The 57,671-nt window shown below is 31.1% G+C and carries 54 protein-coding genes, 1 riboswitch and 1 other annotated feature (2 of these 56 running past the window's edge); of the genes, 11 read left to right on the top strand and 43 right to left on the bottom strand.

What is annotated here, in order from left to right; translation table 11 throughout:
• The 7 genes from ACK2WO_RS05670 to ACK2WO_RS05640 all read right to left on the bottom strand — a co-directional run.
• A protein-coding gene (locus ACK2WO_RS05670; protein ID WP_178412459.1) for a coenzyme F420-0:L-glutamate ligase crosses the window boundary here: on the bottom strand, window positions 1–773 show its 5' portion. It extends 418 nt beyond the left edge of the window; only the first 773 of its 1,191 coding nucleotides appear in the window; its start codon is at window positions 771–773; its stop codon lies beyond the left edge, outside the window.
• Between the two features lie 132 nt (window positions 774–905).
• Window positions 906–1,427, bottom strand: coding sequence for a hypothetical protein (locus ACK2WO_RS05665; RefSeq protein ID WP_178412460.1), 522 nt, complete (start codon window positions 1,425–1,427; stop codon window positions 906–908).
• Between the two features lies 1 nt (window position 1,428).
• Window positions 1,429–1,932 carry a pantetheine-phosphate adenylyltransferase gene (gene coaD / locus ACK2WO_RS05660; protein ID WP_178412461.1) on the bottom strand — a complete coding sequence of 168 codons (504 nt, stop codon included), beginning with the start codon at window positions 1,930–1,932 and terminating at the stop codon, window positions 1,429–1,431.
• Entirely contained in the window at window positions 1,925–2,494 is a 570-nt protein-coding gene (gene rsmD, locus ACK2WO_RS05655) for a 16S rRNA (guanine(966)-N(2))-methyltransferase RsmD (protein ID WP_414698685.1), read from the bottom strand. The genes coaD and rsmD overlap by 8 nt, the downstream gene beginning before the upstream one ends.
• A gap of 74 nt (window positions 2,495–2,568) precedes the next feature.
• Window positions 2,569–4,635 carry an ATP-dependent DNA helicase RecG gene (recG, locus tag ACK2WO_RS05650; RefSeq protein ID WP_414698684.1) on the bottom strand — a complete coding sequence of 689 codons (2,067 nt, stop codon included), beginning with the start codon at window positions 4,633–4,635 and terminating at the stop codon, window positions 2,569–2,571.
• A 101-nt stretch (window positions 4,636–4,736) separates the two neighbouring features.
• On the bottom strand, window positions 4,737–6,371 hold the full coding sequence (locus ACK2WO_RS05645; RefSeq protein ID WP_414698683.1) for a DAK2 domain-containing protein: 1,635 nt from the start codon (window positions 6,369–6,371) through the stop codon (window positions 4,737–4,739).
• A gap of 10 nt (window positions 6,372–6,381) precedes the next feature.
• A complete protein-coding gene (locus ACK2WO_RS05640; RefSeq protein WP_414698682.1) occupies window positions 6,382–6,732 on the bottom strand; it encodes an Asp23/Gls24 family envelope stress response protein in 351 nt (116 codons plus the stop codon).
• A 383-nt stretch (window positions 6,733–7,115) separates the two neighbouring features.
• Between ACK2WO_RS05640 and rpmB the strand changes: the two genes are divergently transcribed.
• Window positions 7,116–7,304, top strand: a complete 189-nt coding sequence (gene rpmB / locus ACK2WO_RS05635) for a 50S ribosomal protein L28 (RefSeq protein WP_006440038.1) — start codon at window positions 7,116–7,118, stop codon at window positions 7,302–7,304.
• A gap of 578 nt (window positions 7,305–7,882) precedes the next feature.
• Here the strand turns inward: rpmB and pyrR are convergent.
• The 7 genes from pyrR to ACK2WO_RS05600 all read right to left on the bottom strand — a co-directional run bounded on the left by pyrR (window position 7,883) and on the right by ACK2WO_RS05600 (window position 13,745).
• Window positions 7,883–8,416, bottom strand: a complete 534-nt coding sequence (gene pyrR, locus ACK2WO_RS05630; RefSeq protein WP_414698681.1) for a bifunctional pyr operon transcriptional regulator/uracil phosphoribosyltransferase PyrR — start codon at window positions 8,414–8,416, stop codon at window positions 7,883–7,885.
• A 67-nt stretch (window positions 8,417–8,483) separates the two neighbouring features.
• Entirely contained in the window at window positions 8,484–9,443 is a 960-nt protein-coding gene (locus ACK2WO_RS05625) for an RluA family pseudouridine synthase (protein WP_414698680.1), read from the bottom strand.
• A 31-nt stretch (window positions 9,444–9,474) separates the two neighbouring features.
• Window positions 9,475–9,927 carry a signal peptidase II gene (lspA, locus tag ACK2WO_RS05620; protein WP_414698679.1) on the bottom strand — a complete coding sequence of 151 codons (453 nt, stop codon included), beginning with the start codon at window positions 9,925–9,927 and terminating at the stop codon, window positions 9,475–9,477.
• Window positions 9,928–10,331: 404 nt separating this feature from the next.
• The gene (locus ACK2WO_RS05615) at window positions 10,332–11,219 is read right to left on the bottom strand and encodes a hypothetical protein (RefSeq protein WP_414698678.1); all 888 of its coding nucleotides are present in this window, start codon (window positions 11,217–11,219) and stop codon (window positions 10,332–10,334) included.
• A 24-nt stretch (window positions 11,220–11,243) separates the two neighbouring features.
• Window positions 11,244–11,669 carry a hypothetical protein gene (locus tag ACK2WO_RS05610; RefSeq protein WP_414698677.1) on the bottom strand — a complete coding sequence of 142 codons (426 nt, stop codon included), beginning with the start codon at window positions 11,667–11,669 and terminating at the stop codon, window positions 11,244–11,246.
• Window positions 11,670–11,897: 228 nt separating this feature from the next.
• Window positions 11,898–12,899 carry a tryptophan--tRNA ligase gene (gene trpS / locus ACK2WO_RS05605; protein WP_414698676.1) on the bottom strand — a complete coding sequence of 334 codons (1,002 nt, stop codon included), beginning with the start codon at window positions 12,897–12,899 and terminating at the stop codon, window positions 11,898–11,900.
• Between the two features lie 147 nt (window positions 12,900–13,046).
• The gene (locus ACK2WO_RS05600; RefSeq protein ID WP_006440033.1) at window positions 13,047–13,745 is read right to left on the bottom strand and encodes a 5'-methylthioadenosine/adenosylhomocysteine nucleosidase; all 699 of its coding nucleotides are present in this window, start codon (window positions 13,743–13,745) and stop codon (window positions 13,047–13,049) included.
• A 54-nt stretch (window positions 13,746–13,799) separates the two neighbouring features.
• Window positions 13,800–14,008: a binding site (T-box leader), on the bottom strand.
• A gap of 184 nt (window positions 14,009–14,192) precedes the next feature.
• On the opposite strand from ACK2WO_RS05600, the gene ACK2WO_RS05595 reads away from it, so the two are divergent.
• Complete coding sequence (locus ACK2WO_RS05595) at window positions 14,193–14,519, top strand: putative heavy metal-binding protein (protein WP_414698675.1); 327 nt, start codon at window positions 14,193–14,195, stop codon at window positions 14,517–14,519.
• 764 nt (window positions 14,520–15,283) lie between these two features.
• Here ACK2WO_RS05595 and ACK2WO_RS05590 read toward each other — a convergent pair.
• On the bottom strand, window positions 15,284–15,934 hold the full coding sequence (locus ACK2WO_RS05590) for an ECF transporter S component (protein ID WP_414698674.1): 651 nt from the start codon (window positions 15,932–15,934) through the stop codon (window positions 15,284–15,286).
• A gap of 226 nt (window positions 15,935–16,160) precedes the next feature.
• A riboswitch (FMN riboswitch) is annotated at window positions 16,161–16,305 on the bottom strand.
• 151 nt (window positions 16,306–16,456) lie between these two features.
• On the opposite strand from ACK2WO_RS05590, the gene ACK2WO_RS05585 reads away from it, so the two are divergent.
• On the top strand, window positions 16,457–16,672 hold the full coding sequence (locus ACK2WO_RS05585; protein WP_414698673.1) for a heavy-metal-associated domain-containing protein: 216 nt from the start codon (window positions 16,457–16,459) through the stop codon (window positions 16,670–16,672).
• 150 nt (window positions 16,673–16,822) lie between these two features.
• On the opposite strand, the gene ACK2WO_RS05580 is transcribed toward ACK2WO_RS05585, so the two are convergent.
• The gene (locus ACK2WO_RS05580; protein WP_414698672.1) at window positions 16,823–19,222 is read right to left on the bottom strand and encodes a histidine kinase dimerization/phospho-acceptor domain-containing protein; all 2,400 of its coding nucleotides are present in this window, start codon (window positions 19,220–19,222) and stop codon (window positions 16,823–16,825) included.
• Complete coding sequence (locus ACK2WO_RS05575; RefSeq protein ID WP_414698671.1) at window positions 19,197–19,916, bottom strand: response regulator transcription factor; 720 nt, start codon at window positions 19,914–19,916, stop codon at window positions 19,197–19,199. The genes ACK2WO_RS05580 and ACK2WO_RS05575 overlap by 26 nt, the downstream gene beginning before the upstream one ends.
• A 418-nt stretch (window positions 19,917–20,334) precedes the next feature.
• Between ACK2WO_RS05575 and ACK2WO_RS05570 the strand changes: the two genes are divergently transcribed.
• On the top strand, window positions 20,335–21,165 hold the full coding sequence (locus ACK2WO_RS05570; RefSeq protein WP_414698670.1) for a histidinol-phosphatase HisJ family protein: 831 nt from the start codon (window positions 20,335–20,337) through the stop codon (window positions 21,163–21,165).
• 300 nt (window positions 21,166–21,465) lie between these two features.
• Here ACK2WO_RS05570 and ACK2WO_RS05565 read toward each other — a convergent pair whose 3' ends face one another.
• Window positions 21,466–22,101, bottom strand: a complete 636-nt coding sequence (locus ACK2WO_RS05565) for an HAD family hydrolase (protein ID WP_414698669.1) — start codon at window positions 22,099–22,101, stop codon at window positions 21,466–21,468.
• Between the two features lie 314 nt (window positions 22,102–22,415).
• Between ACK2WO_RS05565 and ACK2WO_RS05560 the strand changes: the two genes are divergently transcribed.
• A complete protein-coding gene (locus tag ACK2WO_RS05560) occupies window positions 22,416–22,616 on the top strand; it encodes a helix-turn-helix transcriptional regulator (RefSeq protein ID WP_006440023.1) in 201 nt (66 codons plus the stop codon).
• Between the two features lie 137 nt (window positions 22,617–22,753).
• A complete protein-coding gene (locus tag ACK2WO_RS05555; protein ID WP_414698668.1) occupies window positions 22,754–23,221 on the top strand; it encodes a DUF6773 family protein in 468 nt (155 codons plus the stop codon).
• Between the two features lie 126 nt (window positions 23,222–23,347).
• On the opposite strand, the gene ACK2WO_RS05550 is transcribed toward ACK2WO_RS05555, so the two are convergent.
• The 3 genes from ACK2WO_RS05550 to rsgA form a co-directional block, all read right to left on the bottom strand.
• Window positions 23,348–23,998 (bottom strand): thiamine diphosphokinase, encoded by a 651-nt coding sequence (locus ACK2WO_RS05550; protein WP_414698667.1) that lies wholly within the window; start codon window positions 23,996–23,998, stop codon window positions 23,348–23,350.
• Between the two features lie 80 nt (window positions 23,999–24,078).
• Window positions 24,079–24,732, bottom strand: a complete 654-nt coding sequence (gene rpe / locus ACK2WO_RS05545) for a ribulose-phosphate 3-epimerase (protein ID WP_414698666.1) — start codon at window positions 24,730–24,732, stop codon at window positions 24,079–24,081.
• 2 nt (window positions 24,733–24,734) lie between these two features.
• Entirely contained in the window at window positions 24,735–25,616 is an 882-nt protein-coding gene (rsgA, locus tag ACK2WO_RS05540) for a ribosome small subunit-dependent GTPase A (protein WP_414698665.1), read from the bottom strand.
• Window positions 25,617–25,981: 365 nt separating this feature from the next.
• Between rsgA and ACK2WO_RS05535 the strand changes: the two genes are divergently transcribed.
• A complete protein-coding gene (locus ACK2WO_RS05535) occupies window positions 25,982–27,085 on the top strand; it encodes an acyltransferase family protein (RefSeq protein WP_414698664.1) in 1,104 nt (367 codons plus the stop codon).
• Between the two features lie 294 nt (window positions 27,086–27,379).
• Here the strand turns inward: ACK2WO_RS05535 and pepI are convergent, their stop codons facing one another.
• The 17 genes from pepI to ltaE form a co-directional block, all read right to left on the bottom strand.
• Window positions 27,380–28,264, bottom strand: a complete 885-nt coding sequence (gene pepI / locus ACK2WO_RS05530; RefSeq protein WP_178411367.1) for a proline iminopeptidase — start codon at window positions 28,262–28,264, stop codon at window positions 27,380–27,382.
• 188 nt (window positions 28,265–28,452) lie between these two features.
• Window positions 28,453–29,184 (bottom strand): elongation factor P 5-aminopentanone reductase, encoded by a 732-nt coding sequence (ymfI, locus tag ACK2WO_RS05525; RefSeq protein ID WP_414698663.1) that lies wholly within the window; start codon window positions 29,182–29,184, stop codon window positions 28,453–28,455.
• Between the two features lie 83 nt (window positions 29,185–29,267).
• Window positions 29,268–31,160 (bottom strand): Stk1 family PASTA domain-containing Ser/Thr kinase, encoded by a 1,893-nt coding sequence (gene pknB, locus ACK2WO_RS05520; protein ID WP_414698662.1) that lies wholly within the window; start codon window positions 31,158–31,160, stop codon window positions 29,268–29,270.
• An 18-nt stretch (window positions 31,161–31,178) separates the two neighbouring features.
• Window positions 31,179–31,925 (bottom strand): Stp1/IreP family PP2C-type Ser/Thr phosphatase, encoded by a 747-nt coding sequence (locus ACK2WO_RS05515; RefSeq protein WP_414698661.1) that lies wholly within the window; start codon window positions 31,923–31,925, stop codon window positions 31,179–31,181.
• Between the two features lie 18 nt (window positions 31,926–31,943).
• Window positions 31,944–32,972 carry a 23S rRNA (adenine(2503)-C(2))-methyltransferase RlmN gene (gene rlmN, locus ACK2WO_RS05510; RefSeq protein WP_178411552.1) on the bottom strand — a complete coding sequence of 343 codons (1,029 nt, stop codon included), beginning with the start codon at window positions 32,970–32,972 and terminating at the stop codon, window positions 31,944–31,946.
• Between the two features lie 16 nt (window positions 32,973–32,988).
• Window positions 32,989–34,314: a 16S rRNA (cytosine(967)-C(5))-methyltransferase RsmB gene (gene rsmB / locus ACK2WO_RS05505; protein WP_414698660.1), complete on the bottom strand. Its 1,326-nt coding sequence runs from the start codon at window positions 34,312–34,314 to the stop codon at window positions 32,989–32,991.
• Window positions 34,315–34,956: 642 nt separating this feature from the next.
• Window positions 34,957–35,664 carry a zinc metallopeptidase gene (locus ACK2WO_RS05500; protein WP_414698659.1) on the bottom strand — a complete coding sequence of 236 codons (708 nt, stop codon included), beginning with the start codon at window positions 35,662–35,664 and terminating at the stop codon, window positions 34,957–34,959.
• 15 nt (window positions 35,665–35,679) lie between these two features.
• Window positions 35,680–36,414: a DUF116 domain-containing protein gene (locus ACK2WO_RS05495; RefSeq protein ID WP_414698658.1), complete on the bottom strand. Its 735-nt coding sequence runs from the start codon at window positions 36,412–36,414 to the stop codon at window positions 35,680–35,682.
• Window positions 36,415–36,422: 8 nt separating this feature from the next.
• The gene (fmt, locus tag ACK2WO_RS05490; RefSeq protein WP_414698657.1) at window positions 36,423–37,352 is read right to left on the bottom strand and encodes a methionyl-tRNA formyltransferase; all 930 of its coding nucleotides are present in this window, start codon (window positions 37,350–37,352) and stop codon (window positions 36,423–36,425) included.
• Window positions 37,353–37,480: 128 nt separating this feature from the next.
• Window positions 37,481–37,921, bottom strand: coding sequence for a peptide deformylase (gene def, locus ACK2WO_RS05485; protein WP_414698656.1), 441 nt, complete (start codon window positions 37,919–37,921; stop codon window positions 37,481–37,483).
• A 70-nt stretch (window positions 37,922–37,991) separates the two neighbouring features.
• On the bottom strand, window positions 37,992–40,484 hold the full coding sequence (priA, locus tag ACK2WO_RS05480) for a primosomal protein N' (RefSeq protein WP_414698655.1): 2,493 nt from the start codon (window positions 40,482–40,484) through the stop codon (window positions 37,992–37,994).
• A gap of 98 nt (window positions 40,485–40,582) precedes the next feature.
• The gene (gene coaBC / locus ACK2WO_RS05475; protein ID WP_414698736.1) at window positions 40,583–41,785 is read right to left on the bottom strand and encodes a bifunctional phosphopantothenoylcysteine decarboxylase/phosphopantothenate--cysteine ligase CoaBC; all 1,203 of its coding nucleotides are present in this window, start codon (window positions 41,783–41,785) and stop codon (window positions 40,583–40,585) included.
• 1 nt (window position 41,786) lies between these two features.
• Window positions 41,787–42,056 (bottom strand): DNA-directed RNA polymerase subunit omega, encoded by a 270-nt coding sequence (rpoZ, locus tag ACK2WO_RS05470; protein WP_414698654.1) that lies wholly within the window; start codon window positions 42,054–42,056, stop codon window positions 41,787–41,789.
• Window positions 42,050–42,673 carry a guanylate kinase gene (gene gmk, locus ACK2WO_RS05465; RefSeq protein ID WP_178412651.1) on the bottom strand — a complete coding sequence of 208 codons (624 nt, stop codon included), beginning with the start codon at window positions 42,671–42,673 and terminating at the stop codon, window positions 42,050–42,052. The genes rpoZ and gmk overlap by 7 nt, the downstream gene beginning before the upstream one ends.
• A gap of 51 nt (window positions 42,674–42,724) precedes the next feature.
• Window positions 42,725–43,606, bottom strand: coding sequence for a YicC/YloC family endoribonuclease (locus tag ACK2WO_RS05460; protein WP_414698653.1), 882 nt, complete (start codon window positions 43,604–43,606; stop codon window positions 42,725–42,727).
• Window positions 43,607–43,609: 3 nt separating this feature from the next.
• On the bottom strand, window positions 43,610–44,443 hold the full coding sequence (gene dapF / locus ACK2WO_RS05455) for a diaminopimelate epimerase (protein WP_414698652.1): 834 nt from the start codon (window positions 44,441–44,443) through the stop codon (window positions 43,610–43,612).
• A gap of 778 nt (window positions 44,444–45,221) precedes the next feature.
• On the bottom strand, window positions 45,222–46,253 hold the full coding sequence (gene ltaE / locus ACK2WO_RS05450; RefSeq protein WP_178411511.1) for a low-specificity L-threonine aldolase: 1,032 nt from the start codon (window positions 46,251–46,253) through the stop codon (window positions 45,222–45,224).
• Between the two features lie 376 nt (window positions 46,254–46,629).
• Between ltaE and ACK2WO_RS05445 the strand changes: the two genes are divergently transcribed.
• From ACK2WO_RS05445 to ACK2WO_RS05435, 3 genes are all read left to right on the top strand, one after another.
• On the top strand, window positions 46,630–47,430 hold the full coding sequence (locus ACK2WO_RS05445) for an SDR family oxidoreductase (protein WP_178411434.1): 801 nt from the start codon (window positions 46,630–46,632) through the stop codon (window positions 47,428–47,430).
• 370 nt (window positions 47,431–47,800) lie between these two features.
• Complete coding sequence (locus ACK2WO_RS05440) at window positions 47,801–49,570, top strand: NFACT family protein (protein WP_414698651.1); 1,770 nt, start codon at window positions 47,801–47,803, stop codon at window positions 49,568–49,570.
• A 117-nt stretch (window positions 49,571–49,687) separates the two neighbouring features.
• The gene (locus ACK2WO_RS05435) at window positions 49,688–50,767 is read left to right on the top strand and encodes a M24 family metallopeptidase (protein WP_414698650.1); all 1,080 of its coding nucleotides are present in this window, start codon (window positions 49,688–49,690) and stop codon (window positions 50,765–50,767) included.
• A gap of 180 nt (window positions 50,768–50,947) precedes the next feature.
• On the opposite strand, the gene ACK2WO_RS05430 is transcribed toward ACK2WO_RS05435, so the two are convergent.
• The 3 genes from ACK2WO_RS05430 to ACK2WO_RS05420 form a co-directional block, all read right to left on the bottom strand.
• Window positions 50,948–52,327 (bottom strand): hemolysin family protein, encoded by a 1,380-nt coding sequence (locus tag ACK2WO_RS05430; RefSeq protein WP_414698649.1) that lies wholly within the window; start codon window positions 52,325–52,327, stop codon window positions 50,948–50,950.
• Between the two features lie 147 nt (window positions 52,328–52,474).
• On the bottom strand, window positions 52,475–52,603 hold the full coding sequence (locus tag ACK2WO_RS05425) for a hypothetical protein (protein WP_414698648.1): 129 nt from the start codon (window positions 52,601–52,603) through the stop codon (window positions 52,475–52,477).
• Window positions 52,604–52,750: 147 nt separating this feature from the next.
• On the bottom strand, window positions 52,751–53,617 hold the full coding sequence (locus ACK2WO_RS05420; protein WP_414698647.1) for a DegV family protein: 867 nt from the start codon (window positions 53,615–53,617) through the stop codon (window positions 52,751–52,753).
• Window positions 53,618–53,915: 298 nt separating this feature from the next.
• Between ACK2WO_RS05420 and ACK2WO_RS05415 the strand changes: the two genes are divergently transcribed.
• On the top strand, window positions 53,916–54,476 hold the full coding sequence (locus ACK2WO_RS05415; RefSeq protein WP_178412123.1) for a TetR family transcriptional regulator: 561 nt from the start codon (window positions 53,916–53,918) through the stop codon (window positions 54,474–54,476).
• Window positions 54,477–54,940: 464 nt separating this feature from the next.
• On the opposite strand, the gene ACK2WO_RS05410 is transcribed toward ACK2WO_RS05415, so the two are convergent.
• A complete protein-coding gene (locus ACK2WO_RS05410) occupies window positions 54,941–55,876 on the bottom strand; it encodes a DMT family transporter (protein WP_414698646.1) in 936 nt (311 codons plus the stop codon).
• A gap of 243 nt (window positions 55,877–56,119) precedes the next feature.
• Window positions 56,120–57,671: the final stretch of an isoleucine--tRNA ligase gene (ileS, locus tag ACK2WO_RS05405; protein WP_178412121.1), read on the bottom strand. The gene runs 1,568 nt beyond the window's last position; only the last 1,552 of its 3,120 coding nucleotides appear in the window; its start codon lies beyond the right edge, outside the window — the gene reads right to left on this strand; its stop codon occupies window positions 56,120–56,122.

Genomic DNA, 57,671 nt, shown 5'->3' with positions numbered 1-57,671 from the left:
TTACAATCTCTTGGGAATAATTTTACAGTTTCTTCAGTTGATTTGTTTGTTCCTAGTAATCCGTAGTTTTCATTGAATCCACTTCCGTTTACTGATTTAGTTAATATGTCATCAAGACCTATTACAACTTCAGCTCCTGCTTCTTTTAATATTCTCTTAGTTCTTTTTCTTGTGTGTATATCACAAGTTAAAACATTTTTAGTGTAGTCTAATATAACTTTTGGGTTGTTAGCGAATATAACTTCTACTTCTGCCCCAGCTTCTTTTATTAAAGAAGAATAGTATTCAACATAGTCTACACCTGTGAATGTGTGTTTATTTTCTCCAAATAATTCTCTATATTTTTCAAGAGTAAGTACATCTGAGTATGGGTTTACACCTTTTTCATCAAGAAGTTCTATATCAACTAAATGATTTCCAACTTCATCAGATGGGTAACTTAGCATAAGAACTACTTTTTTAGCTCCTCTAGCTATACCTTTTAAACATATAGCGAATCTATTTCTACTTAATATAGGGAATATAACACCTATTGTTTCTCCACCTAACTGAGCTTTTACATCTTCAGCTATGTCATCTATTTTTGCATAGTTACCCTGTGCTCTAGCTAAAACTGCTTCTGTAACAGCTACTACGTCTTTATCTCTCATTTCATAATTTTCGCTTTTAGCTGCATCTAATACAGAATCTACTACTATTGTTGCTAGATCGTCTCCTTCTCTTATGATTGGAGCTCTTACTCCTCTAGAAATTGTTCCTACTTTTCTCTCCATATTGGTATCACCTTTCTTTATATAAATTAATTGGTTTTAACAAATTTATTTATAAAATTTTATCTCTCTTAATAAACAATCCTTAACTAGTATATAAAAAAATTAGGTTAATGGCAAATATTTTTTTGATTTTTACTTAAATTCTTCGCGATTTTTTCTAATTTCGTCCAAAATTGTCGCTACATGGGCTTCAACCTCAGCTAAAAGTTCGTCTGCATACTCTGCTGTACCAATTTTTATCTCTTCAGAAACAGCCTTTGCATTGCTTATTATTTTCTGAGCTTTTTCCTCTGCTTCTATTACAGGCTTACTGCTATTTATATAATCGTTTACAGCATCTTCTGTGTCCTGTCTTAAATCTTCTGCTTCTAAATTAGCGTCATTTATTATTTCGTTCGCTTTCTTTTCTGCATCATCTAAAATTTCCTGAGCTTCTGCTATTGCTCTATTCATTATATCTTTACTTTCATCGGCCACATTTTTAGCCTGTTCTAATTCTTTAGGAAGTGCTCTTTTTATATCACTTATTATATCTAGTGCATCCTGTCTTTCTATGCTGCATTTATGTGAATTAAATGGCACCGAAGAAGCCTCCTGTATAAGAAACTCCAACTCTTTTATAAGGTCTAATATGTATGAATCTTCTATATGCATGTTATATCTCCTTTCTCTCCATCTTAATTTTTAATTCTCTCAATACCTGCTCTGGAACTAAATTCTGTATATCTGCCCCAAAAGATAGTACCTCTTTAATAAGAGATGAACTTATAAATGAGAATTTAGTATTACTTGGAAGGAATATAGTCTCTATAGAAGAATCAAGTTCTCTATTCATGTGAGCCATCTGTAATTCATAATCTACATCTGCTGCACTTCTTATTCCTCTAACTAATGCATCTATTCCATTTTTTTCACAGTATTTTACAAGTAAACCATCAAAAGAAATTACTTTAACATTTTCTAAGTCAGATGTACACTCTTCTATTAGTTTTACTCTCTCCTCTAAAGTAAATAAAGCTTTTTTATTTGGATTTATAAGGATTCCAATCTGAAGTTCTCCAAAAAGCTTCGATGCTCTTCTTATAATATCCAAATGACCATTTGTAATTGGATCAAAACTTCCAGCAAAAATAGCCTTTTTTACATTACACTTATTCATCGCTATCCTCCACAGCTAGTTTATAAAAACTAAGCACTGTTATACCATATTTTTTTTCTTTTGTTTTGACTATGTTTCCTATTTCATCTGGTAGTTCATCTTTTTTATCATGTTCTACCACAATCACCCCATCTTCAGAAAGTATATTGTTATTATCTATTCTTTCTATACAGTCTACAAAAAGTCCTTCATAATAAGGTGGGTCTAGCATTATTATATCGAATTCTTTATTTTTAATCCCCATATCCGATATAACATTTTTGTAGTCCTTATTTATAACTATACTGTCCCGCTCTACTCTAGCCTTTTTTATATTAGACTGAATTATCTTTATACTTTCTTTACTTAAATCCGAAAAAACGCAATGATTAGCTCCTCTAGATAGACATTCTATCCCAAGAGAACCAGAACCTGCAAAAAGGTCTAACACATTTGCATCCATTACGTATGAATTTATTATATTAAAAAGTGATTCTTTTACTCTATCTGTTGTAGGTCTTACACTTTGATCCTTAGGTGGATTAAGTTTTAACCCTCTTGCTTTTCCTGAAATAACTCTCACGTTTTTCTCCTTTCAATTCAACTATCATATATCTTTCATTATATCATATAGTAAGTATTATTGTATTATATTAATTAATTCATTGTTATATCTTCTTCTATTTTATCCTTAAATTTAGACTCTATTTCCCTTTTTAGACCTCTATATTCTTTAAAATCTAAAGTAGGGTCATCTCCTATTATAATTCTAGCTTCTTGTTGCACAGTTTTTAATATCTTCATGTGTTTAAAAAGATTTGCTATCTTAAGTTCTGGAACACCATGTTGCATTGTTCCAAAGAATTCTCCTGGCCCTCTAATTTCTAAATCTTTTTCAGAAATTTTAAATCCGTCGTTTGTTTCTTCCATTATATCCATTCTTTTTCTGCAAACTTCACTGTTTGAGCCATATATTAAAACACAATAAGACTGATGTTTTCCTCTTCCTACACGCCCTCTAAGCTGATGTAGCTGTGCAAGTCCAAATCTTTCTGCATTTTCTATAATCATAAGAGTAGAATTTGGAACATTTACACCTACCTCGATTACCGTTGTAGAAACAAGTATATCAAGTTCGTGATTTTTGAAGGCTGTCATAATAGCATCCTTTTCAGAAGGTTTCATTTTTCCATGAAGAAGTCCTACTCTTAAATCTGGGAAAAAGTCCCTTTTTATCTCTTCTGCTGTCTCTGTTGCAGAAGTTATATCTAAAGTTTCACTTTCTTCAACAAGAGGACATACTATATATACCTGTCTACCTTTATCCACTTCTCTTCTTACAAGAGAGTTGTACACTTTATCTCTTTTTTTCTTTTCAACAGCTATTGTTTCTATAGGCTGTCTACCTGGAGGAAGCTCATCAATTATTGAAATATCCAAATCTCCATAAAGTATAAGTGCAAGAGTTCTTGGAATCGGCGTTGCTGTCATAACAAGTATATCTGGACTAACTCCCTTAGAAGACAATTTTCCTCTCTGTCTAACACCAAATCTGTGCTGCTCATCAGTTATCACAAGTCCAATATTTTCAAACTCTACATTATCCTCTATAAGTGCATGAGTCCCGATTAATATATCAACCTCTCCATCTTTAACCCTTTGAAGTATACATTCCTTTTGCTTTTTAGTAACACTTCCTGTTAGAAGCTCTACATTTATTCCAATATCTTCAAATGTTTCAGTAAAAGATTCATAATGTTGTTGTGCCAATATCTCTGTTGGAGCCATAAGAGCACCTTGATAACCATTAAATACACATTCTGCAAGGGCAAGAAGTGCAACCACTGTCTTACCACTTCCGACATCCCCTTGTACTAACCTATTCATCACTTTTTCTGAACACATATCATCTATTATCTCATTTAATGCTCTATTCTGAGCTTTTGTCAATTTAAAAGGTAATGACTCTAAAACATCGTCTAATCTTGAATCCCTTTTAAAAACTATTCCCTTTTTATCACTACCTCCACCTTTATACATAAAAAGACCTAGCTGAAGTACCAATAACTCTTCAAAAATCAATCTATACAATGCAACTTTTAAAGATTCCTTATCTTTGGGGAAATGTATATTCTTTATAGCATACTCAATTCCACAAAGTCTGTACTTCTTCATCAAATGCTCTGGCATATACTCTGGTATTCTTATATCTTTATTTTCAAATACCATTCTTATAGTATTCATAATATCCTTATTTGTAATTCCATAGCTAAGAGGATATACTGGCATCAATTTTCCTATATTTTTAGGAGATGAAGACAAATACTCAAGTTCACACGAATTAAGCTCTACAAATCTACCATTTTTCTTTACCTTACCAAAAGCTAGTATACTATCTCCTACTCTAAATGTATTTTTTATATACTCTCTATTGAAAAATGTAAGCTTTGCAAATCCAGTATCGTCTTTTACATCTATTCTAGTTATAGTCATTCCCTTTTTAGGTGTGTAACTCTCTATATTAGTTATAAGTGCTTTAACTGTAACTTTTTCTTCATCCTCAAGCTGAGCAATTTTTTTAATTATACTTCTATCCTCAAACTGTCTCGGAAAATAATAAAGAAGGTCTTTTATTGTATAAATTCCTAGTCTATTCAGCTTTTCTGCTTTTTTAGGGCCAATTCCTTTAACATACTGTATGCTTTCGTTTATTACACCGAACAAATTTATCACCTGCCTAAATTTTATTCTGATAGAACAAAAATAAATCAAAAAAAATCCTGTACAACATATATCTCAGTCATACAGGATTGATTTACTTATTTTTATTCAACTGATATTAGGTAGTAGTAAAGAGGCTGTCCACCGTAGTAAAGCTCTACATCTATGTCCTCGAATTTTTCTTCTAATTCTCCTCTTAACTCCTCAGCCTGTTCTTCTGTAACATCTTCACCATAGAATAATGTTATTATAGCTGAATCTTCATCAACTAATTTTTCTACTAGTTTTTTTGCTACTTCATCAACTTCATCACCAGCTGCAATCAGTTCTTTTTCAGCAATACCTATTATATTACCTTCTCTTATTTCTATTCCATTCATTACAGTATCTCTAACTGCAAAAGTAACCTGTCCTGATTTTACATAGCTTAATGCTTCTACCATATTAGCTTCATTTTCTTCAGCTGTAGCTTCTGGATTGAATCCAACAAGTGCACTAACTGCCTGTGGAATATTTTTAGTTGGTATTACTATTATGTTTTTATCGCTAAGTTCTTTAGCCTGATTAGCTGCCATTATTATATTGCTATTGTTTGGTAATATGAATATATTTTTAGCGTGGATTTTGTCTATTGCTTTCATGAAATCTTCAGTACTTGGGTTCATAGTCTGCCCACCTTCGATTACATGGTCAACACCAAAATCTTTGAATATGCTAGCTAATCCTTCTCCCATAGAAGTTGATATAAATGCAAATTCTTTTTCTTCTACTGGTTCTTCGTATTCAGCATTTTCTGAAACACCTTCAAGTATGTTTTCGTGCTGCATTCTCATATTTTCTATTTTTATTGTTAGTAACTGTCCGTATTTTAATGCTTCCTGAAGAACATTACCTGGTTCGTTAGTATGAACATGTACTTTTATAACACCTTCATCTCCAACTACTGCTAAACTGTCTCCATATCCTAGCATTATATCTCTTATTCCAGCATCATCTATTTTATCTGATTCTAGTATAAATTCAGTACAGTATCCGAATTTTATATCCTCTGTAGATGTATTATCTGCTGATGATAGAGATACATTTTTAAGTTCTGATTTTTCTGCTGTTGATGGAACTACTGATTTTCCAACTATTGCAAGATAGAACCCTTCTAATATAAGTGTTAAACCTTTACCACCTGAGTCTACAACTCCTGCATCTTTAAGGTTTTTAAGTAAGTTAGGAGTATTTTCTAATGATACATTAGCTTCTCTAACTACTTTTCCTAAGAATTTTTCAATGTCATTTTCTCTTTTTGCTAATTTAACCGCATATTCAGCAGTTTCTCTTATAACTGTTAGTATAGTACCTTCTACTGGTTTGATAACAGCTTTGTAAGCAGTATCAGAACCGCCTTTTAAAGCTTTTGCTAAATCTGTAGTTGAAAGTTTATCTTTACCTTCTACAGATTTTCCTATACCTCTGATTATCTGTGATAATATAACCCCTGAGTTACCTCTAGCACCCATTAAAGATCCTTTTGATAACGCCTTTGCTATCTTAGTTATATCATCTTCTCCTACTTTTTCTAATTCCTTCATTGCATAAGATATAGTAAGTGACATATTTGTACCAGTATCACCATCTGGAACTGGGAATACATTTAATTTATCTACTAAATCTTTACTATTCTGAAGATTATTAGCACCCGAAACAAACATTTCTCTGAATGCCTTGGCTTTTATATATTCGGTCATTTTTTTCCTCCTATTTTACTCTTATACCCTGTACATTTATATCTATTTTAGTTACTTTAACTCCGATTAATTTTTCGACTGTGTATTTTATCTTATCTATTATATTGTTAGCAACTGTAGATATATTTATTCCATACTGCATTATTACGAAAAGTTCTATTTCAACAGCATTATCTTCAGTTTCTTCTACTTTTACACCTTTTGTCGCATTTTCACCCTTTAAAAGTTCAACTATTCCTTTAGTTCTTGATGCAAGTCCAACTAGCCCATAACTTTCCATAGCTGCTCTATATGCAACCTGTGCTATTACATGCTTATCTATTTCTATACATCCGTATTCATTTGTTATTTTTGCGGTCATGGTTCTGAACCCCCTCTTAAAAGTTTTTTGCCGATTAACCTCTAATCTCGGCATAAATACATAAAGTATCTATTTTTCTAGTCGATATAAACAATATGATACTATAGTCTGGTTATAATTTAAACCTATATAGCATATAATAATCTAATTTTAACAATAATATCAAGTCTTTTTATGAAATAAACTTTTTTATTTTTGCAAATTAGAAAACTTTTTGTTTACATTATCAGCATTTATATATATAATTTTATATGATAAATAGATATTCTTCAATATCTTCAAAAGAAATATATTTTTTTCTTGCAAAACTTTGTTGTTTATGATATTATAAATATGTTTTTAGTCTTTAAATAGTTATTTATTTTTTAAGGAGGTGCACGGTAATGTCAAGAGTATGTAGCGTATGTGGTAAAGGTAAACATTCAGGAAACACAGTATCACACTCAAATAAACACAACAAAAGAACTTGGTCTGCAAACTTAAGAACTGTTAGAGTTGTAGAGAACGGAACTCCAAAAAGAGTTAAAGTTTGTACAAGATGCCTACGTTCTGGAAAAGTTGAAAGAGCTTAATTAAAATTTTGTTCGTGAGATCAAAGGTCTACCAAAAGGTAGACCTTTTTTTATTTGATTTAATACTCAAGAAAGGTAGGCTAAATACCCCATCTCTGCTCCAGGCTTCGGTCGTAGTTTTCATTGAAATTTCAATGTTGCTACGACCTGCAGATTGTCGCTGGATTTGGCACATTTCACCTCTCTTTCACATTATTTTTTCACATATTCCTTTCACTCAAAAATCTGTTAGCAATAATTTTGCAATAAGTTATTTTTTGTTTAAACTGTTATAAATTTACTCCCTTATATGAAGTCGTCTAAATTAAAATTTGTATGATAATAATTATATTTCAGTATTGAAGATTATAGACAAAAACGCGCTCGACAATCTGCAGAACTTTGCATCATTTTGAAAGCTTTGCTTGAAAAAGGCAAAGTTCGAAGCCTGGAGAGAAGTTTTGTCTATAATATTTAATACTGCGAGTAAATTTTGTAACATTAAATTTTGATTTAGCCACACTTTTATCAAGAAAGAAATTTATAGTAGATTAGATAAAAAAAATAGCTGTTGCAAATTATTGCAACAGCTACATTTTTTATTCATTTATTGTTACTGAATCTTCTCCGTCTATTTCTGATAGTTTTACAGATATAAATTCATTTTTAGATGTAGGTACATTTTTTCCTACATAGTCTGCTCTTATTGGCAATTCTCTATGTCCTCTATCCACAAGCACAGCCAACTGTATAGCCTTAGGTCTACCATTATCTATAATATAGTCTAATGCAGCTCTTACAGTTCTTCCTGTATAAAGGACATCATCTATAAGTACTACAGTCTTTTTATCTATATCAAATGAAGTATTTTCATCGTGTAGAGTTCCTTCTACTCTTCTTTCGCTTATATCGTCTCTATATCTACTGATGTCTATTTCACCAACTGGTAGAGATGTACCTTCTATTTCTTCTATTTTTAGCTGTACTCTTTTAGCTAGCGGAATCCCCCTAGTTTTTACTCCAACAAGTACAAGGTCCTCTATACCTTTATTTTTTTCTATTATCTCGTGACTTATTCTAGTTATAGCCCTTGCCATAGCTTTTTCATCCATTAATTGAGCCTTTTCTATCATAACAAACTCTCCATTCTGAAAAATATTTACTTAATAATATATTCCTAATATTAATTATAGATATTTTCTAGTATTTTCTCAACTTTTCTAGAAGCTTCTGGAAATAATCTGGAAGCTCTGAATCAAATTCGACATATTCCTTTGTCGTTGGATGTATAAATCCTAATTTTTTAGCGTGAAGTGCCTGACCATTCAATTTTATTTTTGAATTTTTAGGCCCATACACTGGGTCTCCAACAAGAGGATGATTTATGGACATCGCATGAACTCTTATCTGATGAGTTCTTCCTGTCTCAAGTCTTGCTCTGACATGAGTATATCCGTTAAATCTCTCAATCACCTCAAAATGAGTTACCGCTCTTTTCCCATTTGGAACTATTGCCATCTTTAATCTATCCTTAGGATTTCTTCCTATAGGTCTATCAACTGTAACGTTGTCCTCCTTAAATACACCATGACAGATAAATTCATACTCCCTTGTTATAGAGTGATCCTTTAACTGTTCAGCTAAGCAATTGTGTGCGTTATTGTTCTTAGCTATCATAAGTATTCCAGATGTATCTTTGTCTATTCTATGAACTATACCAGGTCTAATTACTCCATTTATAGAAGAAAGATTGCCTTTACAGTGGTATAAAATAGCATTTACTAAAGTCCCCTCGTAATTTCCAGGTGCTGGATGTACAACCATTCCCTGAGGTTTGTTTACTATTATAATATCATCATCCTCATAAACAATCTCTATAGGAATATCCTGTGGCACAACCTCCAAAATCTTTGGCTTTGGAATCTCTATAACCACTTTATCTTCTTCTTTTACCAAATACTTAGCCTTCTCAACTTTTCCATTTACAGTTACCTTTTTATCTTTTATTATCTTTTGTATATAACTCCTAGACATATCGACGAATTGGTCTGAAAGATAAACATCTAATCTATCTCCTTCTTCGTCTTCCTCTACTAAAAACTCTCTTATTTCTTCGCAGTTGTCATCAGATAAATTTTCTTTCTTTATATTATCTACCATTGTACCTCCTATTAACTCGCAGGTTTTTAATTTACTCCTTCATATCCGAATACTTCCATATATAGAAACAAAGTAATATTGTTCCACAAACTACGAGTATATCGGCAAAATTAAAAACATATTGCCAAATTATTCTAAAATCAAAATAATCTACAACAAATCCCAGTCTAAGTCTATCTATTAAATTTCCTATTGCCCCAGAAACAATCATTATAACAGATGCTTTTCCTATTATGTTTATTTTTTCTTTGTTTTTATGTAGCCAATAAAGTCCAATAACTGTTGCAAGCCCTGCAATTATTACAAATATAATTTGGTTATTTTGAAGCATTCCAAATGCTGCTCCTCTATTTTCTACATAAGTTAGATGAAATACACCATCTATCACAGGTACACTTCCCTTAGCTTTAAGTAAATTTAAAACAGCGTACTTTATAGCTTGATCTATACCTATCAAAATGGCTATTATTACTTCATATATCAAAAAACCACCCCTATTTTTAGATTTTTTACTTTCATACATAATTATACCTATTTTATTATATCATAACAGTAGTTTACTTATTATTTCTTTTTAATTTTTAATATTGATTTTTTTGTAACATTTTCTTGATAATTTGTTGACATTATTTGTATTAAAGTGTATACTCTATTTGTAACTTGAAAATAACAGATTAACTTAAAAAATATATACTGTTAATCTTTAGTTCTACTTTCCCCAAAAGTAGGAATAACCTTACCCTTTTGATGAGCTTCGATGGCTCATTTTTTTTATGCAATTTTATATCTTATAGAAAACGCACTGTAAAATTTTTAAATAAAAATAAAAGCAACTAGAATATATCTAGCAAAATTTACGATATATTTTGAGTTGCTTTTAACAATATTTTAATAATTTTCGTATCTATTTATAACATCATCTAAATAAATATTTATCGCTCTTACAGTATCATATGTCTTTCCATTATCTTTATCCTTTACAGATTCTACATAATAAGTATAATCATAAGCATCACAGAATATTTTAAATGTATAATTTCCCATTCTATCATTAGTACTTATATAAACATAATATCCATTTTCAAATTCTTCACCCATGCTAAACTCACCTTCATACTGATAAACATCAGCAAATCTATATTCAGTATTTGGGAAAGAGCTATTTTTTAACCTTTCTACATATTCATCTAAAAATGATAGAGCCCCACTTGGTAAGTTTTTATTCACTTTATAATATCCTTTCGAATTATTTTCAAAGGTTCCATTTTCTGCATGTTTAGATGTTTCTTTGATAGGTTTTCTAGATTTATTGTATTTATATTCTTGTTTGTCTGAATTTTGATTGCTATCTTGATCACCCAAATATATTTCTGATGTCGATGTCAAAGTACTACCATAAGGCATATTATGTTTCTTCCTATATTCTTCATTCATTCCATTGATATAGCTAGTCTTCTTCTCTCCATCTAAATCCATTCCGTTTACTTTCATATCTCCAAACTCAACACCATCTACAAATCCACCAACAAATTTAAGATTTATCCTATTATCCTTTGTTTTATAATTTGTAACTACTCGCATTCCATCTAGCCCTGTCTTCCATATACCAAAATCTTTTCCATATAAATCATTTAGCATATCCTCTATGCTTATTCCTCTATATACAAAATTCTTTACTTTATATGTACAGAATTTATTAAATGCAAAAAATATAATTGCAACACTTACAAATACATATAAAATAGTCTTTAATCTCTCTTCTGTTCTTCTTTTCAACTTGGTACCTCCTTAAAATTATTTTTATTTATAGTAATAAGGTCTATACATTTCATAATCTATACTGTCCTGAGTATTAAAATAATGCCCTACCTTATTTGCATAAAGATTTACCAAATTATCTAAAAATGCGTTTTTACTTTCCTCACTTAGCACTTCTCCATCTATCCTAACACTTTCTACATATGGGTCTGCAAATATTCCACCTGCTATAGTTATAGATACAAAAGGTCCATAATATAGCTCAGATTTTAAAGATATTCCCTCTAGCCTACCTTCCCATATAGGATTCCAATTATCGTCTTCTCCATAAAAATTCATCAAAAGATTATTTATCTCTACACCGTCGTATTTAGAGTCTTTAACATAGTCAGCTGCTAACGTACATCCTCCCTTTACGATAACCCCCAATAAAATGAATACTATTAAAGTAGTCGCAAAAACTCTCAAAAATTTGAATCTCCTCAAATAAATCACTCCCATACAAATTTGTATTTATTATATTAATTAAAATTATATATTCTTTTATTTTTATTTTCAATCTATTATAAACTTTAATTAAGAAATATATTAGATATTATATTTTTTATACAAAAATAAGGACTTGATTCGATTGAAAATTTTTAATCGAAAACAAGTCCTATTTTTCAACATTAAAATATTAAATTTACAAGCTTATTAATATTTTCTTTCTAAGAAACCAACTTTTTTGTATACTTTTCTAAGAGTTTTTCTAGCTTTTGCTTCAGCTTTTCTAGCTCCTTCACAGTATATTTTTTCAAGATATTCCTTATCTTCTAAAAGAGCTAAATATTTCTGTCTCATAGGCTCTAATACGCTTATTATAACTTCAGCAGTATCTGCCTTAAAATCTCCATATCCTTTACCTTCATACATTTTAACTATCTCATCTATTGATTTTCCTGATAAAGCTGAGTATATATCAAGAAGATTTTTTATACCTGGCTGTTCTGGTGAATATCTTACAACACCTTCAGAGTCAGTTACACATTTTTTAATTTTTCTTCTTATTGTATCTGGGTCATCTTCAAGAAGTATAAATCCATTTACATTTTCATCAGATTTACTCATTTTTTTAGTAGGATCCTGTAAGCTCATTACTCTTGCAGCTTCTTTTGGGTAGTATCCTTCTGGTATTTTGAATGTATCTGAATATCTATTGTTGAATCTATTTGCTAAATCTCTTGCTAATTCAAGGTGCTGTTTCTGGTCATCCCCAACAGGTACTAAATCTGTCTGATAAAGAAGTATATCAGCAGCCATTAATACCGGATAAGTGAATAGACCTGCATTTAAGTTAGCTTCAGATTTCCGCGCTTTATCTTTGAACTGAGTCATTCTGTTTAACTCACCCATGTATGTCATTGTATTTAATACCCACATTAATTCAAGATGTTCTTTAACGTGTGACTGTATAAATATAGTATTTTTTTCTGGATCTAGTCCACAAGCTATATACTGAGCTAATAATTTTTTAGCGTTTTCTCTAAGAACTTTTGGCTCCTGAGGAACTGTTATAGCGTGTAAATCGACAACGCTAAAGAAACATTCGTATTCGTCCTGAAGTTTTATCCAGTTTTTTATCGCTCCTAGGTAGTTACCTAATGTCATTTTTCCTGATGGCTGAGCACCACTAAATATTACCTTTTTTTCGCTCATCGTAATCCCTCTTTCTATTTTAAACTTATAGTTATATTAGTTTTATATTTTGGATTTATGTTTTTATAAATTTTAATCTCAAAATCTCGCTATTATTTTCAAATATTAAAACTATGTTATTTCTTTAAGCTATGTTATTTCTTAAAACTATATCATTTCAAGCATATCCATAACTATATTAGCTGAAGTAACTGCTGCTTTTTTAGAGAATTCTTCAAAAGTAACATCTGCACTTCCGTCAGCTTTATCAGACATAGCTCTTATTATAACGTATGGAGTTTTGTTTAAATAACAAACGTGAGCCATTGCAGCTCCTTCCATTTCACAGCAGAATCCACCGAAGTCGTTTACTAATTCGTTTTTAGTTTCCATATCTGCAACGAATAAATCTCCAGTAGCTATTCTACCTTTCATAACATTATGTCCTTTATTTTCTTTAACTGCTGCATCAAAAGCTGCATTTATTAATCTTTCATCAGCTTTAAATTCTGAGCAATCCATTCTTGGTATAGTTCCTTTTGGATCCCCAAATGCTGATGCGTCCATATCGTATTCTATTGCATCTGTTGATATTACTATATCATTTACGTCTAATTCGTCGTTTAACGCACCTGCAACACCTATATTAACAAGAGCTTCTGCACCAAATTCACTTATTAATATCTGAGTACACATAGCAGAGTTTACTTTCCCAACTCCACATTTAACAACTACTACATCTTTTCCTCTTAATTTACCAACATAAAATTCAAGTCCTGCTTTTTCTACTTTTTCTTCTAATTCTATTTTTTCAAGAAGTAATGCTACTTCTTCTTCCATTGCACCTATTATTCCTATCTTGTTCATAATATCCTCCTAAAATTAATTTTTCCAATAAAAAAACGCCCTCGTGTCAAAAAACACTAGGACGATATTACCGCGGTACCACCTAAATTATACACTTATCGTGTATCTCTCTTCTGCGTAACGTGCAGCGACGGTTCGGCTACTATAATTCACCTATCTCCTCGTGGACCCATTCACCGAATCTATTTATGCTGCAATCTCAGCAACTTGCAACTCTCTGTATCAAACTCAACTCGACTACTCTCTCCAGTCTCAGGATTTATAATTTAAAATTTTCTATATTTTTATCATACAAGCAATCTTTTTTTCTGTCAAGAAAATAGCTTTAAATTTTCTACAATTTTCTAAAGGAATTTTAGACTCTCTATAGAATATATAAATAAACCAAAATTCATATAAATTGGTTAAAATCAAAATAAATTTTACCTATTAAAGGGGGACAAGATTATGATAATAACTACAACACCATCAGTAGAAGAATACAGAATAGTTGAATATAAAGGAATAACTTACGGAGAAGTTGTTTCAGGGGTTAACTTCTTCAAAGACTTTGCAGCTGGATTATCTAATATATTCGGTGGAAGATCAAATTCTTACGAAGACGAATTAAAAAATGCCAGAGAAAAAGCTCTTGAAGAATTAGAAGGAAGAGCAGCTGCAAGAGGTGCAAATGCAGTTGTTGGAGTTGACACAGACTATGAAGTACTAGGTGCTGACAATGGAATGCTAATGGTAACAGTATCTGGGACAGCAGTAGTAATAGAAAGAATATAATTGAGAAATGGGCTGTTGCAATATTTTGCAGCAGCCCATTTTTATATTATCTACTATAAATTTACTAGCTATTAAAGTGAATAAATCAAAATTTGGCACCCTTTGCTACTATGCGAAGCATATGAGATATAGACAAACTCTTCTCCAGGCTTCGACGCGTAAGCAAAAAACAGGTTTTATTCTCATTAAAATACGCGTCTGCAGATTGTCGAAAGAGTTTTGTCTATATAACTCATCTGCTACATATTATCAATAAGTTTTGCCAAATTTTGATTTAATACACCATTTATAAGTTAGTAAATTCATAACAGATAATATAAAAAATACATCATTTGCAAAATAATTGCAGCCAGTACATTTTGAATAATATTCTTACATATTACATACCTAAAATATAAATTTATAAGTTTATAAAAAATATATTATCAAAATAAATATTAGTATCATTCCTTATAATTATATACAATCCTTTTACTAACTTTTCCACTCACACTCTTTTCCAAATTTAATTTTGAGTAGATGTTCATGTGATGGATGTTGCAATATTTTATATCAGTACTTTGCGTAGTGTCAAGAATGAATTAAAGTAAACTATTTACATTCTTCATAAATTTTTCGGTGGAATAATTTATTATATAAAAGAAGAGGGATATAGCAAAAAAATACGACAATCTACAGACGCCATGCAACATATAAATGTGTTACATATATGGGCATGGCGTCGAAGCCTGTAGTGTTTTTGCTATACCCTCTTCTTTGCTATATTATATTATTCCTTTCATTGCTAGTACTAGCATCACACATGTTACTATTACAAGTACCGCTACAGCCATTACACCAGGATGAACTATCATTTTAGGTGCATCTTTAGCTTCTGATTTTAAAACTGTTCTTCTAAGTGCAGACACTATCGGTTTATAGATAAGTAAAATTATCGCTGAATCTATTCCACCTTTTATTAAGTTGAAAGGCATTATTGCAGGGACTAAAAGTTTTACAACCTCTGCTCTTGGAATTCCCATATATATCGGTGTTACTAAGTAGTTCCATAACATCATAATAACTGTAAGAAGTACTGTTCCTGATACTAAACCTATTATTGAGCCTCTTAAAGTTCTATCTTTTTTGTATATAAAAGCTGCTGTACAAGAAAACGCACATATAGAAATTATATTCATTATAAGTCCTATTATTCCATCTTCACTTATAGTTAAAAATTCTATAAATGCTGTTACTACAGCTACCATTAATGACATAAATGGTCCCCAAATAAATCCACCTATTGTTATAATTACGTTCTTTGGATCATATTCTAAGAATAATACCATAGGTATTCTTATAAATAATACTGCTGCAAATGCTAGTGCACTGAGCATTGCCACCCTTGTCATTGTTTTTGTCTTGCTTTCCATCATTTCTTCATCACTCCTAAAAATTTAAAATAAAAAACACCTGATAGACTAAGTGCCTTTCAGGTGTTGTAACTCTCTATAAAAAATTAATTTGATTTTTCATTAAATCTAAACTTTACTCTAGATTAATTTTTATAATTCTTTTTAATTATTCAATCATTAAATTTACTCTTAAAATTTATACACGATTTAAATTCTACAAAATCAAATTTAAAATAGATAATTATTAACACATCTTCTCTCATCCAGACTATACTGTCGGTTTTGGAATTTCACCAAATCCTGAATTGAACTTTTGCCAATTCCTGCGTTTTAAAAAAACGCTCGCGGACTATACCGCCGGTCGGGAATCTCACCCTGCCCTGAAGACATCTTAACTAATTCAGTTGTCTATTATTAAATTATCACAATTAAAAAATAAAATCAATACTATATTGACTTTAATAACCAATAAACATATAATCAAATTGTAGAAATAATACCCCTACAAGGTATATTACTTTTAAATTTTTAGGAGGAAGTATTATGAAAAAAATAATAAAAATAGATGGCATGGGATGCCAGCATTGTGTAAATAGAATAACTGAAGCACTTTCTGCTATAGACGGTGTAGATGTATTAGAAGTTAGTTTAGAAGATAAAAGTGCAACTGTTGATGTTGAAGAATCAATAGCTGACGAAACTTTAATGAATGCTATAGATGAAGAAGGATTTGAACCTATAGAATGTGTTTTAGCATAATATAAACTTGTTCACCAATTAAATATAATCATAAAAAAGAGCTTTTATCTCCATACAAGATAAAGCTCTTTTTTCATTTTTTCTTATATTTTATTTTTTCCTTACATTTTTTATTTTTCTATCTTTTTTATATTTTTCCGATGCTAAATATTATTTATTTTCTGCTCCTGATGAAGCTTCCTCTTTTTTTAGATTTCTCTGATTCTTAAATGTAAGCACTACTTTGAATAAATCTCCATCTGAACTTACCTTCATCTTACCGTCCTGAAGCTCTGTGAAGCTCTTAGCTATTGCAAGTCCAAGCCCACTTCCCTCAGTATTTCTTGATTTATCTCCTCTAACAAATCTTTCTGTTAGATTTTCAACATCGCAGTTTAATTCCTCTGCTGAAATATTCTTAAACTCTATCTCTGTATTTTCTGCATCTCTCTTAACATTTATGTATACTCTAGTGTATGGCATTGAGTATTTTGAGATATTAGATATTAAATTAGAGAATATGCGGAAAGTTCTCATACTATCTAATTCTAGTATCACCTTTTCTTCTGGGAAATTCCCCTTAACTTCTAAATGAGTTGCATTCAATTTGTCCTCAAGTTCTACTAAAGTCTGTTTGATTAAAGATACAACATCTACCTTCATAGGATTCATTTTAACATTTCCACTTGTGGCCTTACTTACTTCAAATAAGTCTTCAATAAGAAATTTTAATCTATTTGATTTTTTATCTATAGTATCAAGATATTTCTGTCTTTCTTCTTCTGTTATTCCCTCTTTTTTAAGAAGGTCTACATAAGTGATTATTGAAGTAAGTGGAGTTTTTAAATCGTGTGAAACATTAGTTATAAGCTCAGTTTTCATCTTCTGGCTCTTAACTTCTTCACTAACCGCTGCACTAAATCCTTTTTCTATATTTTCTAGGTTTTCTTTTATAGGATTGAATACTCCTAAATCTTCTTCTGGCACTGATCCAAAATCGCCATTTGCTATATCTTCAGTTATTGTTTCTAGTTTGTTGTAGTCTTCTAATACTTTGCCAAATTTTTTCTTTATTAAAATGTAAAGTATTACTGAATATATTGCTCCTGTGATTATACCAAATCCCCAAATTGAAGAACAAATTGTTATCGCTAGGAAGTTTACTCCTAATGCTGCTAATATGAATTTTTCATATCCATCTTTTAAATCTAGATTATTCATCCAGCTAAAGAACTTTTTAACCTTTGAAATCATCCATTTTACAACTCTAACTGTTATACAAGAATTGAATATTACTTTTCTATCACCCTTAGCAATCATATCTCTTAGATATATACCACCCATTAAGCATAGTGCAAATAATATCATCCAATATCCTAAATTACCTATCACTACTCCCCACGAAGCTGTAGTTGCTGATATAGGAACCATTTGCATAAGTATATTCGCCAATGAATCTGATGTACTAACATCTATAACCTGTATTGGATTTATCACAGTTGCAAACGCCGAAGATATTAAAAATACAAGTATCACTATCACTTCTATCGGAACTTTTATCACACTGCTCATTGCAAATACATCATTTCTTATGCTATTAGGTAAAACAAATCCTAATAAAGCATATACGCACATTATTATAATAGCTACCATTGCTATCTGATTTAATGTATGCATCTTATCCCCTGAAAGAAGATAATAAATTCCATTGTAATTATATCTGCTTGAATTATATGGATTAGATAATATAGTGAATGCATCTCTTTTTGTTAGCCCTATTGTAAAAGTCGCGTCTTTTATAGGAGGTAATTTATAACTTAAAGGACCTCCACCGCTATTATTGTGTAAATTTTGACTTCTTACCTTCCAGTCTGAAGTTGTTCCTAACATAGCACTTTCGCATTTATTTATATCTATTCCGTGTAAAGTTTTGAAGCTGTAGTTTCCGTCTTTATCAAAATCTAAAACCATGTAGAATAAATATTTGTCCAATATTTCTTCTGTTTTAGCACTACCTTCTTCATTTAACTGACTTAATGCCATTTTTCTGATAAGATCTAATTCATTTTTTTCATTTCCAATGTCCTTTTTGTTCGTTTTGTCATAAACATTATACTTGATAGGTTTATTGGCTGCATTTAAAGCTATTTCCGAATACTCCATATCATTTCCAAACGCTTCATTAAAGTCCTCTATTATATCTTCTTTTTTTAGTATTACATCTCCATCGTCATTCATTTCATCTGTTAATTCTTCTGGTGTACCTAAGTCTATGTCTATGTTTCCAAAGGCACTTTTAATATTTTCTTCTGTTAAAAATAAATCTGAAGGTTTATCTACATTCCCCTCACTACTCTTCAATTTCCAGTACATTGGATATATCTGATCTAAAAAATAACCAGCTGCATTTTCAGTATTTAAAATTTGGTCTTCTATTTTTAAATTATCCGTCATTTTTCTGTATGTGCTCATAACACCAAACGCACTTGCAAACAAAATAACTAATACGACTAAATTGGCTACTATTTTCTTTGATTTATCGTCTTTAGATTTTTTCAATTTTGTATCCAACTCCCCACACCACCTTTAAGTATCTTGGATTTTTCGGATCCAATTCTATTTTTTCTCTTATATTTCTTACATGTACCATTACAGTATCTGTGTTTATCGCAGCCTCATTCCAAACTCTTTCGTAAATTTCTTCTGCTGGAAATACTCTGCCAGGATTTTTTATAAGTAATCCTAAAATCTTAAATTCTATTGGAGTCAGTCTTACTGGATTTCCGTCAACAGAAACCTCTTTTGTATCGTCATTTAACTCAAGCCCTCCTATTGTATATATGTTCTCATTCACAGCTTCAACTTCTGTTGAGTTTGATTTTTGAATGTTCATATATTTTGTGTATCTTCTTAGCTGAGAATTTACTCTAGCCAAAAGTTCAAGAGGTTTGAAAGGTTTTGTAACGTAATCGTCTGCCCCTATGTTTAGTCCCATTATCTTGTCTACTTCTTCAGATTTTGCTGAAAGCATTATTATCGGGAAATTGTGATTTTCTCTAGCTTTCATAGTGAATGTTATCCCGTCCATTACAGGCATCATTATATCCACTATTGCTAAATGAATCTCTTCATTTTCTAAAACTTTAAGACCTTCCATTCCGTTGAAAGCTTTAAAAACATTGTATCCCTGATTTAATAAGTATATTTCAACAGCCTCTGCTATTTCTTTTTCATCTTCAACTACTAATATGTTATATGCGTTCATAATATTTCTCCTTTGTCGTATAATTTGTACTCTTTAATTATACAACAGTATGTAGCTTTTAGATGAAATTTTATTATTACTATAATTTTTATTGATATAAATAGATAATGGCTTTTTAAATTTTTTCCTTTCCATCTCCCAAACTTCCTTTCTCTCTTTTGTTAATTATATTGTATTGAATAATTTTAAAGATAGACTTTGTATATTTTTAAAGAATTTCTTAAGAGTTTCTATATATCAGGTTTAGTTTTTTGAATTAAGTCAAGTTTAGTTTTTTGAGTTAAGTTTATTGAATTGATTTTTATCATTATCTAGTTGTTAAATTTAATTTTACTTCATTAGTTTTTATCTTGATTGATTTTAACTTTTGCAATGATATAATTAAAATTAGAAAACTAATAAAAAGGGAGGACTTTCTATGTTTTGCGATTACCACACTCATACAATATTTAGCGACGATTCAGAATATCCAATGGAGGAATGTGTAAAAGACGCTATTTCTCTTGGAATTAAAGAAATTTGTTTTACAGACCATGTAGATTATGGGGTTAAGTACGATTTAAAAGATTTAAATCCAGAAGAAGTAGAAGGTAAGGTTTTAAATGTCGATTTTGAAAAATATTTTTCTGAATTAGATAGAGTTAGAGATTTATACAAAGATGATATAAGTATAAAAAATGGGCTTGAATTTGGAATTCAGAAACATACTATTCTAAAATATGAGGAATTATTTAAAAAATATCCTTTTGATTTTATAATAATGTCTGTTCATGAAATAGACGACAAAGAGCTTTGGAATTACTCATTTCAAGATGCTAAGACTGAAGAGGAATATTATAGACTATACTTTGAAAATTTATACTATCTTGTTCAAAATTACCATAACTACTCTGTCTTAGGACATTTAGATTTATTAAAAAGATATGACGAAAAAGACGGTTACAATCCATTTGTAGAAAATAAAGAGATTATAACTAAAATTTTAAAATACATAATTGCCGACGGAAAAGGAATTGAGCTAAACACTTCTTCTATAAAATACAAACTAGACAACCTAATGCCTTCAAGAGATATTTTAAAACTATACTTAGAATTAGGTGGAGAAATTTTAACTATTGGAAGTGATTCACACTCTAAAAAAGACCTTTGTAATTCTCATATAGAAGAATTAAAGCAGGAGCTTAGAGATATAGGCTTTAAAAAATTCTGCACATTTGAAAAAATGAAACCTATATTCCACGAATTATAATTTAAATTTATTTGTAAATTATTTTAACTATAAACGTAAATTATTTTAACTACAAATCAAAAAATTTTACAAACTTCATTTATTATACTTCAAATGCAAAAATAGCTGACTTCTCTGATATTACAAACATCAGATGTATTTAACTAAAATAAATGACGATAATTTTCTATAAAAAAACTCCTTTTGCTTGGCATTATTACTGAAATGAACTCGACAATGCGACTTGATCGCCTGGAGAGGAATTCAGTAATGATGGCTAGCTTTTAAAGGAGTTTTTTTAGAAATTATCGCCATTATTACTTAGTTAAACATATCTAGTTTTAATAACTCAGAGAAATCAGCTATTTTTGCATCATACTTCTCTACTGTATCAAATCCATATTCAGCATATACAAATGGTATTCTAACAAATTCAGCACTTCTCGCATCACCTTTTGTATCACCAACATAAACAGGATTTTTCAAATTATTTCTTTCTATCACTAATTTATTATTTTCGCCCTTCTGAAGACCTGTATTCTCAGCATTTTCAGTGTCCTCAAAATATTCTTCAAGTCTGTTTATTCTTAAAAATGCTTCAATATACCCCTTCTGGCAGTTACTTACTATAAATAATCTGTAGTCTTTAACAAGCTCATCAAGAGTTTCCTTTACATTAGGGAATATTTTCCCACCATTTCTTTCATCTATTTTCTGAGTTTCTACACTTGCACACTCATCCATCATTTTTATCCTAATTTCTTCAGGTATATGTCCTAACATCTGCTCCATTGCTTCATTGTAAGGAAGTCCCATATAACTTGCAACAATTTCACCAGTTAAACTAGCTTCAAATCCATATTTTACAAAAACTTCATTCCATATTTCTGCGACATCATCTCTTGTGTCCCACATTGTTCCGTCTAAGTCAAAAATTATAGAGTCTGGTCTGTTCATAATTTCCCTCACTTTTTTAATATTAATTTAAATTTTCAAAATCTATTTCCTTAATTATATCATTTTTAAACTGTTTTGAATATATTTTGTACTTATTTTGTATATACATATTACAAATATTATTTACATATCATTTACTTAATAATTTAAATTTCCCTTATCCTACTCTATTTTTTTAAATATTTTTTATATATTTTTACAAATATCATATATCTAAAGGTAATATTTATTTATATAAAAGTAAAATATATTTGACTTTTTGTATTATATATATTATATTAAAATCAAAGATAGGATAGAAACGAGGTGAGCAAATGCCTAAAAATTTAAAAATAAAATCAGCCAGAGCTGCATTAGATATGACACAAAAGGACTTAGCAGAAAAAGTCGGTGTAACTAGACAGACAATAAGTGCTATAGAAAAAGGAGATTACAATCCTACCATAAATTTATGCATCCAAATTTGCAAAGTTCTCGGAAAAACATTGGACGAATTATTCTGGGATAATGAATAAATTTTGGGATAATAAACAAAATTTTGAGATAATAAATAAAATTTTGGGATTAAAAATCGTTTTGTAATCTATACAAAGATATAAAAAATACGAAACATATAAAAAGATATAAAACAACATGATTGGAGGAAACTTTTATGAAAAATATATTTAGACGAAATTACTTAGATGAAATGCAAGAACAAAAATTATTAAAAATAGAAAGTCATGGTGTTTGGATTGCATTCTCATTACTTGTAATATCTATGTTTGTACAAATGGCATACGCAAATTACACTGGAACAGAGCCTCATATATTAGGAGAAGTTATAACATTTTTTGCATTAGACATATACATGCTATTTAGCTGCATAAAAAATGGAATATGGGCGAGATCTATAAAAGCCTCTAACAAAACAAATGCAATTGGAGCAATAATAGCAGGTGTAATAGTTGGGCTATTAAATGCATTCACATTTCCACTAGAAACTGAACAAGAAGTTGTTGGTACTTTCATAATGTCTGCACTATTTACAGGAATACTAACATACATCCTACTACAAATCTGTATGGCAGCAACAAACAAAAGAAGAAGCAAACTTGATGAAAGCGATGACGAAGAATAAAATCTAATCTCTAGCCCTCTTCAAAATAAAAAGTGGCTCAGAAATTGTTATTTTGAAATTTAAAACGGTTTATAAATGTAAAAAAGAAGAGGGAAATAGCCAAAGTACTCCCTCTTCTTTTTCTATTTATACTTCTTTTAAATTTCTAACAACAATAGCTGATCCATTTTTTATCTCTACTGTGCACTCTTCACCAAGCATCACATTAGATATTCCTCTAGGCTGAGCATAGTCCATAGTGAAATTATCAAGTGGGTACTCTAAATTGTAAAGACTAATTCCTGCTGCATCCCCTCTAATAGGAATAACAGATAAAGTATCTCCCTTATTACCCTTCACATTTAAACTACCATTATGAACAAGATAAAGTATCTCATCCTCAGTTATAATCCTTGGAGTCATACCTTTTCTTCTCATATAATCCAATAATTTCACATTTGCTAAAGTGTGGTCAATCCTTCCCCCAAGAGCTGCATACAAATCCACTTCCTTAGAGCCAAGCATATCGGCTAATATAATACAAAGCTCTGAATCTGTTTCATTCTTTTTCTCTGGGAATTTCTTAAATTCCACACCCTTCTCTTTGTAGTATTCTACAATTTCCGGATTTACCGAATCCAAATCACCTATTATATAACCTGGAGTCATACCCATTTTATAAACGTGATTTGCACCTCCATCCGCACAAATTATATTATCGTAATTCTCAGATTCTATCTTCTTTTTTATATCTTCATAATCGTAAATAGAACCATTTAAAAATATACAAGTTTTCAAATTTATATCACTCTGTTTCTAGTTTTATTTTAAGACACTAACTGTTTTATACTTAGTATTTTTATTTTATCAAATGTATACTATTTTGCGTTTTCTCTAAGATCTCTAACAGCTGCATCTATATCTTCTTTACCGAATATAGCAGAACCAGCAACACATACATCTGCACCAGCTTCTACTACTTCTTTTATGTTAGATGGTTTAACTCCACCATCAACTTCTATTTCAACATTTAGACCTCTTTCGTCTATCATTTTTCTAAGTTCTCTTATTTTTTCAGTTACACATGGTATGTATGACTGTCCACCGAATCCTGGGTTAACAGACATTAAAAGAACCATATCAACGTCATCAAGAACGTATTTTATAGTATCTAAAGATGTAGCTGGGTTTAAAACAACCCCTGCTTTTATACCATGAGATTTTATGTTCTGTATAGTTCTGTGAAGATGAGTACAAGCTTCAACGTGAACTGTTATTATATCACATCCTGCTTTTACGAATTCTTCTATGTAGTTATCTGGATTTTCTATCATAAGATGAGCATCAAATACCATATTTACATCTTTTCTTAAACTTTTAACTATTGCTGGTCCAAGAGTTATATTTGGTACAAAATGTCCGTCCATAACATCTATGTGAAGATACTCACATCCTGCTTTTTCAACTTTCTTTACGTCTTCTAGTAATCTAGCAAAATCTGCTGATAATATTGATGGCGCTAATTTAACCATAACTAATACCTCCTACTGTTTTTCTGTCTTATTTCGTTTAATAACTGTAGATAACTTTCATATCTCTGTTTTGATATCTCCCCATTTTCTACAGCCTCTTTTACGTCGCAAGCTGGCTCATTTTCGTGTACACATTTAGAGCCGAATTTGCATTCGTCATATTTATCGAATTCAATGAAATACTCTTTTAATTCCATTTCATCAATTCCATCTAATTCAAGTGAGCTAAATCCTGGAGTATCTGCTACAATTCCTCCACATTCTAATTTTAATAGCTCTGCATGTCTAGTGGTATGTCTACCCCTACCAATTTTTTCACTTACTGTTCCTGTTTTTAACTGGAAGCTTTCATCTATCTGGTTTAATAAACTAGATTTACCAACACCTGAAGGGCCAGCAAACACAACAGTATTTCCTTTTAATTCTTCTTTTACTTTTTCTATGTTTATATGTTTTTCGCTGCTTACAGGTATAACCTTGTACCCAGCTTTTTCATATATTTCAACTAGTTCATCTAATGAGCCATCGTCTAAATCCATCTTAGTAAATATAATCACTATCTCAAGATTTTCTCTTTCGGCATGGACAATAAATCTATCTAAAAGAGATAAATTAGGTTTTGGATCTTTAACGGCAAACACAATTAGAGCCTTGTCTACATTTGCAATAGGTGGTCTAACAAGCTCAGTTTCTCTTTCCTCAATTGTTTCAACAACACCTTTTTTATTTTCCTCATCTACTATGCTTATCTCAACATTATCTCCAACAAGAGGTGTAATTTTTTGCTTTCTAAAAATTCCTCTAGCCTTGCATTCATATAAACCGTTTTCTGTATCTACATAGTAAAATCCGCTAAGACCTTTAATTATTTTTCCCTTTAGCATTCAATCTCTCCTTTTTATATAAGTTCTTACTCTTTCTATTTTATCATACTTCCTATTTTTATTCTTTAAATACTTCTATTTTTTATTCTTTAATTTTCTAAAAAGTACACTAATGTATTAAAATCCTTTTGAAAAAATAATCTAGTAAATTTTTATTTATAATTTAAGCACCAATAAAGCTTTAGTCATTATAATATTTTTAGAATATGATATAATAAGAATTGTTTGATTTTAAGATTTTTTAAAAGAGATTTTTTTTAAGATTGATTATTTAATTTAACATGATTGATTATTAATACAGAAAAAATTGATTAATTAATTTAATATGATTAATTATTTAATACGAAAAAGGGTGATTGTTTAATATGAAAGAAAAAAATTTGAGGATGACAGCTTTTAAAGCTCTCGGCATAATTGTCGTTGTAAGCTGCCATTTAGATGAAAATTTATTTAATTTGATAGGAATACCGATAACTTCGAGCAGGGAACTTTTCCCAGAATACTCGTATCATATACCTCTGTTTATATTCGCTTCTGGGTATTTTTACAAAAGAATATACGAAAGCGATTATATAACATTGGTTAAAAAAAGATTTAAAAACATAACTAAATACTATAAGGCAAATTTATTCTACTTCTTCCTTACTTTAGTTTTGGTTGGATTTGGAATTTTAGAAAGAGAAATACACTTTAATCTACACAGTATTTTTATAGAACCATTTTTAGGAGGATTCCAGTTCTACTTTAATGGTCCTGGATGGTTTGTTCCATTCTTATTCACTGTGCGGATTGTCTTTCCACTTACAAGAAGATTCTTCTCTTTATTTGTAAAATCATTCAAATCTGGAGAGGAAAAGAAATTACTTGATGAAAGTGTGTTTACGATATTTCTTTGCATAATAGGGTTATTTGCAGCACATTTAGCAAATACCTATCCTGTAAAAAATCAGGATGTAACACTATTCCACGCAATACTAAGAACTGCGTGGGGACTTCAATATATGCAGATAGGTCTATTCTTTAAAGAATTTGTAGAAGAACATATAAAATACACATTTAAAGGTTTTGTCGCTATAGTTACTACAAAAGCGGTATTTTATCGGATATTTGGATACTGCACATTCTCACTTAGAACTGTAAGCTTCAATGGACACACATTCATAAGCTTATTCACTTCTATACTGGGAATACTATACGTTCTGTACCTATCAGAATTCTTGTGCAGACTAGCACTAAGATTCAAAAGAAGATTACCAGAACTAATCAACTTTATAGGAAACAACACTTGGAGCATAATGATACACCACTTATTAATAAAATGGCTCCTAACACAATTTGCAGATACAGGAATACTAGGAAACTCAAGAGAACTATTTGACTACTTCATCTCTCCTGTACTATGCCTAGTACTACCACTTGTATTCGTATACATCTGCAACAAAATAAATGAAAAAAGAACAATAGCATAACTACTCTTTGCTCTAAGGCTTTTTACACCCTTCCCCCTCACAAACGATTAACATATAACTTACTAAAAAGAAAAAAATTGGCTACTCACAAGAATTTTGTAAGTAGCCTTTTTTAAGACTTAAACACAAGTAGCTCGCACCGACAATTCTGCAAGCGCCCCACATCATTGAAATGTGTTACATAAAGAAGTGGGGCGCTGAAGCCTGGAGAGCGAATACTTGTGTTAAGTCAAAAGGGCTACCACAAAATTCTTTGCAGTAGCCCAGTTTTTCTTTTTACAGTAAATTTATATATTAATCGTTAGCATTTAACCAATCTATTAATAGGTTTATGTATTTTTCGTTGTCTTCAACGAAGCACATGTGACGACAATCTCTGAATAATTCCCATTTTGAATTAGGTATTCTGTCGTACATATATTTAGCTATATATGGAGTACATAAGTCGTTTCCTCCTGATATAACTAATGCTGGTTCTTTTATATCTTTTAACTGTTCTGTAACATCGTAAGTTTTTAATGTTCCAAGAGGAGTAAATTCATTTGGTCCCCAACCAACTACATATGATTCTCCACCTTTTTTAACTGGTCTAGTTAAACATTCTGGATCTCCTTCACCGTAAGAACCTGCAGCGTGACGTCTCATGTATTCAGCTTCAGCTGCCTGATATTCTGGAGAAGAATAATCATTGTTTGAAGTTGCGTAGTCTATTGCTTCCTGCATTTCTTCAGGAAGGAATTTTATCATTCTATGCCGTTCCTGTCCCCACATCCAAGATGCTGGTAGTGTACTAGAAAGTATTATACTTTTAACACCTTCTGGTTTGTAGTTGCATATATATTCAAGAAGCTGCATTCCACCCCAAGACTGTCCAAGTATATGAACTTCATCAAGTCCTAAGTGTTTTCTTAAAGACATTAATTCTTCTATCCAAACTTCTTTTGTCCATAGGTCAGGTCTACCATCTACATATGATTCACCGCAACCTATCTGGTCGTACATTATTATCTGTCTGTTGTCCATTTCAGCCATTTTGTCTAACACTTCAAAGTAGTTGTGTGTAGACCCTGGTCCACCATGAAGTAATATTATAGGAGCTTTTTCTGGATTTGGTTCCCCTACTATACGATAATATGTTTTGTACTCTTTGAAAGGCATGTAACCTTCTACTATTTTCATTGCATTCACTCCTCACTTGTGATCTTTGCTATTTACTAAAATAACATCTTGTAAATTAGCCATTTGACTATATTATAACAATACTAGAATACTTTTACAAGTAATTTTATAATAGTATTTCTAAATATCAACATATATATTTAAAATAAGAAAACGTTTTTTATACTTAATTATAATATTTTACAATTTTATATAACCATTCCTCCATTTACACCTACAACTTGACCAGTTATAAAATTGCCTTTTTCTGCTAAAAAATATACAGTCTCAGCAATATCCTCTGGTTTACCTAGTTTCATAAGAGGAGTCTCTTCTTTTAGCTCATTAAGTGTTTCTTCTCCATAATAAGCACACATATCAGTCATTATTACACCTGGAGACACTGCATTCACTCTTATATTAGAAGGTCCTACCTCTTTTGCAAGTGCCTTTGTCATACCTATTATCGCAGCTTTTGATGCTGAATAGTGTACTTCACAAGAACCACCTGTTTCGCCCCACATAGATGTTATATTTATTATACTTCCACTCTTCTCCCATATCATATGTTGAAGAGCCTTTCTTGAGCAGTTAAACACACTTGTAACATTGATAGACATCATTCTTTCCCAGTCCTCATCAGTTATATCTGTAAATAGCTTATCCTGACTTATACCTGCATTATTTACAAGTACGTCAAGTCCTCCAAATTCTTTTAAACAATACTCTATCATAGCATCTGCCTCAGAGCTTTTAGACACATCTGCTTTAAAAACTTTTATACTATACCCTTCTTCTGTTAGCATTTTTTCAAGTTCCATTGCTTCTTTTTCTGAATTATTGTAGTTTGCCAATACATTATACCCATTTCTTGCAAATTCTATTGCTGTTGCCCTTCCTATTCCTCTTGAAGCCCCTGTTATAACCGCTGTCTTATTCATTTTATATTCCTCCAAATTATCATAAAAAAAGTATCCCCCCGATTGAAAGGATACTTTTTATTTATTTTAAATTATTATTTTGCCTATTCTGTAGCTTCTCCGCCACCAGATTCTCCTCCTGATGAACCGCCAGATTCTCCGCCTGATGAGCCACCACCAGATTCTCCTCCTAATGATTCTCCTCCACCAGATTCTCCTCCTGATGACTCTCCACCTGATGAGCCACCACTGTTGTCAGATCCTCCGCCTGATGAACCGCCACTATTATTGTCTGTTCCACCACTTGATGAACCACCATTATGGTCTGTTCCACCATTTGATGAGCCGCCATTGTTATTTGTTCCAGTATTATTGTTAGCGTTTGGATCTTCTGGAGTTGGAACTGTTGGTTTATTAGCTGTATCTTCACCCTTACTTACTACAAGTGATATTTTACCATCAGAAGTACTCTGTGATAATACTGTTCCCTCTTTGTAAGCCGAGCTAAACTCATAAGTTATATTACCTACTGCAAATCCTTTAGCCTGAATCATACTCTGAGCCTGAGTTAAATTCATACCTATTACGTTAGGCTCTTCTTTGTTGTTATTACCTTTACTTACAACAACTGTAATTACATCGCCTTCTTTTAATTCAGTTCCTGCATCAGGGTCCTGAGAGATTATTTCATTTTCAGCAGCCGAATAGCTATATTCATATCCAGCAACTTCTAATTTTAATCCCATTTCTTCTAAAGTAGATTCTGCCTGAGTTACCTGCATTCCCTCTACATTAGGGGCAACTATTCCATCATTTTTGCCAAATCCACCAAATATACTTGAACCGAATAATTTAAAGAACACACCAACCTGTGCTAAAAGTATTAAAGAAAGTATAACCGCTGCTATTTTTAATCTTTTCTTAGTCTTAGGTGTTTCCTCTCTTATTACCTTTTTCTTCTTTCTTTTTCTCTTAGGAATGTAATCTTCTTCTTCCTCATCTTCATATAAATCATCATCGTAATCGTCGTCTTCGTCGTAATATCCAGCATCATCTCCGTCTATATCTGCTATAGCTGCTGGAGTTATTCTCGGTTTCCCAACTGTATTTAGATTTCTTTCGTCTATATGTCTTGTAGCAAAATCATCATATTCTTTTATGAAATCTAAATCTATATTTTTTTCTATGTATTCTATATCTTCTATAAGTTCCTCAGCTGTCTGGTATCTATCAGCACTATTTTTTTCTGTAAGCTTTTTGATTATAGTTCTTACACTCTGAGGTATTCTTATTTTTTCTTCTTCTGTAAATTCTATATCATCATTTATATGCTGAAGTGCTATAGATACTGGAGTATCTCCTCTAAAAGGAAGTTTTCCTGTAAGCATTTCGTAAAGCACTATACCTAATGAATATAAATCTGCATTATTAGTAACAAATTTACCTTTTGCCTGTTCTGGAGAGAAATAGTGAACAGAACCTATTACCCCACCTATATTAGTCATAGTAGAGTTTGAAACAGCCTTAGCTATACCAAAATCGGCAACCTTAGCTATACTTCTACCTTCATTTGATATAAGTATATTGTGAGGTTTTATATCTCTATGTATTATTCCTCTTTTATGAGCACATCCAAGAGCCATAGCTATCTGTTTAGTTATGTCTAATGCTGTGTACTCATCAAGAGTACCTTCTTCCTGTATTATTTCTTTTAAGTTTTTTCCGTTTACATATTCCATTACTATGTAATGAACTTTTCCGTCTTCTCCAACATCGTAAACATTAACTATATTTGGATGAGAAAGACTTGCAACCGCTTCAGCCTCTCTCTTAAATTTCTTTAAAAATTCCTGGTCATCTACAAATTCAGGTCTTAAAACCTTAACTGCAACAACCCTGTTTAATAATTTATCCTTTGCTTCATAAACGTAGGCCATTCCGCCTTCGCCAATTTTCTTTTCTATTTTATATCTATTTCCTAAAACTGTATCTCCCACGTTATATCACCGTCCTAACTAAACTCTAACTAGTATAACTGAAACATTGTCATTTCCAGCATTATTTGCTGTATCAATTAATTCATCGCTTATATCTTCAAATTCGTCATTATTCTTTATTATATCTTCTATTTCATCATCTGTTACGCAACCTGTTAGCCCATCTGTTGCTAAAAGTATTATACCACTTTTTTCAATATTTTGTTTAAATATATCCACAATAACAAACGGGTCTGGGCCAATAGCTCTTGTTATATAGCTTCTATTTGGATGTTTCATGGCCTCTTCTTCTGTGATTGCATTTTTTTCTATTAACTCCTCAACATAAGAATGGTCTCTTGTTATCCTTTTTAATCCATTTTCTTCGTCGTATACATACCCTCTACTATCACCTACATTTGCCATGTAAAGATGATTTTTATAAAGTATTGCTGTAGTTAATGTAGTCCCCATTCCAGAAAAAGTTTCATCACTTGAAGCTTTTTCAAAAATTAGGCTATTCACATTATTATACGCTTGTTTCAGTATATCGTCTATATATTCTATTTTTATCTTGCTAGTTTGAAGTAAGTTTTCCTTTAAAAAGAGGATAATATTTTCGGCGGCTATTTTACTAGCAACCTCTCCTTTTTTATAGCCTCCCATACCGTCAGCTATTGCAAACAAGCCAATCTCCTCATTTTCTACTTCCACAATCTCACACTTACAATAATCCTCATTATTTTTTCTAACCAATCCCACATCAGAGGCAAAATAAAATTCCATAAAATCCCTCCTTTTAGATTACTTGTGTTTTCTTCTAAGCTGTCCACAAGCTCCACTTATATCAGATCCCATTGAAATTCTGACTGTAGCTGGAATATTTCTTTCTTCAAGATAATCTCTGAATTTATAAATAAATGCCTTATCCGGTTTTTTGAAATCTCTCTCATCAACTTCATTTATAGGTATTAAGTTTACATGACAAAGCATTCCTTTTAATAATGATGCTAATGCTTCTGCTTCCTTCTTACCGTCATTTACATCTTTTATTAATGAATACTCAAATGTAACCCTTCTATTTGTCTTTTTAATATAATATCTACAAGCATCCAAAATTTCTTTTATGCTGTATTTATTAGCAACAGGCATTATTTCCTTTCTCTTCTCGTCATAAGGAGAATGAAGAGATATTGCTAGATTTATAGGAATTTCTAAATCCGCTAGCTCATAAATCTTAGGAACTATACCACAAGTAGATAGCGTTATATGTCTATACCCTATATTTAATCCATTTTCATCATTTACAATTTTTAAGAACTGTTTTGTATTATCGTAGTTATCTAGTGGCTCACCACTTCCCATAAGAACTAGATTAGACACTCTTTTTCCAGTATCTTCCTGAATCTTCATTATCTGGTCTAGTATTTCCCATGGTTCAAGGTTTCTAACTAATCCATCCATAGTAGATGCACAGAATCTACATCCCATTCTACAACCTACCTGATTAGAAACACAAACAGTAACCCTGCTATCGTAATCCATCATAACTGTTTCTATTATATTTCCATCATTTAGTAAAAATAGATATTTTTTAGTTTTCCCATCTTTTGATTCTAATTTTAATTCTATATCTATATTACCTATATAAGAAACTTCTTCCAATTTTTCTCTAAGAGATTTTGGAATATTTTTCATATCGTCGAAAGTTTTAGCACCTTTGTAAATCCAAGAATAAACCTGAGTTCCTCTAAATGCCTTTTCTCCGATTTCTTTCATAAATTCTTTCATCTCAGCTTCTGTAAAATTTTTCAAAGCCTTTTTATTTTCCATAATATTACCTCATTTATTATTTAACTCTTTTCATTTTTGCTATAAAGAATCCATCCATTCCATGAACATTTGGATATATTTTTATGTATCCTTTTTCCTGTTCATCTGGATCTACATTTATTCCTTCTATTGGAACTAATTCATAGTTTGGATTTTCTTTTAAGAACTTCTCAACAACTTCTATATTTTCGCAGTCCTGAACTGTACAAGTTGAATATACTAAAGTTCCATTTATTTTAACATATTTAGATGCATTTTCAAGTATTTTAGACTGAATTTTAGGTAAATCTGCCAATTCCTCTTTAGCTTTATATTTTATTTCTGGTTTTCTTCTTATTATTCCAAGTCCAGAACAAGGAACATCAGCAAGTACACAATCAAATTTATCCACACTAGCCTCATCTAAAACAGTCGCATCAAATTCCTCAGCTTCTATATTTTTTATACCTAGTCTCTTTGATGCTGCTTTTATTACCTTTATTTTATGCTCAAAAACATCTCTTGATACTACTTTTCCTGTATTTTTCATAAGCTCGGCCATGTGAGTACTCTTTCCACCTGGGGCACTGCAAACATCTAGTACCATATCCCCTTCTTTAGGAGCTACAACCTTAGCTACAAGCATAGAACTTATATCCTGAACAGTAAATAGTCCTTCTTTATATAATCTAGAGCTTTCTATACCTTTAAAGTTTTCAACCATTATAGCCTCTTCTGGAAGTAACGCTCTAGAAGCCTTAATTCCTTCTTTTTCAAATTCTTTTAGAAGAGAATCTCTGTCCATTTTTAAAGTATTTGTTCTAACATATAAATCTGGTCTTTCATTTAAAGCTTCAAGAAGCTCCTCTGCAAACTCTATACCAAAGTTTTTAACCCAATCCTCTACAATCCACTGCTGATATGAATATTTAACAGCTAATCTTCTGATTGGATCCTCTATATCTATATATTTTATAGTTCTTTTCTGTCTTATCTCATTTCTTAAAATAGCATTTACAAATCCCTTAGACTTTCCGTCGTATTTACTAGCCAGTTTAACTGTCTCATTAACAGCTGCATGGTCTTCAATCTTATCTAAGAATAAAATCTGATATGTCCCCATTCTAAGAATTATCTTAACAAAACTAGACATCTTCTTAACTTTTATCTTTGATAATTTATTTATTATAAAATCTAAGTATTTTCTATTTTCTATAACTCCATAAACAAGCTCTGTCGCAAGCCCTTTATCCTTGTCACTTACTTTTTCATTTTTAAAAATCTTATTGATTGCCATATTAGAATAGTTTTTTTCTATCTCAATATCGCAAAGAATCTTAAATGCCGCCTCTCTTGCGTTCATATTATTAACCTCTCTATCTTTATGCAATAAACTTGCATAGTAATCTAATATTAATTATACACTAAATAATAGAATTCTGTCACTCAAAAAAGAAGATGATATAGACAATGCACTCCAGGCTTCGACGTCACGCCCTTTTATCTAACACATTTAAAAGTTGCGTGACGTCTGTAGATTGTCGTAGCTTTTGTCTATATACATCTTCTTTTGAGATAAAAATTCTATAATTTTATGTATATCTTAACCTAAATTGGCCGAAACATATATTTTGTTGGCAGTTCCTTTTACTTATTTTTCTATCCCCGAATTCCATATTTAAAAAAGATAAATGATTGCTGTTGCAAGTTTTTTGCAATCTGACTTTTGGCGGGTAATCACGAATTAATTTGCATCGACAATTCCGCAAGTGCCACACACATATTTCTATCTTTTTCCTTTAGGCTCAGCTGGCACTTATATTTTGTTGGCAGTTCTTTTTGTCTTGAATAATTATTTGAAATGAACTCGACAATCTGGAAATGCCCCGCAACAGATTTAAGGTCTTATATAATTTTGCGGGGCATTGAAGCCTGGAGAGGAATTCAAATAATTATTCAAGACAGAAAAAAAGACTGCCACAAAATATTGTGACAGCCCCTCCTATTAATCATCTCTATTGTTTGCTATTAGTAATAGTCTTGCAAGTTGTAGTATTGCAGTTAATGCCGCAGCAACATAAGTCATCGCAGCTGCAGATAATACTTTTCTACTATCTCTTGCTTCTCCACTATCGACAATACCTAAATCCTGTAACTGGAATAATGCTCTTTTTGAAGCATTAAATTCAACAGGAAGTGTTACTAACTGGAAGATTACTGTTGCAGAGAACATCAATATCCCAAGCTGTAGCATAGTATTATTTCCAGAGAAGAATAAACCTACAAATATAAGTATCCAAGATAAACTAGAAGCAAAGTTTACAACAGGAACTATTGCCCCTCTTATTTCTAGAGGCTTATATCCATAAGCGTGCTGTAGTGCATGTCCACATTCATGTGCTGCAACAGCAACAGAAGTTATAGATGTTCCGTAGTACACTTCTTCTGATAATCTAAGTACTTTTTTTCTTGGATCGTAATGGTCAGTTAAAGTCCCTCTTATTGGAACTACTCTAACATCTCTTATTCCATTTGCTGCTAAAATTCTCTCAGCAGTTTCTTGTCCATTATATCCGCTACGAGATTTTATTCTAAAAAATCTATTTGTAGTTGATGATACTTTAAACTGTGCGTACATTGTAAATAGTATCGCAGGTATTAAAATCATCATTGTTGGGTCGTAAAACATACCCATTCCATAATATGGCATCATTTTAAAATCACCGTCCTATTTTCCTTTAAAAAACAATACAGCTTCTCTTACCATATCCATATTTACCCTAGTGTCAAAGCAAGGTCCATTAGGTCTTTCATTATATACACCAAGTACTGGAATTCCCTTGACATCTATTATTCCCTCAGTTAAATCTCTCTCGCAAGCAACTGCAATTACTGCTTTAGGTCTATTTTCTATTATAACCTTTCTTGCTAAAGTCCCACCTGTAGCTATAAATACATGCACATCTTCATCATCTCCCAATTTTGCAAGATCTGCTATATTGCATAGTCCACATCTAGCACAGTTTTCAATTGTAGAGGTAACTCTAAATTTACATGTATGCTGCTGTAGGCAATGAGGTAATAACACTAGTATATCCTTACCCTTTAAAGAATATTTTTTAGTTCTAACATAGCTATTATTTAATTTAATAAAAACTCTTCTAATTCCACTCTTAGACATACCTGCAAGCTCTGAAATCACTACAATTATAGGATATAATGTCTTTACAATTCTATAATTTATCTTCATTAGACTAGGGCTTACTTTTTTATCATCTAAAACTTTTTTAGTTATAATTGCAGAAAATAAGAATATAATCGCAATTATAGAAATAAGAGCTATACTTATGTATATTATTAAACTAGGTGTTCCAGCTACTAAAAAATCACCTATCAAAGTAATTGCCAGTAGCACAGAAAATAAAATAGCTATACTTATTGAATATTTCTTCATATCTGACATAATATCACCTATGAAAGAACAGCTCCAGTTTCTACACTGTTACCTTTTATATATTCTGATACAGGCATTCTCTTTTTATTTGGCATCTGCATTTCTTTTATTAAAATTACGCCATCTCCTGTACTTACTTTTATCCCCATTTTATCTGTACCTAGTATAGTACCAGGTTCTTTATTGCTAGTTTCGTTTAATACTTCTGTTTTCCAAACTTTCATTTTTCCTTCATTGTATATAGCATAAGCACTTGGCCAAGGATTAACTCCTCTAACTAGGTTATGTATTTCTCTTGAAGTTTTGCTAAAATCTATATGCCCTAGCTCTTTATCCATTGTAGGTGCATAAGTAAATTCCTCATGATTCTGCTGAATTCTTGGAGCTTTTCCTTCTGCTATTAAATCAACAGTTTCCTTTAATACCTCTGCTCCTTCAACCATCATTATATCGTGAAGTTCACCAGCTGTTATCTGATCATCTAACTTAAATTCTCTTGTTAGTATCATATCACCTGTGTCTAGTCCTTCATCCATGTACATTGTAGTAACACCTGTTTTTTCTTCACCGTTTATTATTACCCAGTTTATAGGTGCTGCTCCTCTGTATTTTGGAAGTAAAGATACATGTACGTTTACGCATCCGAATTTTGGTATTTCTAATATTTCTTTTGGAAGTATCTGTCCAAATGCTACAACTACTATTAAATCTGGATTTATTTCTTTTATAGTCTGAACAAATTCTTCATCTCTAGCTCTAACTGGCTGATATACTGGTATATCGTGTTCAACAGCTAGTTCTTTTACTGGTGGCATTGCCAATTTTTTACCTCTGCCTTTTGGTTTATCAGGCTGAGTAACTACAGCTAGTATCTCATGCTTTTCATCTATTAATTTCTGTAAGCATGGAACAGCTATATCTGGAGTACCCATAAATACAACTTTCATCTACATTCATCCTACTTTCTTAATTTGCTATTTCTTTATACTATATTTGATCTATATTATTTGTACTGTATTCAATTTATACTCTTTATCATATTTATTAGATAAATCAATTTTATTTAATAAACCAATTATTTTTCTACTCTATCAACAAATAATATTCCATCTAAGTGGTCTAATTCATGGCAGAAAGCTCTTGCAAGTAATTCTTCTCCTGCTAATTCAAATTCTTTTCCGTATCTGTCCTGAGCTTTAACCTTTACAAAGTATGGTCTAGTAACAGGTTCATTTATATTGTCTACACTTAGGCATCCTTCTATATCAGTCTGTTTTCCAGATGCTTCTATTATTTCTGGATTTATTAATTCTATAATTCCTTCACCTATATCTATAACAACCGCTCTTTTTAACATACCAACCTGAGGTGCTGCAAGTCCTACACCATCTGCTTCGTACATAGTGTCAGCCATATCATCTAATAACTGTCCTAATTTTTCATCGAATTTTGTAACTGGTTTACATTTTTTTCTTAATACTGGTTCTCCCATTTTTGTAACTCTTCTTAAAGCCATTTTTTATTCCTCCTAATAACCGTTTTAACTGTTCTTTTTAATAATAAGTTTTATTTTTTATTTTCATATTTTAAAGTACGCTATTTGGATTTACCGATATTGAAATATTTATTCCCTTATCAAATACAACATCTCTTTTTGTTATACATACATATTTAATTATACCCTTTAAAAGATTAATTTCAACACCATCATCCTTAAATAATATCTGCCATCTGTAATTTTTATTTATTCTAGAAATAGCACATGGATTTGGCCCTAATATAAAGCTTAAATCCTCTACACCTCTTCCTTTAAATAAATATCTTAAAGAATTATACATCGAGTATGCATTTTTCTCTACCAGTTTTTCATTTTCTCCACTTATAACAACACTTATCATATTATTAAATGGAGGGTATTCAAACGTCTCTCTGATTTTAATTTCATTTTCATAAAATTTTTCAAAATCATACTCCATCGCACATTTTATCGCATAATGGTCTGTATTATAAGTCTGAAGCACAACTTCTCCTTCTTTATCTGCTCTTCCTGCTCTTCCCGCAACCTGAGTAATTAACTGGAAGGTTGTTTCAAAGCTTTTAAAATCAGGGAAGTTTAACATCATATCCGCCGAAATTATTCCTACTAATGTAACATCAGAAAAATCTAGCCCCTTAGAAATCATCTGAGTGCCTATTAAAACATCTGCCTCTTTATTTCTAAATTTCTCTAAAATTTCCTCTGTCGCACCTTTTCTTGCAGTAGTATCCTTATCCATTCTAAGCACCTTAATTTCTGGAATCAGATGTTTTAGCTCTTCTTCTATCCTCTGAGTTCCTGTTCCAAAAGGTCTTAAATAGTTGCTACCACATTCTGGGCATTCACTAGGTACCTGTTTTTCGTATCCACAGTAGTGACATCTAGCTGTATTGCTTCTTTTGTGGTATGTAAGAGAAATATCGCAGTTTTCACATTTCATAACATATCCACAACTTCTGCAAGACACAAAGTTTGCATATCCTCTTCTATTTAAGAATAAAATCGTCTGATTTTTTTCTAAAGTATTTTTCTTTATTTTTTCTATCAAAGTCGAGCTAAATATACTCTTATTTCCCATTCCTAGCTCGGCCTTCATATCTACAACCTCTATCTTAGGCAATGGCTTAGAATTTGCCCTTTTATCTATCTTTAATAGTTCATATTCTCCATTTTTTGCTTTATAGTATTCCTCAACTGAAGGTGTAGCTGATCCCATTACCAAGGTTACATTATTTTTGAATGACATGTATCTTGCAACCTCAAGTGCACTAAACTTAGGATTCATCTCTGACTTATAAGCAGATTCGTGGAATTCGTCTATTATAACAACTCCCAAGCTCCTAAATGGTGCAAATAGTGCAGACCTTGCTCCAATAAGTATTCTTATCTCGCCTTTTTTGACTGCCCTAAAAACATCGTATTTTTCTCCTTCAGATAATTGACTGTGGAAAACTCCTACTATATCGCCAAATCTATTCTTTATTCTAGCAACAGTTTGAGGTGTAAGAGAAATCTCTGGAACAAGGATTATACTATCTAGGCCTTGAGAAAGTGCATATTCAACTATATCCATATACACCTCTGTTTTCCCACTTCCTGTTATCCCATGAAGTATGTAAGGCTTTTTATCTTCGTCAAACATCTCATTTTTTACAACCTCAGCAACTTCTCTCTGTTGCTCATTTAATTCTATTTTCTTTGATTCAGCACTATATCTCGATTCAGGCTTTCTATAATAAGCTTTCATTGTAAAATCGAGTAAACCTCTATCTTTCAATGAATTTATACTTTGCTTAGAAACCTTTAAAATATCGACAATATCGTTTATCTCAGCTTCCTCATTTAATTTAAGAAATTCTATAATTTCTCTCTGTTTATTTCCTATTCTTATCTTATTCTCAGAAATATACTCCTCTGTATCATCTTCATCGTATCTTAGACTTACAAAGCAAATATTCTTTTCATTTTTTGTGTTAGCATATTCCCATTTTATATCTACAACACCTTTATTTTTCATTCTGTGTAGTATATTATTTATATTTTCCAAGTATTTTAGCTTTTCTACCTTAATTTTTCCTTTATTTTCCGAAATTTTTATTGCAACTTTTTTCTCATCATCAGATAGAGAATCCATTTTTTCTAAATAATCATTTTTTAAAACTGCAACCTTGTAATTTTTTAACTTAAGTCCCTTTGGATAAATCATATTTATACATTCCATATATGTGCAAATATATCTATTCTTCATCCAATGAACTAGCTCAAGTTGCTCAGGTAAAAACAAAGGCTCTTCATCTAAAATATCTACTATTTCCTTAATTTTAAATTTTTTATCTGAATTCTCTTCCTCTAAACCTTTTTCATCTCCAAAATTATTCTTAATCTTAAAGACAAAAGCCTCTATAGGTTTATTACCCTTTCCAAAAGGAACTAAAACTCTATGTCCTATTCTTAGGACATCCTCTAGAAATTCTGGGATTTTATAAGTGAAGAGATTATCCGTATAAACTGTATTACTTCTGACTATAACCTCTGCATACATTTACTCCATCCCTCCTTTTTCTAAAATATATGTAAAAAAATAGAGGAGTTACCCCTCTATTTTTTATTGATTTTATTTTTAATAATTTTCTCTCGATATTACTGATTTTCTATTATTCCTTTTACTTTATCAAGTATAATATCTGCAACATCTTCTTTACTCATTTTTGGATAATCTTCCATATTTCCGTCAGCATCTATTATTTTAACTATGTTAGTATCTGTGTTAAATCCAGCACCTTCTTTAGTTAAGTCGTTTGCTACTATAAAATCTAAGTTTTTAGATTCTATTTTTCTCTGAGCATTTTGAAGTAAGTCATTTGTTTCTGCTGCAAATCCTACTAAAACCTTATCTGCTTTGATTTTACCCATTTCTTTGGCAACATCCTTAGTTCTAGCAAGCTCTATTGAAAGGTCTCCTTCTTTCTTTTTGACCTTTTTCTTTGAATAATTTTTAGGCTTATAGTCTGCAACTGCAGCACTCTGTATAAGTACATCGCAGTCCTCAAAATTATCATTTACAGCATTATAAAGACTTTCTGCAGATGAAGTTTGAACAAATTTATGTACTCCTCTAGGTATATCTAAGCTTGTAGGCCCTGATATAAGAGTTACCTCAGCACCTCTCATAATCGCTCTTTTTGCTATTGAGTATCCCATTTTTCCTGATGATCTATTAGTTAAGTATCTTACAGGGTCTATATCTTCAACAGTAGGACCTGCTGTAACAGTTATCTTCATACCTTTTAAATCATCACTTCCAAATAAAGAAACATATACCTCATGTACTATATCGTCGACATCGGCTAATTTTCCTTTACCTAAATCTCCACATGCAAGTCTTCCTGAAGCTGGCTCTACAAATTTGTATCCATATCTCTTTAATTTTTCGATATTATCCTGAACTATAGGATTTTCGTACATATTTGTATTCATAGCAGGTGCTATAATAACTGGTGCTTTTGTAGCCATAACTGTAGTAGTTAGCATATCATCAGCTATTCCACCAGCTATCTTTCCAATCACATTTGCAGTAGCGGGTACTATTAAGAAAGTATCTGCTTTTTTTGCAAGAGATATATGCTCTACATCCCAAGTCTTTGGCTCTTCAAACATATCTGTTATAGCAAAGTTCTGGCTTAGTGTCTGGAAAGTCATCGGAGCTACAAACTCACATGCAGATTTTGTCATTATTACATGTACTTCTACATCTAATTTTTTTAGCTTACTAACAATATCACAAGCCTTATATGCAGCTATTCCACCGCAAACCCCGATTACTACTGTTTTCTTTTCCATAATATTACTCCTGCTGTTCAGCTATCTGTCTGTTCTGTTCTTCCTGATGTAATTTTTCTTTTGTTGCTATTTCTTCTTCTGTTAATAATCTGTAAGTTATTTTTCCTTCTGCAACTTCTTTAGTAGCAGTTATAACTGGTTTTTCTTTTTTAGCTGTTTCTACATAAGGTTCAGCTCCGTCAACTAATTCTCTAGCTCTTTTTGCTACAGTCCAAGCTAGGTAGTATCTGTTGTCTATTTTTTCTAATACGTCGTTTATTGATGGTTTTAACATTTTTTATATTCCTCCTCAAATTCTTTAAGTATTGCTTCTTTGTATCTTTCTGTTTTGTTTTTTTCTGCTGCTATTATAGATTCTATGTCCTTAGCTGCAGTTTCAACATCTTCATTTATTATGAAATAGTCGTATTCTTTTAGAGTCTGTATCTCTTCATACGCCATGCTGAATCTTTTTTCAATCTGTTCTTCTGTTTCAGTTCCTCTACCAACTAATCTTTTCTTTAATTCTTCTAAAGATGGTGGTAATACGAATATAAGAACTGAATCTGGGCACATTTTTTTAACATTTAAAGCACCTATCATCTCTATTTCAAGAAGTACATCCTGACCTTTTTCAAGATTTTCCATTATAGCTGCTTTTGGAGTTCCGTAGAAGTTGCCGTATCTTTCAGCGTATTCAAAAAGATCTCCTTCTTCTATCATTTTCTTAAATTCTTCGTGTGTTTTGTAATAATAGTTTACGCCTTCCTGTTCTCCTTCTCTAGGAGCTCTAGTTGTAGCAGATACAGATAACTTTATGTTTTCGTTATTTTTTAATAACTCTTTACATATTGTACCTTTTCCCGCACCTGAAGGTCCTGAAACAACAGTTAGAATCCCTTTTCTATTCATTTTCAAAATCCTCCGCTTAATTTATTTTTAATACAGAATAAATTCTACAAATTATTCTATATTCTGAATCTGTTCTCTTATTTTTTCTAATTCGCTCTTAATTTCAACAACTGTATTTGTTATTTCTAAATCTGATGATTTTGAGCCTATAGTATTAGTTTCTCTATTCATTTCCTGAATTAAGAAGTCTATTTTTCTACCTATAGAATCATTTCTTTCTATTGTTGTTTTAAGCTGAGCTATATGGCTCTTAAATCTAACTATTTCTTCAGTTATATTGCTCTTATCCGCATATATAGCCACTTCCATAGCTATTCTATTTTCATCTATTATTTCAGGATTATCTAAAAATTCCTTAATTCTTGAAGTTAATTTTTCTTTATATTCAACAACTACTGTTTCTGAATATTCTTCTATTCTATCTATGTATTCTCTAAGTAGTCCACATCTCATTTTTATGTCTTCTGCAAGTTTTTTACCTTCTATAGTTCTCATTTCAGTAAGTTTTTCCATAGAAGCCTTAACAGCCTGTTCTAACATATTCCAAAGAAGGTCTTCATCATCTTCCTTTTCTTCTGTTCTAACAACATCTGGGAATTTTGCGATGTTCATTATAGATATATCATCATCCATAGAGTATCTATCTTTTATCCGAGTTAGTATATTGTAGTACTGGTCTGCTAGCTGTTCATCAAATTTTAAACTAACATCTTCACTTCCAGTAAGTTCTAATTTTATAAATACATCAGCTCTTCCTCTTTTTACATAGTCTTTTATTAAATTTCTAACTTTATCCTCTAAAAAAGCTATTTTTCTAGGAAGTCTTATATTTATATCAGAGTATTTGTGATTTATTGTTCTACATTCTACTAAAAAATAATAATTATCATCTCTATATTCGCCTCTTCCGAAGCCTGTCATACTTATTGCCATCTCTTAAACCTCCAAGTATCCTTCGCATATTTTAACAGCTGGTCCTGTCATATACACTGTATCACCTATATCAATTTTAACTGTTCCACCTTTTGATGTAACATTCATACTCTTTTCTGTTTTTCTAAGATAATTGCAAATTATAGCTGATGCAGTCATTCCCGTTCCACAACCTAATGTATATCCACATCCTCTTTCCCAAGTGTACACGTTTATATTGTACTGATCTCTAACCTTTACAAAGTTTACATTTGTTCTTTCTGGGAATAATTCACAATTTTCTATAGCTGGCCCATATTTTTTTATCATATCTAGGTCAAATTCATCTACAAAAACTATTGTATGAGGTACTCCCATAAGCATAGATGTTATTGTAAAATCTCTATCTAATATATGTACTTTTTCCTCGATGAATTTTTCCTTATCTGTAGATACGGGAATTTCACTTGTTTTAAATGTTCCCCCACTCATATCTACTTTTATATTTATTACGTCTCCTAAATCCGATGTATTTACTATTACATGTTTTATACCTGCTAAAGTATCAACATCAAATTCTTTTTCATTGACTATATGGTTATCGTAAACAAATCTACAGAAACATCTAAGTCCATTTCCACACATAGCAGCTCTTGAGCCATCAGAATTGTAGTAGACCATTTCAACATCTGCTACATTCGAATTTTTTACAACTAAAAGTCCATCTGCCCCAACAGACATCCTTCTGTTACATACCTGTAACGCCAATGAAGAATACTCTGAAGGACTTTTTCCGTCATTTCTCCCATCTATAGCTATAAAATCATTTCCTATACCATGTAGTTTCCAGAATTTCATATTCATACACTCCTTATACAGTATTTTTACTACCTACTTTCGAGAATAAAAAATTCTGCATAAACCCAAGTAGTAGTTTTTTATCACACTTGAAAGTTCCGTATGTGTGTTTCAAATAGTCTTCCTTAACTATATAATTATACACTAAAATTTCATTGTTTCCAAATTATTATTTACATTGACGTTAAACTTTTATTTTAAAAATGATTAATTCTATTATTTTTTTAATAAATATAATTAATTATATTTCATTCCTTCTTACAAATTCTTTCAACTCTTAGAAATCCATAGCATTAATTTTTCTCTTACTTATTGATATTAGATACCATCATAAATACAGTTAATTATTAATTTCTAAATAAATTTCTTCAGTAAATACTGTTATAAATATAGATTAAAAATTAATTTTAGAATATAAAAAAAGAGACTCTTAGCAATTATTTTGCAATAAATCCATTTTTAATGATAATCTACTATAAATTTACTAACTTATAAAGGGTGGATAAATCAAAATTTGGCAAAACTATTGATAATATGTAGCATATGAGTTATATAGACAAAACTCCTTCGACAATCTGCAGACGCGTATTTTAGTAAAAACAAAACTATATCTCGCTCACGCGTCGAAGCCTGGAGAAGAGTTTGTCTATATCTCATATGCTTCGCATAGTAACAAAGGGTGGCAAATTTTGTTTTCCCCACTCTTATCTAATTAGTAATTTTATAAAAAATAATCTAAAAAGGGACTATTGCAAAATAATGCAAGAGTCCCTTTTCTTTATCCTAAAACTAATTCTTTAACTGTATTTATAACAGTATCTACATCTTCTCTACTCACATTTACATGAGTTACGAATCTGTATTCTCCATTTTCCATTCCACTTATTTTTATTCCTCTATCGTACATTTTCTGAACGAATTCCTTTTCTGGTATCACATCTTCACCCATTGTGAAATAAACCATACTTATATCATTAGTATTTTTATTTACTGATATTCCATCTATTTTATCTAATTCATCTGCTAAATAGTGGCTGTTTCTATGGTCTTCATCTAATCTTTCAGTCATTTCATCTATAGCTATAAGTCCTGCTGCTGCAAGTATTCCAACCTGGCGCATTCCACCACCCATTAGTTTCTGTTTTCTTCTAGCTTTTTCGATAAATTCTTTGCTTCCTGCTACTATTGAACCAACTGGTGCTCCAAGACCTTTTGATAAACAGAACATAACTGAATCACAACAAGCAGTTATTTCTTTTACATCTACACCTAATGCTTCTGCTGCATTGAATATTCTGGCTCCATCTAAGTGAACTGGTAAATTGTGTTTTTCTGCTACATCTTTTATAGCTCTTAAATTTTCAACACTTACTACTGTTCCACCTAAACAAGCATTTTCAACACATATAAGTCCAGTTGATGGTTCATGTATATCATCTCTTCTTATTGCCTTTTCAACTTCTTTAGGATCTAATTCACCTTTTATTCCTGTGTCTAAAGTTCTTAGCTGAACCCCAGCGATAACTGCAGGTGCCCCAACTTCGTGAACAACTATGTGGTAATCTCTACCTATTATTATTTCCTGTCCTCTTGTACAGTGAGTGAATAGACAAAGCTGATTTCCAAAAGTTCCACTTGGAACAAATATAGCAGCTTCTTTTCCAACTTTTTCAGCAGCTTTTATTTCTAATTCATTTAAAGTAGGGTCATCTCTGTATATAGAATCACCAACTTCTGCTTCTGCCATAGCCTTTCTCATTTTATCTGTAGGCATTGTAACTGTATCACTTCTTAAATCAATAAATCTCATATCATCTATTCCTTTCAGTGTTTAAATTTCACAATTTAATTATATCAAAATATAATGATTTTTCACATATTTTAATATTTTAAAAATAAAAATTAAAATTATGTGATACTTTCTATTTTATTGGGTATATATCTATCATAAAAAATACTGTAATACATTCTTATACAATATTATTTTCTAAATTTTTTCCTATGAAATTTTTTAGATTTATACTATTTTATTATAGTTATTTTGCAATATTGTGAAATTTAATACTTTTCAAAAAACTATTGAACTTTTAAGAAAAAGATTGTATTATAAAGCCATAATATAAAAAAATTATTTTATATATAGGTTAAAAACTTTTTTATAGTTTATGTGAAAGGGGAACACTATTATGGGATTTTTAAATGGAAAAACAGTAATCGTTACTGGTGGAGGTAGATCTGTATTAAGCGACGGAAGATGCGGGTCTATAGGATATGGAATAGTTACAGCATTTGCTAAAGAAGGAGCAAATATAGTAATAACAGGACGTAATGTCAAAAAATTAGAAGACGCTAAAGAAGAAATAGAAAGACTGTATGGAGTAAAAGTTCTTCCAGTTAGAGCCGATGTAAGTGCAGGCGGCGATAACAAAGCTGTTGTTGATGAAGTTATAAAACAGACAATAGATGCTTTTGGAAGAATAGACGTATTAGTAAATAATGCTCAGGCTTCTGCTTCAGGTGTTACTTTAGAAGATCATACAACTGAACAGTTTGACCTAGCAGTATATTCAGGACTATACGCAACATTCTACTACATGCAGGCTTGTTTACCATACTTAAAAGAAACTAAAGGAAGCGTAATAAACTTCGCATCAGGTGCTGGTTTATTCGGAAACTTTGGACAGTGTGCTTATGCAGCTGCTAAAGAAGGTGTACGTGGATTAAGTAGAGTTGCAGCTAATGAATGGGGACAGTTTGGAATAAATGTAAACATAATCTGCCCACTTGCTTGGACTGCACAGCTTGAAAACTTTGAAAAAGCTTATCCACAGGCATTCAAAGAAAATGTTAAAATGCCACCTGCTGGACACTACGGAGATGCTGAAAAAGAAATCGGACGTGTATGTGTACAGTTAGCTTCACCAGACTTCAAATACATGAGTGGTGAAACAATAACTCTTGAAGGTGGAATGGGATTAAGACCTTAATTATTGGAACATAAAAGGAACAAGTTAATAACTGCTATCCGCTCCACGGTTACGACGCAAACGTCTCCAAGTGTCGCTGGACTAGCAGTTATTAATCTTGTTCCTATTTTTTTGTCCACAATTATTTAAGGTCTTAATTTGAAGGTAATAATTTTATATATTTTATAAATTATTATTTTTTTATTATACACAAAAGTGATGACATCTCTAAAATTTATTTTCTATCCCTTTGCTTGTTAGTAAAAAATACGATACACATAAAAAGAGCGACTTATCTTTTATATATTCTAAACTAATTTAAGGTTTATATGTGAGATAAAGCTATGTATGATATAATTAAATGATAGATATTTTGAGAGGAGAAACAATTATGGCATTAGACGGATTAGTTATCCATTCAATAGCAGACGAGTTAAATTCTCTGCTTAATGGAGCAAAAATCGATAAGATATATCAACCAGAAGAGGACGAAATCCTTCTTCAGATAAGAAATCATAAAACAAACTACAAACTTGTGCTTAGTGCAAGTGCATCAAATCCAAGAGTTTATTTGGCCGAGGATTATAAGAAGAACAATCCTAAGAAAGCACCTGTTTTCTGTATGCTTCTTAGAAAGTATGTTCAAGGTGGCGTTATTACAAATATTGAACAGGTTGGATTTGAGAGAATTTTAAAGATAAGTGTCGAATCTTTTGATGAATTAAAGGAAAAGACTATTAAGGACATTTATGTTGAAATAATGGGAAGACACAGTAATATTATCCTTGTTCAGAGAAATGAAAATAGGATAGTAGATGCAGCTAAGAGAATTCCTGTCAGTGTGAGTAGGGTTAGACAGATTCTTCCGGGTCAGGATTACAATCTTCCACCAGCTCAGGATAAGTTGAATCCACTTGATAGTATTTCTCTTGATGATTTTTCTAGTAGAATTAAATCTTTTGAAGGACCTTGTTTCAAATCAATTTACTCAGAATTTTTAGGAATAAGTCCTTCAATAGCTAGAGAAATATGTTTTAGGGCTGGAATAGAAAAAAGCGAACCTACTTCTTCACTTTCTGATTCAGACTTAAAAAATCTATTCAATGCATTTGAAAATTTATTTAAAGATATAAAAGAAGGAAATTATTCACCTTGTATTATTCTTAACGAAAAAATTGATAAAATAGTAGATTTTGGATGTATTAATATGGATATGTACCACGAATTTACTACAATTCACAAGGATAGTATATCTTCAGCTATAGAAGATTATTATAAAACTAAGGATATCAAAGATAGAATAAATCAAAGAGCTTCTGTTATGAAGAAAAACATCTCTATAAAACTTGAAAGACTTATCCACAAACTAGAAAAACAGCAAAAAGAACTTGAAGAGTCTGAAAATGCTGAGATTTACAAGGTTAAAGGAGAGCTTATTACTTCTTACATCTATATGATTGAAAAGGGTATGGAAAGTGTAGATGTTCAAAACTTCTACGATCCAGAGTATAAAACTGTTACAATAGCTCTTAAAAAGAATCTTACACCTTCTGAAAATGCTCAGAAATACTTTAAAAAATACAATAAGCTTAAAAACGCAAAAATAGAGATTACAAATCAGATGGCTATGACTAAGGAAGAGATTGAATACCTTGAAAATACTATACTTGGTATAGAAAACTGTGAAAATCTTAAAGAGCTTAAAGATATAAGAGAAGAACTTGTTAAGACAGGATATGTAAAATCTCAGAAAAAAATCGGTAAAAAAGAGATACAGCCTTCTACTGCTCCACTAGAATTTAAATCGTCTGAAGGATATCAGATTTTAGTAGGTAAAAATAATAGACAGAATGACTACCTTACTCTAAGACTTGCCGATAACGATGATATTTGGATGCATACTAAAGATATACCGGGTTCTCACGTTATTGTTAAATGTGCAGGACACGAGCCTTCTGACCAGACACTGTTTGAAGCTGCAGTTTTAGCCGCTTATTACAGTAAGGCAAGAATGTCTGCAAAAGTGCCAGTAGATTATACAAAGAGGAAAAATGTTAAAAAACCAGGTGGTGCAAAGCCAGGAATGGTTATATATGAAACAAATAATACCGCATACGTTACACCAACTGAAGAAATCGTTGCACAGCTAAAAATCAAATAAAAATAATTTTTCATTTTATTAATATTTTTTTATCAAAATCTATTCACTTTTTTTATTATTGTGCTAAAATTAAAGATGGTAATAAAATTTTATAAATAGCCAGGAGGTAGTTTTGCAATGAAAACTCAGAGATTAAATGCCGTTTTAGAACAGATGAAAAAAGACGGAATACAGCAGATGATAGTAAGTGATCCTTACTCAGTATTCTACTTAACAGGATTAATGTTACACACAGGAGAAAGATTATTCGCTCTTTACCTAAATGTAGATGGTAATCACAAATTATTCGTAAACGAATTATTCCCAATAGAAGAAGATTTAGGAGTTGAAAAAGTTATCTTCAAAGATACTGACGATTCTGTAAAAGTTGTTGCTGACAGAGTTGACCACAACGCTGTTATGGGTATAGACAAAAACTGGCCAGCAAGATTCTTATTAGGATTAATGGAACACGGAGCTGGAAGCAAATTCGTTAACGGTTCTTACATAATAGACAGATTAAGAATGTTTAAAGATGAAGAAGAAAAAGAATTAATGAGAAAAGCTTCTCAGATAAATGATAAAGCTGTTGAAAGACTTCAGAAAGAAATAAAAGGTGATTTAACTGAAAAACAGTTAGTTACAGTTCTTAAAGGAATATACGAAGATCTTGGAGCTGATGGATTATCATTCGATCCAATAATAGGATTCGCTGCTAATGGTGCTAACCCACACGGTGAACCAGGAGACAGATACGTTAAAGAAGGAGACGCTATAATACTTGACCTTGGTTGTATAAAAGACCACTACTGCTCAGATATGACAAGAACAGTATTCTATAAATCAGTTCCTGAAAAAGGAAAAGAAATATTTGATATAGTTCTTGAAGCTAATAAGAGAGCAATAAGCATAGTTAAACCAGGTGTTAGATTCTGTGACGTAGATGCTGCTGCAAGAGACTACATAACTGAAAAAGGTTACGGAGAATACTTCACTCACAGAACTGGACATTCTATAGGTCTAGAATGCCACGATATGGGAGACGTTTCTTCTGTAAATACTGAAGAATTAAAACCAGGTATGATATTCTCAGTAGAACCAGGTATATATCTACCAGGAGAATTCGGAGTTAGAATAGAAGACCTTATATTAGTAACTGAAGACGGTTACGAAAACTTAAATGCATACAACAAAGAATTAGTTGTTGTTGGAAACTAATTAGTTATAGTAGACTAATACTAGCCTTACGGAATAACTTAAACAAAAATTTTATTACAATTTAATACATAAAAAGGTTGTTGCAATTTGCAACAACCTTTTTTATTATCTTATTTAATCTTACTAAATAATATTTCTATTGTTTAGTAAGCATTGTATTTATTTTATATTATTTCTATATTACTTAACAATAGTTATTATCACTTCTTCAATTTTTCTAGATTCTACTTTTTCAACTTTTATTTTCATACCAAATGCCTCTATTTCAAACTGTTCTCCATCATTAGGTATTCTCTGTATCTTTTCTAAAATCAATCCAGAAATAGTATCATAATCTAAATCATCAGGAAAATCTATATCAAATTTATCCGATAAATCATCTAAACTCGTACTTCCCTTTATCTTCCAAGTCGTCTCAGAAATCTTTACTTCCTCATCCTCACACTCATCGTATTCGTCGTATATATTCCCTACTATCTCCTCTAACAAGTCCTCCATAGTTATAAGGCCTATATTTTCACCATACTCGTTTATAACTATAGCTATATGTGTGTTATTTTTTTGCATATTTTTAAATAATAAGAAAGAGCTCATACTATCTGGTATAAAATACGGTTTTCTTAGATTATCCATTATATTTAAATCATTTTTATTTATTACCACATCTTTATTTATTGACATACCTTTATTTTCTAAAGTATCCGACTCATATTCTTCTTTTGCAAAACAACTATACACCTCCGCAAAGAAATCTTTAGCATATAGTATTCCTTTTATATCGTTGTCATTTTCTCCATAGACAGGATATCTTGAATAGCCTGTTTCGTGGATTTTCTCTTCTATATCAGTTAAGCTATCATTTTCATAAATCCCAACAACTTCTGATTTATGAGTCATTATCTCTCTTACACTAGAATCAGAAAAATCAAATACATTGTCTATCCACTCTTTTTCGTCTGAATTTATTGTTCCGCCTGTATTACCTATTTCAAGCATCATTCTTATTTCTTCCTCTGTAATTGAGTCCTCTTCTTCATTTGTATCTACTCTTAACCCTTTTAAAACTATATTTGTAGATAGAGATAAGAATTTTACAGCAGGTTTTACAACAGTAGAGATTGCAGAAACTGGTATACACGCAAATCTAGCTACTTCCATAGGTTTCTGCATGGCTATCCTTTTAGGGACTAGCTCACCTAAAACAAGTGTAAAGTATGATAATATTATTGTTATTAAAATCAATGAAGCTGTGCTCATCATTTCATAAGACAACACTTTTACATTTAAAGTATTGTATATGAAATCTGCCAAGTATCCAGAAAGTCCATCTGCAGCAAATGCACTGGCTATAAAGTTTGCAAAAGTTATACCTATCTGTATTGTAGATAAAAATTCTGAAGGATCTTCTGATATATCAACTAATTTTTTAGCAATATTATCCCCTTCATCTGCCATTTTCTTTAATTTAATTTTATTTGCCGATATAAGTGCCACCTCTGTCATCGCAAAGAAAGCATTTATCATTATTAAAACTACCTGAAATATTATTTGTTTATACATTTTTTAATCTCCTCGTTGTTAAATATTATTATTGATTTTATCTTTTCTATAAATTTTATTTTCTATGAGTTTTATTTTCTATATTTTTATTTTATTTTTATTCTTTTAATGTAAAAATTTTTCTCTCTGCTTTTCTAAAACTTATCCTTAACATACGAGTTTGATTAATTTTTTTCTAATTTTTGAAGCAACTACAGAAAAATAAATAAGGTCTATATATTTATGCTTAGATAAATTTATAGACCTATTCTCCTCGTCACTCTCTCCGTTATCCATAATTTCACCTCTCAAAATATTGTTGATGAATATTATATTATAACTCGTTTTTTTATTCAATATTGTAAAAATAAATTTAACATTTATTTTATATTTTTATTTAATAGCTTTAGAGTTTTATTATTTATTTTTATATTTAATATATTTTTAAGCATCTATCAATTCTGGTAGTTCTACCGCATTTAATAACACACATCCATCAGAAGTATATGTACCCATTACAGTACCTATTCCACAGAATACAACTTCTCTGTAGCTTTTTCTTTCTAATATCATATCTCTTACCTTTTCAGCTTTAGCTAAACAATTAGAATGACCTATAAATAATGTTTTTTTCTCAGTATCTGAAGCACCTTCTAAGAATAAATCAACTAATTTTTTCATGCTTCCATTTTCACCTCTAGCCTTGTCAAATGGTTTTACTAGACCATCATCTATTTGTACAAGAGCTTTAAAATTAAATGTGTTTATTATACTTCCTGCTAATTTGCTTATTCTTCCACCCTTTATAGCATTTTCTAATGTCTGAAGAACACCGATAAATTTAGTGTTGTCTATAAGCTTTTCTATTTCTTCAGATATTTCATCTATATTTTTACCCTGTTCTGCTAACTGAGCTGCGTATACAGCAAGTATTCCCTGCCCTATAGATCCACTCATTGTGTCTATAACTTTTACTCTATTTGTATGCTCTTCTTCTTTATACATATCATCTGCAAGTACTGCACAATTGTAAGTAGCTGAAAGTTTTGATGTTAATGTAAGAACTAATACATCGCTATCTTCTTTTTTGTATATTTCCAAAAATTTATCTGGTGATGGACAAGATGTTTTTGGCAGTTCTTTTTCTTTTTTCATTCTTGCATAAAAATCTTCTATACTAATTCCTTTTCCGCCATAATATACATCTTCCCCAAATGCAACATCCATTTCTGCTATTTCTATTCCATATTTTGCTGCTATATTATCTGGTAAATCAGACGCTCTATCTGTAACTATCCTAACTTTACTCATTTTCCCTCTCTCCAAATCCTCTAAACATTTTGTCGGTCGACCGGTCTATAAAATTTTCTCGGTCACTCGGTCGAATTTTTCATTCTCATACTATTATATATTTTTTAGTACTAGGTGTCAATATTAGTTTATAATAGTTTGTTTTTATAACTTATATATTTTTATTTTATTTTCTTAATTTATTTTTATTATATTGTATAATTTTTATAATATCTTTATTACTATAGCACCTCTCTGTTTGACAGTATGATTATATAAGCTTATAATATTTTTATAACGTTTAAAGAAAGGTGCTAAAATGAGATCAGAAAATAATACAAAACAACTAATTATAGATGCCGCTATTAAGCTTATTACAAAACAAGGTGTAAAAAATACAAGCCTTGCAGATATTGCTCGTCATGCTAATATAAGTAAAGGTACTCTTTATTACTATTATGCATCAAAAGACGATATAATAGCTGAAATAGCCGATGTACACTTGAATATTATAAATGAAGCTGTTCTGATGTGTGTAAGAAATATACAGGGAATAGACGACTTGGATTTAGTAAAAATTCTTCTCGATAATATTTCTACCATCTCTTCAACAGGAAGAATACACATGTATTTAATATGTGAAGCAATAACAGAAAATGAAGCTCTTAGAAATCAATTTAAAGAAAAATATAGAGAGTGGAGACTTGCTTTAAAGGATTCACTTGTAGAGAATCTTTCTGATGAGTTTAAAGATAAGGCCGATGCAATCTCATTCCTACTTATTTCAATAGTAGACGGGCTTGTAATGCAGAGTATATTAAAGGCTGAACCAATACCATTTGGGGACATATCTGAGTGCCTAGTGTCAATATGGAAATAATTTTATAAAATAGGTAAAAGCTTGAATATAATAGAAATATCGCATTTACTCCAGGCTTCGAGCAAAGCTCTGCAGATTGTCGTTGCATGCGATTATTTCTACAATATTCAAGCTTTTATTTTGTAAAATTATTAATCGGTTGTTAAAGTATGTAAAACATAACAAATCTATTAAAATTAAACTCAACTAAAAAGACCTATAATTGATTAATACATCCAAAGATTAATCAACCGTAGGTCTTTTGTTTTTCGAAAGTTATATAAAAAAATAACTGTTATAAATATTTTACTAATAATCAATTTTTGCGATAAGTTAAAATATTTATCCCTCTCAACTCGACAATCTGCAAGAGCCTCGCAACTTTGAAATGTGTTACTCTAAAAGTGCGAGGCTCTGAAGCCTGGAGACTGAGAGGGATATTATTTTAATAGCAAAAATTGAATTTTACAAAATATATTCAACAGTTATTTTATTTGTTTAGTTGAGAAAGGTAACATTATTTTTTCTGTTATTTTTGATAAGTCCGTTTCTAGTACGCATGCAGCAAGTATTACTATTGCCGCCCCAATCAGCTGAGTCTGAGACATTGTTTCTCCAAATATGAAGAATGCAAATATACTTCCTAGTATTGGTTCAAGTGATACTAGTATGCTTGTAACCTGAGTTTCTATGTATTCTGTTGACTTAACATAGAATGTACTAGCTATAAATGTTGAAAGTACTGATATAGCAAGCATATTAGCTATTACAACCATAGAGTTTGGCCCTGTTACAGCAGCTGCTATATTTGAGAAATCTGTAAAGAATGATAGTACAACAGTACTTGATATAAATCCGTACACTAGTATCGCATCTTTTGAGTATTTCCCTTCAAAGAATCTTGGTATTATTATCTGCATAGCAAAAGTCATTCCGTTTATAAGACCTGCAGCTATACCTATAACATCTAAGTTTGCTCCACCAGTAGATATTACATCTGATATGCAAATACATCCAACTATACACATACATATAACTAATACTTTTTTCTTAGTCATCTTGTCCTTAAATACAACCGCTCCAAATATAGACACCCATATTGGATTTGTAAACATAAGAACTGTAGCCACTGATATAGGCACTCTCTCAACAGATACATTGTAAGTCATAAATCCTAATACAAAGCAAACTACTCCATATAAACAACCTACAAGTATTCCCGATAATTTCTGTTTTAATTCCTCTGGCTTTCTAATTAACATATAAATTGTAAATAATACCCCAGCAATAGAGCATCTGATAAATGCTATATCCATAGCAGAAAGACCAGCTAATGACAATGTTCTACTGTTTATACCCATCATTCCCCAGAATGTTGTGGCAATTAGAACCAACGTGATACCTTTTTTTCTATCACCCATATAAAACCTCCTATTAAATTATTCTCCCTTTTTACTTTGATTTTAAAATTTTTTCTCTAAACATTATTTTTACACATTAAAGAAGTGTTCCGGAATCCGAAACACTTCTTCTAATTGATATAACATTATCATTATATTATATTTTTTATTAAATTTCTAGTCCTTACAATATATAAAACTAGATTTAGATTATATTACAGAAATTTTATTTAAGTTAACTAAGAATTTTAATCTAGCTAAGAATTATTTTCTAGTTACTTTTATTCCTGTCATATGATCATTTAAGTTGTGCTGTTCTAAGCTAGCATCTTCTACTCTGTTTAATTCAAGAGCTAGAGTTTCTGATTTGATGTAATCTTCAAATTCAGCAACTGCTTTAGCTACTTCATCATCTGAGCAGTAGTCTATTACTATGTTGTCTAGTACTTCAAAGTTTGCAGCTTTTCTTAACTGCTGTACTTTAGATATGAATTCTCTTGCAAATCCTTCATTTACTAGTTCTTCGTTTAATTCTGTATCAAGAAGAACGAATACATTGTTCTGCATAGATACGTTGAATCCTTCTTTAGCAGATATATTTACAAGAACGTAATCTTTACCGAATTCGAAGTCTTCTCCATCAAGATTAACTACTACTTTTTCACCGTTTTCAAGTTTAGTTACAGTATCATGAGCATCTAATGCTGCTAAAGCTTTACCAAATGCATTTACTTTTTTACCTAATACTGAACCAACTTCTCTGAAGTTAGGTTTTAAGCTGTAGTTCATGTATTCACTTAAATCCTGAACGAATACAACTTCTTTAACGTTTAATTCTTCTTTTATTATGTCAACTAAATCAGCTATAACAGATTCATATTTTCCGTCTATTAATACTTCTTTTAATGGCTGACGAACTTTTATTCTAGCATTTTCTCTTGAAGCTCTTCCTAGAGTAACTAAGTTTTTAACTAAGTCCATTTTTTCTTCTAGTTTTTCATCAAGAAGTTCTTTGTTGCATCTTGGATAAGAAGCTAGATGAACTGATTCTTCTCCAGTTAAGTTTCTGTACATTTCTTCTGATAAGTAAGGAGCAAATGGAGCTACAACTCTACATAATTCAGTTAATAATTCATAAGTAGTGTTGTAAACTGCTTTTTTATCTTCAGTTAATTCTGGTTCCCAGAATCTTCTTCTAGATCTTCTTATATACCAGTTAGATAAATCGTCATTTATGAATTCCTGTATTCTTCTTATAGTTTTGTTAACTTCGAATATTTCTAGGTTTTCTTCTATTTCAGCTTTTAAGTTGTTGAATTTAGAAAGTATCCATCTATCTAATTCTGATCTATCTTTGTATTCAACGAAGAAATCACCAGGATTTATGTTATCAGTGTTAGCATATAGAGTGAAGAAGTTGTATACGTTCTTCATTGTTCCTACGAATTTAGACTGAACTTCTTTTAATCCTTCTTCGTCGAATCTTATTGGAGTCCATGGTGGAGATACGTATAATAAGTACCATCTTAAAGCATCGGCTCCGTATTTATCGAATAATTCGAATGGATTTACTGTATTTCCTCTTGATTTAGACATTTTCTTACCGTCTTTGTCTAGTACAAGGTCGTTAACTAATACGTTTTTGTATGGTGCTTTACCCATTACAAATGTTGATATTGCTAATAATGAGTAGAACCATCCTCTTGTCTGGTCTATACCTTCACAGATGTAATCTGCTGGGAATAACTGATCAAAGTTTTCTTTATTTTCAAATGGGTAGTGATGCTGAGCAAATGGCATTGATCCTGAATCGAAC

Source organism: Peptacetobacter sp. AB845 (genome assembly GCF_047528295.1).
Lineage (GTDB): Bacteria > Bacillota > Clostridia > Peptostreptococcales > Peptostreptococcaceae > Peptacetobacter.
Note: the sequence above shows the minus strand (reverse complement) of the source record. Positions and strands in the feature narration are given on the sequence as shown.

Bases quoted from the DNA above. Each gene is read 5' to 3' on its own strand.
- ACK2WO_RS05585 (WP_414698673.1), top strand. From the start codon at position 16,457: ATGAAAAAAATAATAAAAATAGATGGCATGGGATGCCAGCATTGTGTA.
- rpoZ (WP_414698654.1), bottom strand. From the start codon at position 42,056: ATGTTAAAACCATCAATAAACGACGTATTAGAAAAAATAGACAACAGA.
- ACK2WO_RS05500 (WP_414698659.1), bottom strand. From the start codon at position 35,664: ATGATGCCATATTATGGAATGGGTATGTTTTACGACCCAACAATGATG.
- ACK2WO_RS05640 (WP_414698682.1), bottom strand. From the start codon at position 6,732: ATGACCGCAAAAATAACAAATGAATACGGATGTATAGAAATAGATAAG.
- rsmB (WP_414698660.1), bottom strand. From the start codon at position 34,314: ATGAACGCAAGAGAGGCGGCATTTAAGATTCTTTGCGATATTGAGATA.
- fmt (WP_414698657.1), bottom strand. From the start codon at position 37,352: ATGAAAGTTGTATTTATGGGTACTCCAGATATAGCTGTTCCATGCTTA.
- coaD (WP_178412461.1), bottom strand. From the start codon at position 1,932: ATGAATAAGTGTAATGTAAAAAAGGCTATTTTTGCTGGAAGTTTTGAT.
- ACK2WO_RS05535 (WP_414698664.1), top strand. From the start codon at position 25,982: ATGAAAGAAAAAAATTTGAGGATGACAGCTTTTAAAGCTCTCGGCATA.
- ymfI (WP_414698663.1), bottom strand. From the start codon at position 29,184: ATGAATAAGACAGCGGTTATAACAGGGGCTTCAAGAGGAATAGGAAGG.
- ACK2WO_RS05665 (WP_178412460.1), bottom strand. From the start codon at position 1,427: ATGCATATAGAAGATTCATACATATTAGACCTTATAAAAGAGTTGGAG.
- ACK2WO_RS05415 (WP_178412123.1), top strand. From the start codon at position 53,916: ATGAGATCAGAAAATAATACAAAACAACTAATTATAGATGCCGCTATT.
- rsgA (WP_414698665.1), bottom strand. From the start codon at position 25,616: ATGCTAAAGGGAAAAATAATTAAAGGTCTTAGCGGATTTTACTATGTA.
- ACK2WO_RS05515 (WP_414698661.1), bottom strand. From the start codon at position 31,925: ATGGAATTTTATTTTGCCTCTGATGTGGGATTGGTTAGAAAAAATAAT.
- ACK2WO_RS05495 (WP_414698658.1), bottom strand. From the start codon at position 36,414: ATGTCAGATATGAAGAAATATTCAATAAGTATAGCTATTTTATTTTCT.
- gmk (WP_178412651.1), bottom strand. From the start codon at position 42,673: ATGAATAGAAAAGGGATTCTAACTGTTGTTTCAGGACCTTCAGGTGCG.
- priA (WP_414698655.1), bottom strand. From the start codon at position 40,484: ATGTATGCAGAGGTTATAGTCAGAAGTAATACAGTTTATACGGATAAT.
- ACK2WO_RS05460 (WP_414698653.1), bottom strand. From the start codon at position 43,606: ATGGCAATAAGTATGACAGGCTTCGGAAGAGGCGAATATAGAGATGAT.
- ACK2WO_RS05430 (WP_414698649.1), bottom strand. From the start codon at position 52,327: ATGTATAAACAAATAATATTTCAGGTAGTTTTAATAATGATAAATGCT.
- ACK2WO_RS05440 (WP_414698651.1), top strand. From the start codon at position 47,801: ATGGCATTAGACGGATTAGTTATCCATTCAATAGCAGACGAGTTAAAT.
- def (WP_414698656.1), bottom strand. From the start codon at position 37,921: ATGGCTTTAAGAAGAGTTACAAAAATGGGAGAACCAGTATTAAGAAAA.
- ACK2WO_RS05560 (WP_006440023.1), top strand. From the start codon at position 22,416: ATGCCTAAAAATTTAAAAATAAAATCAGCCAGAGCTGCATTAGATATG.
- ltaE (WP_178411511.1), bottom strand. From the start codon at position 46,253: ATGAGATTTATTGATTTAAGAAGTGATACAGTTACAATGCCTACAGAT.
- ACK2WO_RS05590 (WP_414698674.1), bottom strand. From the start codon at position 15,934: ATGATGGAAAGCAAGACAAAAACAATGACAAGGGTGGCAATGCTCAGT.
- ACK2WO_RS05570 (WP_414698670.1), top strand. From the start codon at position 20,335: ATGTTTTGCGATTACCACACTCATACAATATTTAGCGACGATTCAGAA.
- pepI (WP_178411367.1), bottom strand. From the start codon at position 28,264: ATGAAAATAGTAGAAGGTTACATGCCTTTCAAAGAGTACAAAACATAT.
- rpmB (WP_006440038.1), top strand. From the start codon at position 7,116: ATGTCAAGAGTATGTAGCGTATGTGGTAAAGGTAAACATTCAGGAAAC.
- ACK2WO_RS05435 (WP_414698650.1), top strand. From the start codon at position 49,688: ATGAAAACTCAGAGATTAAATGCCGTTTTAGAACAGATGAAAAAAGAC.
- ACK2WO_RS05575 (WP_414698671.1), bottom strand. From the start codon at position 19,916: ATGAACGCATATAACATATTAGTAGTTGAAGATGAAAAAGAAATAGCA.
- ACK2WO_RS05555 (WP_414698668.1), top strand. From the start codon at position 22,754: ATGAAAAATATATTTAGACGAAATTACTTAGATGAAATGCAAGAACAA.
- trpS (WP_414698676.1), bottom strand. From the start codon at position 12,899: ATGAGCGAAAAAAAGGTAATATTTAGTGGTGCTCAGCCATCAGGAAAA.
- ACK2WO_RS05600 (WP_006440033.1), bottom strand. From the start codon at position 13,745: ATGAACAAGATAGGAATAATAGGTGCAATGGAAGAAGAAGTAGCATTA.
- rpe (WP_414698666.1), bottom strand. From the start codon at position 24,732: ATGGTTAAATTAGCGCCATCAATATTATCAGCAGATTTTGCTAGATTA.
- dapF (WP_414698652.1), bottom strand. From the start codon at position 44,443: ATGAAATTCTGGAAACTACATGGTATAGGAAATGATTTTATAGCTATA.
- ACK2WO_RS05410 (WP_414698646.1), bottom strand. From the start codon at position 55,876: ATGGGTGATAGAAAAAAAGGTATCACGTTGGTTCTAATTGCCACAACA.
- ACK2WO_RS05645 (WP_414698683.1), bottom strand. From the start codon at position 6,371: ATGACCGAATATATAAAAGCCAAGGCATTCAGAGAAATGTTTGTTTCG.
- ACK2WO_RS05445 (WP_178411434.1), top strand. From the start codon at position 46,630: ATGGGATTTTTAAATGGAAAAACAGTAATCGTTACTGGTGGAGGTAGA.
- ACK2WO_RS05420 (WP_414698647.1), bottom strand. From the start codon at position 53,617: ATGAGTAAAGTTAGGATAGTTACAGATAGAGCGTCTGATTTACCAGAT.
- ACK2WO_RS05565 (WP_414698669.1), bottom strand. From the start codon at position 22,101: ATGAACAGACCAGACTCTATAATTTTTGACTTAGACGGAACAATGTGG.
- ACK2WO_RS05425 (WP_414698648.1), bottom strand. From the start codon at position 52,603: ATGGATAACGGAGAGAGTGACGAGGAGAATAGGTCTATAAATTTATCT.
- ACK2WO_RS05595 (WP_414698675.1), top strand. From the start codon at position 14,193: ATGATAATAACTACAACACCATCAGTAGAAGAATACAGAATAGTTGAA.
- rlmN (WP_178411552.1), bottom strand. From the start codon at position 32,972: ATGGAAAATAAAAAGGCTTTGAAAAATTTTACAGAAGCTGAGATGAAA.
- pyrR (WP_414698681.1), bottom strand. From the start codon at position 8,416: ATGATAGAAAAGGCTCAATTAATGGATGAAAAAGCTATGGCAAGGGCT.
- ACK2WO_RS05625 (WP_414698680.1), bottom strand. From the start codon at position 9,443: ATGGTAGATAATATAAAGAAAGAAAATTTATCTGATGACAACTGCGAA.